This window comes from Pseudomonas abyssi (assembly GCF_003444685.1).
Taxonomy (GTDB): Bacteria; Pseudomonadota; Gammaproteobacteria; order Pseudomonadales; family Pseudomonadaceae; genus Halopseudomonas; species Halopseudomonas abyssi.
In genome coordinates, this window is the sequence record NZ_LMAZ01000004.1 from 368,454 (window position 1) to 426,124 (window position 57,671).

Below are 57,671 nucleotides of genomic sequence, written 5' to 3' on the forward strand. Positions count from 1 at the left end.
CTCCGGCTCCGGCTCCGGCTCCGGCTCCGGCTCCGGCTCCGGCTCCGGCTCCGGCTCCGGCTCCGGCTCCCGAGCCCGCAGTGGAGAAGGTTGAGGCCGAGCGACGCGAGGTCGCTCAACCGGCTGCGCCAGCGGCAGCGCCGCGGCAGGCTTCGGGGTATCACGATGCCAGCTGGTATCGGCAACGCCCGGGCTCGGAGTACGTTGTACAGCTGCTCGGTTCGCGCTCGGAGGCTGCTGCCAGAGCCTTCATCGCACGCCATGCCGACGTCTCTGATCTGGGCTACTTTGAGACAACGCATCAAGGTGAACCTTGGTTTGTTGTAACCCAGGGGGCCTATGCTTCACGTCAGGCGGCGCAGGCTGGCGTTGCCAAGCTGCCGGCAGCGCTGCGCGACAGCAAGCCCTGGCCGCGTGGCATGGCGGATATCCAGAGCGCTCTGCGCTGAGTTGCCGGGCCCGCCGGGAGGCGGGCTTGCTGACCCAAAAAGGCGTGGCCGATGCCTGTCGGTGGCGCTATAGTCGGACTGTAAAGTTTCCGATTTACGACATTTGAATACGCCCAAGCGGCATTGTTGCGCCAAAAAAAATTGTGAGCGTGCTTGGCGCTGTGTACAATTACTCCCCTTTTGCCCGGCGCAGAGCCAGATTTATCCGTGATCTGGTTTTTTAAGTGCTTGAATTTATTAGCTTTTTGAGAGAGTGCCTATGAAAGCAGGTCTATACCAGCCTGATCAGTTCAAGGATAACTGTGGCTTTGGTTTGATTGCCCACATGGAAGGCCAGCCCAGTCATCACCTGCTGCAGACGGCCATCGAAGCCCTCACCTGCATGACGCACCGTGGTGGTATTAATGCCGACGGCAAGACTGGCGACGGTTGCGGCCTGCTCATTCAAAAGCCGGATCGCTTCCTGCGCGACGTCGCTCGCGAAACGCTGTCTGTCGAGCTGCCAGAGCAGTACGCCGTCGGTATGGTATTCATGGGCACCGATGAGCCGGCTGCCGCTGCGGCCAAGCAGGCCTTTGCCGATGCGCTGGCTGATCAGGGGCTGACCGGCCTTGGCTGGCGTCCGGTGCCGGTGGATCCGAGCAAACTCGGCCCGCTGGCCCGCAGCAGCCTGCCGCGTATCGAGCAGGTGTTTGTCTCTGGCGAAGGTCTGGACGAGCAGCAGTTTGGCGTGAAGCTCTTTTATGTGCGCCGCAAGGCTGAAATCGCCATGCAGGCAGACAGCAGCTTTTATGTCTGCAGCCTGTCGCACAAGGTCATCTCCTACAAAGGCCTGATGATGCCGGCCGATCTGGACAAGTTCTATCCGGATCTGGGGGACGAGCGCATGGAAACCGCGATCAGCGTGTTCCACCAGCGTTTCTCCACCAATACCCTGCCCAAGTGGCCGCTCGCCCAGCCGTTCCGCCTAGTTGCCCACAATGGCGAGATCAACACCATTACCGCCAACCGCAACTGGGCCCACGCGCGTCGCAACAAGTTCACCAACGACCTGATGCCCGATCTGGACAGCCTGGCACCGCTGGTCAACACCACCGGCTCCGACTCCTCCAGCATGGACAACATGCTGGAACTGCTGCTGTGTGGTGGCATGGACCTGTTCCGTGCGATCCGCATGGTTGTGCCGCCGGCCTGGCAGAATGTTGAGACCATGGACGCGGACCTGCGCGCCTTCTATGAATACAACTCCATGCACATGGAGGCCTGGGACGGCCCGGCCGGTATCGTACTGACCGAAGGTCGCTACGCGGTCTGTCTGCTCGACCGTAACGGCCTGCGTCCGGCGCGTTACGTCATCACCAAGAACGGCTATATCACCCTGGCCTCCGAGATCGGCGTCTGGGATTACCAGCCCGAGGACGTCGTCAGCAAGGGCCGTGTTGGTCCGGGTCAGATCCTGGCGGTCGACACCCAGACCGGCGAAGTGCTGCACACCGATGATGTGGCCAACCGTCTGAAGTCCCGTCACCCTTACCGCAAGTGGCTGAAAGAGAACGCCCTGCGCATTCAGGCGACCCTGGACGATCGCGATCACGGCTCTGACTTCCTGTCGGCCGAGGCGCTCAAGCAGTACATGAAGATGTTCCAGGTCACCTTCGAAGAGCGTGATCAGGTGCTGCGTCCGCTGGCCGAGAACGGTCAGGAGGCCGTTGGTTCGATGGGCGATGACACGCCCATGGCAGTGCTCTCCGGTCGTGTCCGTTCGGTGTATGACTACTTCCGTCAGCAGTTCGCTCAGGTGACCAACCCGGCCATCGACCCGCTGCGTGAAGCCATTGTCATGTCGCTGGAAACCTGCCTGGGTGCCGAACGTAACGTCTTCGAAGAGACGGCGGACCACGCCAATCGCGCGATCCTCAGCTCGCCAGTCATTTCGCCGGCCAAGTGGCGCACCATCATGAATCTGGACGAGCGTCCCGGTTTTGCGCGCCACCTGATTGACCTGAACGTCGCTGAAGGCACCCTGCTGCGCGATGCCGTGAAGGACATCACAGCGCAGGCTGAAGCGGCTGTGCGCGAAGGCAAGACCATCATCGTGCTCAGCGACCGTGCCATCGAGCAGGGCAAACTGCCGGTCCACGCTGCGCTTGCCGTGGGCGCAGTGCACCACCACCTGACCGCTGTCGGTCTGCGTTCGGAGTGCAACATCCTGGTTGAAACCGCCACCACCCGTGACCCGCACCACTATGCGGTGCTGATCGGTTTCGGCGCGACCGCGGTTTACCCCTACCTTGCTTACGAAGTACTGGGTGATCTGATCCGTACGGGTGAAGTGATTGGTGACCTGTTCGAGACCTTCAAGTACTACCGCAAGGGTATCTCCAAGGGCCTGTTGAAGATCCTGTCGAAGATGGGTATCTCCACCATTGCGTCCTATCGTGGTGCGCAGCTGTTTGAGGCGGTCGGTCTGGCAGATGAAGTGGTCGATCTCTGCTTTACCGGCGTGGTCAGCCGTATCCAGGGTGCTCGCTTTGAGGACCTGCAGGCCGAACAGGCGCTGCTGGCCAAGGAAGCCTGGAACCCGCGCAAGTCGATCCAGCAAGGCGGCCTGCTCAAGTTCGTGTTTGGCGGCGAGTATCACGCCTACAACCCGGATGTGGTTCGCGCGCTGCAGGACGCCGTGCAGGGTGACAGCTACGACAAGTATCAGGAATACGCCGCGCTGGTGAACAGCCGCCCGGTTGCCGCGCTGCGCGACCTGCTGAAGGTGCGCGACGACCAGCAGGCCATCTCGCTGGATGACGTTGAGCCGCTGGAGTCGATCTTCAAGCGCTTCGACTCGGCGGGTATCTCGCTCGGTGCGTTGTCACCCGAGGCGCATGAGGCCATTGCCGAGGCGATGAACCGCCTGGGCGCGCGCTCCAACTCCGGTGAGGGCGGAGAAGATCCGGCCCGCTACGGCACCGTGCGTACCTCCAAGATCAAGCAGATCGCCTCCGGTCGCTTTGGCGTTACCCCAGAGTATCTGGTTAACGCCGACGTGTTGCAGATCAAGGTTGCCCAGGGTGCCAAGCCCGGCGAAGGTGGCCAGCTGCCTGGCGGCAAGGTCAACGAACTGATTGCCCGTCTGCGCTACGCGGTCCCGGGGGTCACCCTGATTTCACCGCCGCCGCACCACGACATCTACTCGATTGAGGATCTGTCGCAGCTGATCTTCGACCTCAAGCAGGTCAACCCGCAGGCGCTGGTCTCGGTCAAGCTGGTGTCCGAGCCGGGCGTTGGCACTATCGCTGCCGGCGTGGCCAAGGCTTACGCTGACCTGATCACCATTTCCGGTTACGACGGTGGTACCGGCGCATCGCCGCTGACGTCTATCCGTTACGCTGGTTCTCCGTGGGAGCTGGGTCTGTCCGAAGCGCACCAGACCTTGCGCGGCAATGATCTGCGGGGCAAGGTCCGGGTACAGACTGACGGTGGTCTGAAGACCGGTCTGGACGTGATCAAGGCGGCCATCCTTGGTGCCGAGAGCTTTGGCTTTGGTACCGCGCCGATGATCGCCCTGGGTTGCAAATACCTGCGTATCTGCCACCTGAACAACTGTGCGACCGGCGTGGCAACGCAGAACGAGCATCTGCGTGACAACCACTACATCGGCACTGTGCAGATGGTGATGAACTTCTTCACCTACGTCGCCATGGAAACCCGTGAGTGGCTGGCCAAGCTGGGCGTACGTACCCTGCAGGACCTGATTGGCCGTACCGACCTGCTGGATATCCTGCCGGGTGCAACCGGCAAGCAGCAGAACCTGGATCTGCGCCCGCTGCTGGGCAGTGATCTGGTGCCGGCTGACAAGCCGCAGTTCTGCGAGTCGCCACGTAACGAGCCGTTCGACAAGGGCCTGACCGCCGAGAAGATGGTCGAGATGGCGCGCGCTGCCATCGACGGCCGCACCGGCGGCGAGTACCAGCTGTCGCTGACCAACTGTGACCGCTCCATCGGCGCCCGCGTGTCGGGCGAGATCGCCAAGGTGCATGGCAACCAGGGCATGGTCAGTGCGCCGATCACCTTCCGTATGACCGGCACTGCCGGCCAAAGCTTCGGCGTGTGGAACGCCGGTGGCCTGCATATGTATCTGGAAGGCGACGCCAACGACTACGTCGGCAAGGGGATGACCGGTGGCAAGCTGACCATCGTGCCGCCCAAGGGCAGCCCGTTCCGTTCCGAGCAGACCTCGATCATCGGCAACACCTGCCTGTACGGTGCCACTGGCGGCAAGCTGTTCGCCGCGGGTATCGCCGGTGAGCGTTTCGCGGTCCGCAACTCGGGTGCCCATGCCATCATCGAAGGCGCGGGTGATCACTGCTGTGAGTACATGACCGGCGGTATGGTCTGCGTACTGGGCAGCACCGGCCACAACTTCGGTGCGGGTATGACCGGTGGTTTTGCCTATGTGCTGGACATGGACAACACTTTCTTCGACAAGCTCAATCACGAGCTGGTCGAGCTGCATCGCATCAGCAACGAGTCGATGGAGATGTACCGCAGCCACCTGACTCAGGTGCTGACCGAGTACGTGACCGAGACCGGTAGTGCCTGGGGTGCAGAGGTGCTGGACAACCTGGACGACTACATCCGCCGCTTCTGGTTGGTCAAGCCTAAGGCCGCGAGCCTGCGCGCGCTGCTGACCAGTACCCGAGCGAACCCACAATAAGCCGCCCGAGGCGGGCCGCCACGGCGGCCTGCCGGCCCTGATGAGTCTGGCAGTGGCGTGACGTGATCGCCGCTGCAGTGTAGAGGTTTAGATATGGCAGACCGTTTGAATAACGACTTCCAGTTTATCGATGTAGGTCGTGAAGATCCGAAGAAGCGCCCGCTGCGCGCGCGCAAGACCCAGTTCGTTGAGATCAACGAGCAGTTCAAGCCGGACGCGGCCTCCGAGCAGGCGCATCGCTGCCTCGGTTGCGGCAACCCCTATTGCGAGTGGAAGTGCCCCGTGCACAACTTCATTCCCAACTGGCTGAAGCTGGTCTCCGAAGGCAACATCCTGGAGGCGGCCGAGTTGTCGCACCAGACCAACACCCTGCCGGAAGTCTGCGGCCGCGTTTGCCCGCAGGACCGTCTGTGTGAAGGGGCCTGTACCCTGAACGACGGCTTTGGCGCAGTGACCATCGGTTCGGTCGAGAAGTACATCACCGATACCGCCTTCGCCATGGGCTGGCGTCCGGATATGTCCGGCGTAGTGCCGACCGGCAAGCGTGTGGCCATTATCGGCGCCGGTCCGGCCGGCCTGGGCTGCGCCGATGTACTGGCGCGAGCCGGTGTTTCGCCTGTGGTGTTTGATCGCAACCCGGAAATTGGTGGCCTGCTGACCTTCGGTATTCCCGAGTTCAAACTGGAAAAGACAGTAATGTCCCGTCGCCGAGAGGTGTTTGAAGGCATGGGCATCGAGTTCCGCCTGAACACCGAGATCGGCAAGGACGTGATGATCGACGATCTGCTGTCCGAGTACGACGCGGTCTTCATGGGCATGGGTACCTACACCTACATGAAGGGCGGCTTCCCCGGTGAGGATCTGCCGGGCGTCTACGATGCGCTGGACTTCCTGATTGCCAACGTCAATCGCAACCTGGGCTTCGAGAAGTCGGCCGACGACTTCATCGACATGAAGGGCAAGACCGTTGTGGTGCTGGGCGGCGGTGATACCGCGATGGACTGTAACCGTACCTCCATCCGTCAGGGCGCCAATGCCGTGACCTGCGCCTACCGCCGCGACGAGGCGAACATGCCGGGCTCGCGCAAGGAAGTGAAGAACGCCAAGGACGAGGGTGTGAAGTTCCTGTTCAACCGCCAGCCGATCGCCATTGTCGGTGAAGACAAGGTTGAGGGCGTCAAGGTCGTTGAAACCCGTCTGGGCGAACCCGACGCACGCGGGCGTCGTAGCCCCGAGCCGATCCCCGGTTCCGAGCAGGTATTGGCCGCCGATGCGGTGATCATCGCCTTCGGTTTCCGTCCCAGCCCGGCAGACTGGTTTGCCGACAAGCAGATCGACACCGACAGCCAGGGTCGCGTGGTGGCGCCGGAGCAGGCCCAGTACAAGTTCCAGACCAGCAACCCCAAGGTGTTTGCCGGTGGCGACATGGTGCGTGGCTCGGACCTGGTGGTCACCGCCATCTGGGAAGGTCGCCAGGCGGCCGAAGGTATCCTCGATTACCTCGAGGTGTGACAACGGGTCACGGCCTGTCTGTTAACAACAAGGGCGCCTGCGGGCGCCCTTGTTGCGTTGTGGCCTGATGTTTGTGTGCAATTGCCGCTACAATGGCCGCTGACCTTTTTTGACTGGATGGCCCCATGACTGAACTCAAGAACGACCGTTTCCTGCGCGCACTGGCACGTCAGCCGGTGGATGTCACCCCGGTGTGGATGATGCGTCAGGCCGGCCGCTACCTGCCTGAATATCGGGCATCGCGGGCCCGCGCTGGCGATTTCATGGGCCTGTGCATGAATCCGGAGATGGCCTGTGAAGTCACCCTGCAGCCGCTGGATCGCTACCCGCTGGATGCCGCCATTCTGTTCTCCGACATTCTGACCATTCCCGATGCCATGGGCCAAGGTCTGTATTTTGAAACCGGTGAAGGCCCCCGTTTTCGCAAGGTGATCGACAGCCTGGCGGACATCGAGGCGCTGCCGGTGCCCGATCCCGACCAGGATCTGGGCTACGTGATGGACGCGGTGCGTACCATTCGCCGCGAGCTGAACGGCCGGGTGCCGCTGATCGGCTTCTCCGGCAGTCCCTGGACGCTGGCGACCTATATGGTCGAAGGCGGCTCTTCCAAGGATTTCCGCAAGACCAAGGCGATGCTCTATGACCAGCCCGAAGCCATGCACCTGCTGCTCGACAAGCTGGCGCAGTCGGTCACCAGCTATCTGAACGGTCAGATCAAGGCCGGTGCCCAGGCCGTGCAGATTTTTGATACCTGGGGCGGTAACCTGTCTGCCGATGCCTACCAAAAGTTCTCGCTGGCCTACATGCGCAAGATCGTCTCCGGTCTGATCCGTGAGCACGATGGCCGCAAAGTGCCGGTTATCCTGTTCACCAAGAACGGTGGCCTGTGGCTGGAAAGTATTGCCGATGCCGGTGCTGATGCGCTCGGGCTGGACTGGACCATGGATATCGGCGTTGCCCGTTCACGGGTTGGTGCAAAGGTTGCATTGCAAGGCAACATGGACCCGACGGTTCTGTACGCAAAACCGGAAGCCATTCGTGCCGAGGTAGCGCGTATTCTGGCGAGCTACGGCAAGGGCAGCGGCCACGTATTCAACTTGGGCCACGGCATCACGCCCGAGGTAGACCCGGCCCACGCCGGAGCCTTTATCGAGGCGGTGCATGAGCTGTCAGCGGTTTATCACGATCCGAATGCTATCGTGGTCTGATGCCGTCTGCGCTGGCAAAGGGCAGGGCTGTTGATTTCTGAACAAGGAGAGGGCGTATGCGTAGGGTAGTGTTCAACCAGAAGGGCGGTGTCGGCAAGTCGAGCATCGCCTGCAATCTGGCTGCGGTCAGTGCGGCAGCGGGCTATAAAACGCTGGTGATTGATCTGGACCCGCAGGCGAACTCCAGCCATTACCTGCTCGGTGAGCGGATGAAGGATGTGGATACTACTATCGCTGATTTCTTCTCGCAGACCCTGTCCAGCGGATTGTTCAGCAAAAAGGCCGAGAACTTCGTTACCGAAACGCCGTTCGAGAACCTCTGGCTGATGCCGGCCAGCCCCGAGCTGGCCGAGCTGCAGCACAAGCTGGAGTCGCGCTACAAAATCCAGAAGCTGCGCAAGCTGCTCAAGGACTTGAAGGATAACTACGAGCGGATCTATATCGACACCGCGCCCGCCTTCAACTTCTACACCATGTCGGCGCTGATTGCCGCCGACCGTGTGCTGATTCCCTTCGACTGCGACAGCTTCTCGCGGCAGGCGCTGTACGGTTTGCTGACCGAGCTGGAAGATGTGCGTGAAGAGCACAACGAGGATCTCATGGTCGAGGGCATCGTGGTCAACCAGTTCCAGCCGCGCGCAGCCTTGCCGCAGAAGATGCTGGACGAGCTGGTTGCCGAGGGACTGCCGGTATTGCCGGTACATCTTAACAGCTCGGTGCGCATGCGTGAGTCGCATGAAGCGGCTACACCGCTGATCTTCCTTGATGGTCGGCACAAGCTGACCCAGCAGTTCATGGCCCTGCACGACCATATCGAGAGTCAATAGGTCGCGCCTGGTTAGATTGACCGACCGGGTTTCCTTCTGCATGCTCGGCGCTGGACATCAACAACAAGGACAGCGCCATGAAGCTTGAAACGCTTGCCATCCATGCCGGCTACACCCCCGACCCCAACACGCACGCCGTTGCCGTGCCGATCTACCAGACCACCTCCTACGCCTTTGATGACACCCAGCACGGTGCCGATCTGTTTGATCTGAAGGTGCCGGGCAACATCTACACGCGCATCATGAACCCCACCAACGACGTGCTGGAGCAACGGGTTGCCGCGCTCGAGGGCGGCGTCGGTGCGCTGGCGGTGGCCTCGGGCATGGCGGCTATCACCTACGCGATTCAGACCCTGGCCGAAGCGGGCGATAACATCGTTTCCGTGGCCAAGCTCTATGGCGGTACCTACAACCTGCTGGCCCACACCTTGCCGCGTCAGGGTATCGAAACCCGCTTTGCCGCCCATGACGACATTGCCGCGCTGGAAAACCTGATCGATGCGCGCACCAAGGCGGTGTTCTGTGAGTCCATCGGCAACCCGGCCGGTAACGTGATCGACATTCAGGCGCTGGCCGATGCTGCGCATCGTCATGGCGTGCCGTTGATTGTCGATAACACCGTCGCCACTCCGGCGCTGTGCCGACCCTTTGAGCATGGTGCCGATATTGTGGTGCACTCGCTGACCAAGTACATGGGTGGCCACGGCACCACTCTGGGCGGCATCGTGGTGGATGGCGGCTGCTTCCCCTGGGCGGAGAACGCCGAGCGCTTCCCGCTGCTCAATACCGCAGACCCGTCCTACCACGGTGTGGTTTATACCGAGGCCTTTGGCCCGGCGGCTTTTATTGGTCGTTGCCGCGTCGTACCGCTGCGTAACATGGGCGCGGCGCTGTCGCCGTTCAACGCCTTCATGATTCTGCAGGGGTTGGAGACGCTGGCGCTGCGCATGGAGCGGCACTGTGACAACGCCATGGCGGTTGCAGCGTTCCTGAAGAGTCACTCGCAGGTCGCCTGGGTGCAGTACGCCGGACTGGAAGATCACCCCGAGCACGCCCTCGCCAAGCGCTATATGGGCGGCAAGCCGGCATCGGTACTGTCGTTCGGGATCAAGGGCGGACAGGAAGCCGGCGCGCGCTTTATCGACGCGCTCAACCTGGTGGTGCGACTGGTCAACATCGGCGACGCCAAGTCACTCGCCTGTCACCCGGCCTCGACCACTCACCGTCAGCTGAACGACGAGGAACTGGCCAAGGCCGGCGTGCCGCGTGACATGGTGCGCCTGTCGATCGGTATCGAGCACATCGACGACATCCTCGCCGACCTGTCGCAGGCGCTCGACGCTTCGCTTTAGTCAGCTCCCGCTTTGCGGGAGCTGAGCCGCAAGCGGCAAGCCATAAGCTGCAAGCAAAACCCGCGCGGTGTCGAATCGCGCGGGTTTTCTTTTGGACAGCTTATGGCAGGCGCGCTTGGCGGTCTTGTCGTCGAACTCATCCTGACTACGCTTCCAGCTTCCAGCTTCCAGCTCGCGCGCGCCAGCGCGCGTTTCAGGGAAACAGCGGCCAGATCAATGGAATGATCAGTGACCCGGCTGCCCACATGATCAGGTTCAGCGGCACGCCGATGCGCATGAAATCCGAAAAGCGGTAGCCGCCGGCGCTGTAGACGAAGGTGTTGGTCTGGTAGCCGATCGGGGTGGCGAAGCTGGCACTGGCGGCGAACATCACCGCGACCACGAACGGGCGCGGGTCGGCGCCAAGTTGCTGGGCTACGCCGATGGCGATGGGTGTGACCAGCACCGCGACCGCGTTGTTGCTGACCACCTCGGTGAGGACGGAGGTCAGCAGGTAGATGAACGACAGCATGAACAGCGGGCCCAGCAGCGGCGACAGCGTCATCACGTGGCTGACCACGGTATCCACCAGGCCGACCTTGTTCATCGCGATACTGATCGCCAGCATGCCGAAGATCAGCGTCAGGATGCGCCAGTCGATGGCCTTGTAGGCGTCTTCGGTATCCAGGCAGCCGGTGGCGACGACCAGCGCTGCGGCGATCATCGCCAGCCCCTCGATCGGCATGACCTTGAACGCCGCCAGCACCATGACCGCCAGCACGGCGGCGATGGCAATCGGCGCCTTGTCGCGGCGGTAGGCGCGCTCCTGTACCGAGTTGAGGCTGATCAGCTCGCCGTTGTCGGCGAACTTCTTGATCTGCGAGGCTGTGCCCTCGACCAGCATCACATCGCCGAACTGCAGTTCAAAGTCATCCAGGTTGTCCTGGATGTTCTCGTTGTGGCGATGGATTGCCAGTACGTGAATGCCGTAGCGCGCGGTCAGGTTGAGGTCGCGCATGGGCCGGTGACTGTAGCGCGAATTGCGCCCGACGATGGCTTCGGCCAGCATCACGTCGCGGGTCGAGATGGTTTCGAAACTGTCGGCGCGGTTGATGGCCAGCAGGCCGTTGTGCCGCAACTCGACAAAGTCGCGCATGCTGGTGTGCAGTACCAGCCGATCCCCGGCCAGCAGCCGGGTGTCGTTCAGCGGCGTTGACAGCTCGTCGTCGCCGCGGAAGATTTTCAGTACGCGAATGCCGCTATTGCCGTTCAGGTTGGCCTGGCTGATGGTCTGGTTGATGACCGGCGAATCGTGCGGCACCAGCAGTTCGGTCATGAAGGTACGCGCCTGATCCGGGCGCAGCTGGCGCGACAGGCTTTCGCGCTCCGGCAGCAGGCGGTGACCGATCAGCAGCACAAAGGCCATGCCGATGCCGGCCAGCACCAGGCCGGGCAGGGTGATCTCGAACATGCCGAACGGCTCCATGCCCATCTGTCGGGCCACGCCATCGACCAGGATGTTGGTCGAGGTGCCGATCATCGTCATGGTGCCGCCAAAGATGGTGGCGTAGGACAGCGGGATCAGCATCTTCGAGGGCTTGCTGCCGATGCTGGTGGCTAGGGCGATGGCGACCGGCGTAAGAATGGCGACGACCGGGGTATTGTTGATAAAGGTCGACAGCAGCAAGGCGGTGATCATCAGGCTGAACAGGGTGCGCCATTGGCTGCCGCCGCCCATGCGTGCCAGCCAGTTGCCCAGGGTTTCGACGCAGCCGGTGCGCTCCAGCGCGGCTGAAAGGATGAACATGCAGGCAATGGTGATCGGCGCGCTGTTGGACAGCACGCCCAGTACGTCGGACGGTGTCAGCAACTGGCTGACCAGCAGCACGGCAACGGCGATGCCGACCACCACGTCGGGACTGAATTTTTCCCGCGCGAAGGCGTAGAACACCCAGCACAGCAGCAGTGCCACGCCAATCAGTGGCAGTGAATCCCAGCTCATCGGTTACCGAACTCTCTTGAGGTGTCGGGCCCGCAGTCGGACCCACGCTGGGCGTCACATTAAGAGTCGGCGCTATATTTGTCCAAGCACAAAAACTGATTTTTATATTCTTAAACGGAATAAAGCGTCTTTACGACGAGCAGCTTATTTCCAGGCGCCGGCCCCAGTCCGGCGGCGCAGCGGCGTAGGCCTCGGCGCCGGACTGCGGGCTGAATGGCTGGCGCAGGATCTGGTGCAGTCTGCGCACCTCGTTGAAGTCGCCTTGCTCGGCGGCGGCGATGGCGTTCTGCGCCAGATAGTTGCGCAATACGTACAGCGGGTTGACCGCCTGGCGGCTGGCAACGGAGGCATCACAGCGCTGCTGGTGCGTGCGCTGCCAGGCATCGAAGGCCTCACGGTCGATAAACTGGTCCCGCACCAGTGGATGGTCTTCGGCCAGTTGGCGCAGGGTCAGGTTGTAGTCGACACCACCGGCCTGCATCAACTGCAGCAGAGCGTCAATCTGCTCGGCGTCATCCTCTCGCTCGCAGCCCCAGCCCAGGCGCTGACGCATCAATGCCAGATAGTGCTGCTCGAACAGCGGCATGAAGTTGGCCAGTTCGGCTTTGAGCTCGTCCACGCCGACAAAGGGCGTCAGGGCCTGGGCCAGGCAGGCCAGGTTCCACTGCGCAATCACGGGCTGGCGGTGAAAGGCGTAGCGCCCCTCGTGGTCGGAATGGTTGCAGACGTGTCGAGCGTCAAAGGCATCAAGGAAGGCGTAGGGGCCAAAGTCGAAGGTGATGCCCAGTATCGACATGTTGTCGGTGTTCATGACTCCGTGGCAGAAGCCGTACGCCTGCCAGCGCGCGATCATCTCGGCGGTACGCTGCAACACCTGACTGAGCATGGCCAGCGCGGGATTTTCTGCGTTGTGGCAGTCGGGGTAGCAGGTGTCCAGGGTGAACTCCAGCAACTGGCGCAGCGCATCATGCTGGCGGGTGTAGTAGAAATACTCGAAGTGACCAAAGCGGATATGCGAGGGCGCCAGACGCATCAGCATGGCGGCACGTTCTTCGCGTTCGCGATACACCGGGTTGTCGCCGATGGTCACGCAGAGGGCGCGACTGCTGGGGATGCCCAGCGCGTGCAGCGCTTCGCTGGCAAGGAATTCGCGGATCGACGAGCGCAATACGGCGCGACCGTCGCCCATGCGCGAGTAAGGCGTACTGCCGGCGCCCTTGAGGTGCAGGTCCCAGTGCTCGCCAGCGCGATTGACCACCTCACCCAGCAGCAGGCCACGGCCGTCGCCCAGCTGCGGGTTGTAGGCGCCGAACTGGTGCCCGGAGTACACCATGGCGCGAGGCTCGGCGTCGCTCCACACCTTGTGACCGGCAAACAGGTCCACCAGCAGCGGGTCTGCGGCCTGGTCCCGGTCCAGATCGAGCAGGGCCAAAGCGTCCTCGCTGCACACCACCAGGCGCGGGTTACTCAGTGGCTCGGGCAGCACGCGGCTGGAGAAGGTGTCTCCCAGACGGGCAAAGCGATTGTCGAACTGCAGGTCGGCCAGGGTGGGCACAATTGGCTCCTTGTTTGGGTCTGACTCACCATGCTACAGCAGCGCCGCGCCGCTGGCAGCGCTGCGTTATAGCGCTGTATCAGGAGAGGTAATGCACGGTCCAATTTCTTGACCGCAGAGGCGTCGGTCCTTAGTGTTCAAACACCTGTATGAAATCATGCTGCCGGTGGTGACTGGCCGCCCTTTGGAGAGTCAACATGCCTGAATATAACGCCCCCTTGCGCGATATGCGCTTTGTCATGGACGAGCTGCTGGACATGACTGGCAGCTACGCTGCGTACGGTCTGGAAGACGCCACCCCGGATCTGGTCAGCGCGATCCTGGAAGAGGGTGCCAAGTTCACCAATCAGGTGCTGTCTCCGCTGAACCGCACCGGTGACGAAGAAGGCTGTCACATCGACAACGGCGTCGTCACCACACCCAAGGGCTTCAAGGAAGCCTACCAGGCCTACTGCGAGAACGGCTGGGGCTCCATGACTGCCTCGCCGGAGTATGGCGGACAGGGCCTGCCGTCATCCTTGGGCCTGATCATCGCCGAGATGGTTGCCTCCGCAAACTACTCCTTCAGCATGTACCCGGGTCTGTCCCACGGTTGTGCTGCGGCCATTGCTGCGCACGGTACCACCGAGCAGAAAGACCTGTACCTGAACAAGCTGACCCCCGGCACCTGGACCGGCACCATGTGCCTGACCGAGCCGCATTGTGGTACCGACCTGGGCCTGGTCAAGACCCGCGCCGTACCGCAGGCCGACGGCACCTACAAGGTGACCGGCACCAAGATCTTCATCTCGTGCGGTGAGCACGACATGTCTGAAAATATCGTTCACCTGGTGCTGGCCAAGCTGCCCGACGCGCCGGCTGGTACCAAGGGTATTTCCCTGTTCATCGTGCCGAAGTTCCTGCCGGATGCGAACGGTGAAGTGGGCGAGCGCAACAGCCTGGTCTGTGGCTCCATCGAGCACAAGATGGGGATCAAGGCCTCCGCCACCTGCGTGATGAACTTTGATGATGCCACCGGTTTCCTGATCGGCGAGGTCAACAAGGGCCTGAACTGCATGTTCACCATGATGAACCACGCGCGCCTGGGTACCGGCATGCAGGGCCTGTGTCACGGTGAAGCGTCCTACCAGAGTGCACTGGCCTACGCCAAGGACCGCCTGCAGATGCGTTCGCTGAAAGGTCCGGCGGAGCCCGAGAAGGCGGCTGACCCGATCATCGTTCATCCAGACGTGCGTCGTATGCTGCTGACCATGAAGGCCTTCAACGAGGGTAACCGTGCGCTGGCTTACTACACCGCCAGCCTGCTGGATCAGGCGCACTACGCGTCCGACGAAGAGGCTCGCGCTGACGCTGAAGCCCAGCTGGCCTTCCTGACGCCGATCTGTAAGGCCTTCATGACCGACACCGGTCTGGAAGCGACCCTGCTGGGGCAGCAGGTGTTTGGTGGTCACGGCTTTATCCGAGAGTGGGGTCAGGAGCAGCAGGTACGCGACTGTCGCATTGCGCCGATCTACGAAGGCACCAACGGCATTCAGGCGCTCGACCTGCTGGGTCGCAAGGTGCTGGGTAGCCAGGGCAAACTGCTGAAGGCCTTTACCAAGCAGGTTCACCTGCTGTGCAAGGAACTGGATGGCAACGCCAAGTTTGGCGACCACGCCAAGAAGCTGGCCCAGCTGAACGCCCAGTGGGGCGAGCTGACCACCTCTGTTGGCATGAAAGCCATGCAGAACCCGGAAGAAGTCGGCGCTGCCGCGGTTGATTACCTAGCCTTCTCCGGCTACGTCGTGCACGCCTACTTCTGGCTGAAGATGGCGCTGGTTGCGCAGACCAAGCTGGATGCCGGCAGTACTGAAGGTGACTTCTACAAAGGCAAGCTGGCGACTCAGGCGTTCTTCTATCAGCGTCTGCTGCCGCGCGCCCAGGCTCACGCCGAAGCGCTGACTGCCGGTGCTTCCAGCCTGATGGACATCGCTGTCGAGCAGTTCTGATCAGTCTGCTGATGTGAACGAAAACCCCGGCTCGCCGGGGTTTTTTATGCCTGCAGGGTGCCGCAAGGTGGCGCGCAAGGCGCTGACCGATCACAAACAATGTTGTTTATGGTGACCGATCAATAATAAAAAGTCATAAAGAGACGCTACAGGTTTTTTCGTTGTCGATATACAATCGTGCGCCTGTGCCGGCCTAGACCGGCCCACTGAACAACGAGGAGATCACCATGGCCGACTACAACGCCCCCCTTCGCGATATGCGCTTTGTGCTCAATGAAGTCTTCGAGGTATCCAAGCTCTGGGCCCAGCTGCCCGGCCTGGCCGAGGTGGTTGATGAGGAGACCGCGGTCGCCATTCTGGAAGAAGCCGGCAAGGTGACCGGTGGTGTGGTCGCTCCGCTGAACCGCAGCGGTGACGAAGAGGGTTGCTCTTGGGATAACGGCGTGGTGAAAACGCCAGCCGGCTTCCCCGAGGCCTATCGCACCTACGCCGAAGGCGGCTGGGTGGGCGTGGGCGGTGATCCCGAGTTTGGTGGCATGGGCATGCCGAAAGTGATCGGTGCCCAGGTTGAAGAAATGGTCAACTCCGCCAGCCTGTCCTTCGGCCTGTATCCGATGCTGACCTCCGGCGCCTGCCTGTCGATTCTCAACCACGCCAGCGAAGAGCTGAAGGAAAAGTACCTGCCGAACATGTACGCCGGCACCTGGGCTGGCTCCATGTGTCTGACCGAGCCGCACGCCGGCACCGACCTGGGCATCATCCGCACCAAGGCCGAGCCGCAGGCTGACGGCAGCTACAAGATCACCGGCACCAAGATCTTCATCACCGGTGGTGAGCACGACCTGACCGAGAACATCATTCACCTGGTGCTGGCCAAGCTGCCTGACGCCCCGGCTGGCCCCAAGGGTATTTCCCTGTTCCTGGTGCCCAAGGTGATGGTCAACGCGGACGGTTCGCTGGGCGAGAAGAACTCCCTGTCCTGCGGCTCGATCGAGCACAAGATGGGCATCAAGGCCTCCGCCACCTGCGTCATGAACTTTGACGGTGCCACCGGCTGGATTGTCGACGAGCCGAACAAGGGCCTTAACGCCATGTTCACCATGATGAACTACGAGCGTCTGGGTGTCGGCATCCAGGGGCTGTCGCTGGGCGAGCGCTCCTACCAGAGCGCCATCGAATACGCCCGTGACCGTATCCAGAGCCGCGCACCGACCGGTCCGGTCAACAAGGACAAGGCGGCGGACCCCATCATCGTCCACCCGGACGTACGCCGCATGCTGCTGACCATGAAAGCGCTGAACGAGGGCGGTCGTGCCTTCTCCAGCTATGTCGCCATGCAGCTGGATACCGCCAAGTACAGCGAAGACAAGGAAACCCGCGCCCGTGCCCAGGACCTGGTCGCGCTGCTGACGCCGGTTGCCAAGGCCTTCCTGACCGACATGGGGCTGGAGACCACTGTGCACGGCCAGCAGATCTTCGGTGGCCATGGCTTTGTCCGTGAATGGGGCCAGGAGCAGTTGATCCGTGACTGCCGTATCACCCAGATCTATGAAGGGACCAACGGCATTCAGTCGCTGGATCTGATGGGCCGCAAGATCGTGGGCAGCGGTGGTGCGTTCTACAAGCACTTCAGCGACGAAGTCAAAGCCTTCATCGCCAGCGCCGATGCCTCGCTGGCCGAGTTCACCGGTCCGCTGGAAGCGGCCATCGGCAACCTCGACGAGCTGACCGCCTGGGTTATCGAGCAAGCCAAGAGCAATCCGAATGAAATTGGCGCAGCCTCGGTCGAGTACCTGCAGGTCTTTGGTTACACCGCCTATGCCTACGTCTGGGCGCTGATGGCGCGTGCCGCCCTGGCCAAGCAGGCGGAAGACGAGTTTTACGTCAGCAAGCTGGGCACTGCGCGTTTCTACTTTGCCCGCCTGTTGCCGCGTATCCACTCGCTGACGGCATCGGTCAAGGCCGGTAGCGAATCGCTCTACCTGCTCGACGAAGCGCAGTTCTGAGTCTGAAACGGCCGTAAAAAGCCCCGCTTCGGCGGGGCTTTTTCGTTGTCAGGTCGCATTGTTGGCATTGCCGGGACTATTCGGGAGGCGAAGCGCAGCCGGAGCGGGTAAACTGTGCGCGATTTTACTTTTCCCTCCGGAGCTTGCTCATGTCCCGTGTATCTCTCAGCCGTTACCTGATCGAACAGACGCGCAGCCACAACACCCCTGCCGATTTGCGCTTTCTTATCGAGGTGGTGGCGCGCGCCTGTAAGGAAATCAACCATGCCGTCTCCAAGGGCGCGCTTGGTGGCGTCCTTGGCAGCATGGGCACCGAGAACGTGCAGGGTGAAGTGCAGAAAAAGCTGGATGTGATTTCCAACGAGATCCTGCTGGAAGCCAACGAGTGGGGCGGCCACCTGGCCGGCATGGCCTCCGAAGAGATGGATCATGCCTACCAGATTCCTGGCCAGTACCCCAAGGGTGCCTATCTGCTGGTATTCGATCCGCTGGATGGCTCCAGCAACATCGATGTCAACGTCTCCGTCGGCACCATCTTCTCGGTGCTGCGTTGTCCCGACAAGTATGTAGAGCAGTCCGGCAGCCTGGACGAGCATGCCTTCCTGCAGCCGGGTACCGAGCAGGTGGCCGCCGGTTACGCCATTTACGGTCCGCAAACCATGCTGATTCTGACCCTGGGTGACGGCGTCATGGGCTTTACCCTGGACCGTGAAATGGGCAGCTTTGTGCTGACCCACGAGAACATGAAAGTGCCGACCAGCACCGCCGAGTTCGCCATCAATATGTCCAACCAGCGCCACTGGGAAGAGCCGGTCAAGCGCTACGTGTCTGAGCTGCTGGCTGGTGAAGAAGGGCCACTGGAGAAGAACTACAACATGCGCTGGATCGCCTCCATGGTGGCCGATGTGCATCGCATCCTGACCCGTGGCGGGCTGTTCATGTATCCGCGTGACGCTCGTGAACCCGAAAAGCCGGGCAAGCTGCGTCTGATGTACGAGGCCAATCCGATGTCGATGCTGATCGAGCAGGCTGGCGGCGCCGCCACCAACGGCAGTCAGCGCATTCTCGATATCCAGCCCGAATCGCTGCACCAGCGTGTTGCCGTGTTCCTGGGCTCGAAGGAAGAGGTCGAGCGCGTCACCGGTTATCACCAGGGCTGAGTGGGGCAAAAGCCGCACTCCTGTCCGTGGTCTTTTGACCTGGTGTAAGCATTTGCTTACGTGTTGTGCTGGCGTTGGCCTATGGGCAGACCCTGCGATGCTGCGTAGTATCAAACGCGCTAGGAGCATCGCAGGAAGCGACCATAACAACAGGGAACAGGGACAGTGCCTTGGAGGCACCACGCATTAGGGATGATCAGGACCATTCTGCAAAACCTCGCCCCGGCGAGGTTTTTTCTTGCCTGCGATTTATGCGGGGAGACGGCGTTGCGTCTCCCCGGGGCATGCGCAATGAATCAGTGCTTGCCCACTGCTCAGCCGCTGAAGCGACAGCTCAGGCTGCCCAGCGCGCCCATCTCCACCTCAGCCAGATCGCCAGCGGCAACCGGCTGCATGCCTGCCAGCGCGCCGGTCATGATCACGTCCCCGCTGCGCAGTTGCTGTCCGGCAGTGACCATTTGATTGATCAGCCAGAGCGCCGCATCCAGCGGGTTACCCATGCTGCTGCCGGTGTTTCCGCTGGCTACCTGTTCGCCGTTGAGCTTCAGTGCTACCGGCAGGTCATCCAGCTGCACGCTGTCGGCCGCAACGCACTGGCCCACTACGTGGGCGCCAAAGGACAGGTTGTCAGCGACCGCATCCGCCAGCGACTTCGGCCAGCCCTCATAGGCTGAGTCGCAAACCTCCAGCGCGGGCATCACGCCTTCGAGCGCCGCGATCAGATCGGCGCGATCGGCCAGCGGGTCTTCGATATCGCGCGACAGGCGCATCGCAACCTCGATCTCCAGTCGCGGCGCGATAAAGTCTGCGTGCTGCAGTGTTGTTCCGGTCTGATATTCGTTGGCTGTCAGCAGTACGCCGCGCAGCGGCTCTGCTACGCCGAGGGCCTGACGGGCGCGGGCATCGGTCAGCCCAAGCTTGTAACCGCCGGGGCGCTCGCCCTGAAGCTGCCGGGTAATCAGCGCGTGTTGTACCGCGTAGGCGGACGCCAGGTCGGTCAGCGCGTACTCGCTAGCGACCGGGCCGCGTGGCGTGTGGCTGGCGCGTGCGTCCAGCAGCGCCTGTGCGGCCTGTTCGATGTTGCTCATACAGTGTCTCCTCGACTCGGCTGTTCGCCGACAACAGTGGTACGGAACATCTCGCGGCGCTTGCCAAAATAATCGGAGATCGGTTGATGCCAGACGCAGCGGTTGTCCCAGATCGCCAGTGTACCTGGCGTCCAGCGCATGCGGCAGGTAAAGGCCGGGGCGGCCGCCACGCTGAACAGGTAGTCCAGCAGCGGACGTGACTCCTCCGGCTTCATGCCGGCGATGCCGAGGGTGTAGGCCGGGTTGGCGAACAGCACCTCGCGGCCGGTTTCCGGATGGCGAGTGATCATCGGATGGGTGCGCACATCGTCGTCGACGTTGTCGCCAAAGCGGATCTGCATGTTCTCGATGCCCGCGTTGTGGGCGGCTTTGGGGCCATAGCCAAACTCCGGAGTGTGAATGCCGTCGAGCTGACGCAGCAGGTCGCGCAGGGTGGGAGACAGCCACTCGCAGGCCAGGTACATATTGTTGAACAGGGTGTCGCCGCCGCTTTCAGGTACGTCATGACCGTACAGCAGGGTGAAGGCTGGCGGGCGCTCCTGAAATGACCAGTCGCTGTGCCAGGCACCGCCAAACACGAAAGGGCTGCCTTCGCCGGCTTCCTTGAGCACATGCACCACATGCGGATGATCGGCCATCGGCTGTACATAAGGTTCCTTGCCGAATGCGCCGAAGCGTTGGGTGACGGCTTCGAGCTGTTCGACGCTCAGGTTCTGGTCTCGAATAAAGAGCACGCCATGGTCCATCAGCGCCCGGCGCAGATCGGCCTGGCCTGCGTCGCTTAAGGTGTTGAGGTCGATGTCGTGGATATCGGCTCCCAGAGAGCCGGCCACCGGTACGCTGCGGAAGTACTCGCTGGGGCGGGCCTGGTTGTTTTTGGCGGTGGTAAAGAAGAACTCGGGCATGGCGTTTACCTGCAATCGTCTGTCTTGTTGTTGTTCGTGTTCTGCCAGGCAAGATTGCCTCTGTGTGCGGCAGCTATCCATGATAGTTTCTGCCATGACATGACAATAACTGCCACGAGGTCTGCATGAATTGGCGTGAGGTACGCGATGCCACCAACGTGCGCTACCTGCTGAGCACCGCGCGTACGCTGGGTTGCTCGGTGCAGGCCTGCCTGCAGGGCAGCGGGCTGGACGAGGCGATGCTGGGTGCCGGCGGCAGGGTCAGAGTCCAGCGCTGGCAAGAGCTTGCGGTCATCCGCAATCTGGTGGCGCAGCACCCGGAGCCGGGGCTGGGCATTCGGGTCGGCGGCTGCTATCAGCTGACCAGCCTGGGAATATTGGGCTACACCATGCTGGCCTGCCGCAATCTGCACGAAGCCTTGCTGGTCAGCACGCAGTTTCGGGAACTGACACTGTCGATTTGCCCGGTGCAGGTGCTGCCGTTCGACGGCGGCGTGCGCATGAGCCTGGACCACAGTGTGCTGCCGCCGGATGCACAGGACATGGTTGCCGAGCGCGGTCTGGCAGTCTGGAAGCGTATCTTCGGCGAGCTGCTGCAGCGTCCGTTTGTCCCGCTGCGCGTCGAGTTGGTGTTATCGCGGCCGGCCGCCATCGAGCTGTATGAAGATTACTTCGAGTGCCCCGTCGTCAGCGGCGCTGCCAGCAACGCGGTGTTGATTGGCGACGCGGATCTGGTCAGTGAGCTGCCGCTCGCCAATGCGCTCACCCGCAACGCCTGCGCGGCTCTGTGCCGTCAGTTGTGCGAGGGGTTGGAAGATGTGGTGTCGCCGCTGGCGCGTCAGGTGTTGCAGGTGCTGATCAGTCACTCGGGCGAGCCACCGACGGCGGTAGCGGTGGCGGCGACCTTGGGCATATCGGAGCGCTCCTTGCACCGGCGGCTGGCGGCCGAAGGGCAGCCCTTTCGTCAACTGGATGAGCGCGTCCGCGGGCGTCTGGCCGAGCGCCTGCTTGGCGACAGTGATCTGGGGCTGGATGCGATTGCCGCGCAGCTGGGCTACAGCGAGGCCGCCAGTTTCTCGCGTGCGTTCAAGCGCTGGACTGGCCTTGCCCCCTCACGCTGGCGCACCGCGCAACGTGAGGGGGCGTCGAGCTTCGGTGCGCCTGCGATCATAAATACGTTGTCTCCTGGCGACTGATTGGCTCGATGCTGAGACAGTCACATATCCACGTCTATACTGGTCTGGTCGCCTGCATGGGCGCAGGCGCCTCAGGTAGTCCACCGACGTTGGATAAGGAGTGTTTCTATGGCTGGTTGGTATGAACTGAGCAAGAGTACGGACGGGCAGTTTCGCTTTGTCCTCAAGGCCGGCAACGCCGAAACGATTTTGACCAGTGAGCTCTACACGGTGCGCGCCAGCGCCGAGAACGGCATCGCCTCGGTGCAGAAGAATTGCGCAGACGACACGCGATATGAGCGCAAGGAAGCGCGTGACGGCCGGCACTACTTCAACCTCAAGGCCGCCAACCATCAGGTGATCGGCAGCAGTCAGATGTATGCCTCGGCGGCCAGTTGCGAGAAGGGTATCGAATCGGTGAAGCACAATGGCAGCAGCACCAAGGTAAAGGACAAGACCGACTCCTGAGCCGGCTGCCGCTCCCGTCAGCGCATCATCGCTGACGGGAGCCGTGCGCCCTAGAACGAGGTGCTCAGGCTGGTGTAGAAGGCCCGGCCCGGCTCGTTGTAGGTGTAGGCGCCGGCGACGTTGCTGTTGCCCTCGCGATACAGGCGCTTGTCGAGCAGGTTGCTGATGCCGGCGCTCACGCTCAGGCTGTCGCTGAAGGCGTAGCGGCCACTGACGCCGACCAGCGCATAGGGCGAGATCTCGCGGCGCGCGTCGCCGGTCAGCACATTACCCTGATAGTCGAGCTTGCCCGGGCTCTGCTTGCCGTACCAGGTGACGGTGGCCTGGGTCGATAGCGGCTGGCTGACCTGCCAGTCCAGCGTTGAGTTGATGGTGTACTCGGGGATGATCGACAGCGGCTCGCCGGTTTCGCGGTTCTCGGAGCGCAGCATCCAGGTGAAGTTGGTATTCCAGCTGAGCTGCTGACTGACCGGTACGTTCAGGGTGCCTTCCAGCCCCTCGACCAGGGCCTCAGGCACGTTGCTCCACTGGAATACGTCGGCATCGGCGTAGGCCGGATTGCTGCCGCCGGTGGCGGTGGTTACCGCGCTACGGCCGGATTCGATCTTGTCCTTGTAGTCGTTGCGGAACCAGGTAACGCCGGCGAGCCATTCGCCCCGGCGGAACTCGATGCCGATCTCCTTGTTGATGCTGGTTTCCGCATCCAGATCCTCGTTGCCCATCAGATAGCATGCCCCGCCACCACCCCAGCAGCCATTGCCGCGGCTGTAGAGCAGGTAGTTGGGGTTGCTCTGATACAGGTTGGGCGCCTTGTAGGCGCGGGCGATGCCGGCCTTCAGGGTGAACTCGTCGTTGAGGGCCTGGGACAGGTTCAGCGAGGGGCTCCAGTTGCTGCCGGTCAGACTGTGATGGTCGAAACGCAGGCCGGGCGTCAGGGTAGTACCGGGGCGCAGCTCGACGTTGCTCTCGACGAAGAGCGAGGCAATCTGCGCGTCGGTCTTGGTGTCGCGATCAGTACCGGAGAGGCCGGGCACCTCACCCGCTTCGGTGGTGGTCTGGGTGTTGGAGAAGGGGTCGTCCATGCGCTGGTCAACCCATTCGGCACCCAGTGTCAGCATCTGGTCGAGCCAGCCGTTGAGCGGCAGGTTGATCTCGCTGTGGGCGGTCAGGGTATCCAGCTCGATGGTGCCGAAATCGGTACTGGTGATGCTGCCTTCCGGTCCGCCGGCCAGGCCCTCCTGCAGGCGGCGGTTGCGGGTGTTTTCGTACTGCAGATAGTTCAGCGTGCTGCCGATGTCCCAGTCGCCGTGGTGGGTGACGGCGTAGGTCTGGCGATAGATGATGTTGGTTTCGCGGCCAAGCCAGGGCGAGCGTCGAGCTTCCAATGCGGCTGAGTCGACGTTGTTCATGCTGTCGCCAGCATAAATGTTGCCCTGGCGGCTGTAGCCGGCTTCCAGGTCCAGCGTCTGGCGATCGGTCAGCGCCCAGCTGAGCAGGCCGTTGATGTCCTTGTTGCGCACGCCTTCACGGCCTGCGGTGGCCTGGTTGGGGACGGTGTGGCCGTCGTTGATGTCCGGGTCATCCATCTCCGACTTGGCGACGTTGCCGTACACACGGTATGAGAGGTTGTCGGTCAGCGGGCCGCTGAGGCCAAAGTTGGCGCGTTCGCTGCCGCCCTCTTCATCATGCTGGGCGATGCTCTTGTAGAGTGTCAGGTTGCCGTGATGTTCGGCCTGCGGGCCCTTGGTGATGATGTTGACCACGCCACCAGCGGCACCGTTGCCATAGCGCGCCGCTGCCGGGCCGCGCAGTACTTCAATGCGTTCAATCTGTTCGGCGGGTACCCAGTTGCTGTCTCCACGGGTATCGCGGTCACCGCGCCAGCCGTAGCGTACCGAGTTGCGCGAGGTAACCGGTTTGCCGTCGACCAGAATCAGGGTGTTCTCCGGGCCCATGCCGCGGATGTCGATCTGCCGGTTGTTGCCACGTGCGCCGGAGCCGCTGTTGCCCGTCAGGTTGACACCAGGCTGTTTGCGCAGCAGCTCGGCGATGTCGTTGGCCGGCGGCTGGCGGGCGATGTCCTCGGCGTTGATGATGGAGACGCCGGGCGCCTGCTTCAGTTCTTCCTGGGCGGTGGCAATCACGTCCAGGGTGTCCAGTTCCAGGGCTTCGCCGGTCTGTGCTTGCGCTGCGGGCAGGCCCAGGGCCAGAACCACCGCAGCGGTGAGTTGGCTGTAACGGAAGCAGGAAAGGTGGCGTGCCTGAATCATCGGCAGATTCCTCTTTGGGTGCGCGGAGAAGGTTGGGGGCGGACGGCTGGATGCAACGTCTGACCGGCTGACGACCATTAATGCGAACTATTTGCGTTTGCTGTATGCGGCGGGTAGTCTGCCACAGCGCGATGCTGGTGCGCTTTGCGCTGGCGTCAGCTTTCTTTGTCCGGCAGTCATCTTTGCGCGATGCCAGGGGGTAGCAGGTGGGTCAACGTCAGGACACGGTCGGCGCCAGCGAACTGGTGCAGCGTATTGGAGCACAGGTGCAGGTGTCGGCGCAGCAGGCAGGCAAGCCGCTGTTTCGGGGGCGCCTGAGCTGGCAGCGGCTGCGCTCCGGGCTGGCGCTGCACTGCTCGGATTGCGTCGAGCTGGAAGACTTTTCGACCAGCGTCGAGGTGGATCCCAAGCTTATTCTGGTGCTGTTTCTGCAGGGTCGTAGCGATGTCAGCTATGACGACCGCGCGCCGTGCTTTGATCACGACGCTCGCCGCCCCGAGGGCATGGCGGTCACCCTGACCGAGCGGGCCACCTTCAGTCGCCGCGCGCGTCGCGGCCAGCATATCCGCAAGTTGTCGATCAGCATGACGCCCGACTGGTTCGAAGGTGGCGGATTTGATGCCCAGCGCAGCCTGCAAGGGCTGCTGGGTGGGGCCAACAGTCATCTGCGTGTTCAGCGCTGGTTGCCTTCGCCGCGGGCGCTGGCGCTGGCTGAAGCCTGTATGCATCAGCAGACCGACAATCCGTTGCTGGCGCACTTGCAGCAGGAGAGCCGCGCGCTGGAGTTGGCTCATGAAGTGATCGCCGGGTTGACCGGCGAGGGCGTTGCCGTGCCGGGCAGCCTGCGTCCGCACGAGCAGCGGCTGATTGCCCGGGTTCAGGACCTGCTGATCAACGACACAGCCGATGGCTGGTCGCTGGAGCAGATCGCCCAAGAGGTCGGTACCAGCGCCAGTACCCTGCAGCGGCAGTTCAAGGCGGCGCAGGGCATGTCGCTGTTTGCCTGGCAGCGCCAGCGCAAGTTGCAGCAGGCGTTCGATGCGCTGGCCACCGGCAGGCTGTCCATCGAGGAGGCCGCCGCGCTGGCCGGCTATACCAGCGCGGCCAACTTTGCGACCGCCTTCCGCCGCGCCTTTGGTACTACGCCACAACAGGTCCGGCGTTTTCTCTAATCGGTGCACGATATTGGTGCAAAAAGATCACCTTGTGTGTGTTTGTGGTGCGTGGCGCGTCTGCGTGCTGGGTGGCGGTGCGTCTGCAGGCCCCTGAAAATCGTCAACGGGGAACCTGGTGTGAACTTTGCTAATTTGTTCATACTTGCGCTCGGCTTGCTCCTATCGGGGCGGTCGAGTGGTGCAGTGGTCGACCCTCGCATAAGGATGCCTGATGATGTTCCCCCGTCTTACGCCGCTAGCGGCTGCCCTGTTGTTGCCGCTGCCCGCGTTGGCCTCTATTGAACCCGTGTCGCTGGCCAGTATCACCGTCAAGGGCCAGGCCATGGCCGATACCACCGATCAAGCCTATTCCGTCACCCGTCTGTACGCTGACGATATTCGTGAAGCGCATGTTGATCAGGTGCAAAACCTGCTGCGCAAGGTGCCGGGTATGAATGTCAGCACGCTGGGGCTGCCGGGCGTGGCGGACAATATCTCGCTGCGCGGCTTTGGGGCCGGCGGGCACGGCGGAGACATCGGCTTTGTCGTCGATGGCATTCCGCTCAACGAGGCCATGTCCCACGCCGATGGTTACGGCGATTTGAACGTCGTCATTCCGTTGGAACTGGAGCGCATCGATGTGCTGCGTGGCCCGGTATCGGCGCTGTATGGCAACTACAACCGGGCCGGCACGGTCACGCTGCAGAGCCGCCGGGGCGGTAACTACCGCGATCTGGACGTCAGTGCGGCGGAGTTCGGCAAGCTGGACCTGCAGGCCGCCGCTGGCGTTGAGGCCGAGCGTCAGCGTTTTAACCTGGCTGTGCAGGCGGTCCATGATGATGGTTTTCGCGATCAGTCGCAGGCCGAGCGTCAGACCCTGGCCGGGCGCTGGGCGCTGGATCTGAGCCCTGATCTGGAAGTGGCCCTGTCGACCCGCCTGCATCAGGCCGAGGCAGACAACCCCTCTTATTTGCCTTACGCCGATTACCGGCATGATCCCTATGGCGTCTACCGCGACGTGCAGAACGACGGCAGCGAGAAAGAGTTCAGAACCCTGCGGCTAGATACCAACTACCAGCTGGCTGACGATGTGCGCCTGCTGAGTTTTGTCTACCACACCAACCAAGACTTCAGCCGCTGGTTTACCCGCCCGGTCAGCGGTGTTTGGACCCAGCGTGAAGAATCCTACGACCGCGATGTGCTGGGCGGCGGCTTCAACCTCAACGGGGACAGCCAGCTGGCGGGCAGGGCGCTGACCTGGGTAAGCGGCATCGAGACCTATCGTGAACGCACCGACTACCTGAAGTACGAAGACACCCAATACCGCCAGCGGGTCGGGCTGCCGGAGCTGGATCGTCGCTTCAGCCTGAACAACCTGGCGGCTTTTGGCGAGATGCAGTGGCAATTGCACCCACTGTTCATGCCCAGCCTGGGCCTGCGCTGGGATCGGTTTACCGGCGACTGCGATCTGCAAGGCGCGCAAACCTCGACGGCGGCGTGTGAGCGCATGTCGTCGGTCAGCCACACCAGCCCCAAACTGGGCATTCGCTCGCAGCCGCTGGATTGGCTGGAGCTGCGTGGCAGCTGGGCCGAAGGCTTTGCCATTGCGCCGGATACCGCCAAGTACGAGCTGGGCGCGGGCAGTGTGTCGCCCAACGTGTTCCGGCAGATTGAACTGGGTGTCACGCTGACATGGCGCGATCTGGGCTTGGATCTGGCGACCTACCGCATCGACTCCAGTGATGAGATCGGCCGCAACCCGGCTGGCGATTATGAGAACTTTGGCGAGACTCGCCGCCAGGGCGTGGAGGTGGCCGGCTACTGGTATCTGACAGACAGCCTGGATGTGTCGCTGGCCTGGGCGACGGCGCAGTCGGAGATTCGCAAGCACCGTGATGCTTCCCTGGAAGGCAACCGGGTGACCGGTGTGCCCAGCCACACCACCACCGCGCAGGTAAACTGGCGCCCGCTGCCGGATTGGGAAGGCTCGCTGGTACTGCGCGATATCGGTGATTATGCAGTCAACGCCAGCAATCAACTGGTCGATGGCGGCTACCGGGTGACCGACTTCACGCTGTCCTATTTGGTTCCGGGTACCCCGGGCTACCGCGCCTATCTGGCGGTGGAGAACCTGACGGACAAGGTCTATGCCTCCACCGTCTCCACCATCGGGTATGCTACCGGCGCGCCCCGCCGCGTCAGCCTGGGCATCCAGGCGAGTTTCTGACCCTAGCGCACAAGGAGTTTTACCATGTCTTATCCCCTACGCAGCCTGCTTGCGGCAACCGCTCTGACGTTGCTCAGCCCGTTGGTGAGTGCGCATACCGTGTGGCTTGAGTCGACCGACAGTGCGAACGGCTATGCTGTCCGCTTTGGCGGGCATGCCGGCGTGCTGGAAGACTTTCCGCCGGCCAAGCTGGAACAGGTCAGCGCCATCGATGCTGCCGGTGAGCCGGTCGCTGTCGCCCGCGAGGACCTGGCAGCCGGTGTGCGGTTGCAAACCGCCGAGCCGGCGTCGGTGCTGACGCTGTATTTCAACAACGGCATCTGGAGCCGACTGCCGGATGGCCGCAGCGAGAACTTGCCGATGGACCAGGTCGAGGGTGCCGAGTCGGCGGTCAACGCGGTCAAGTATCACAAATACATTGCGCGCTGGGACGCGCAGGCAACCCAGCCACAGGGTCAGGCCTTCGAGCTGCTGCCGCTGGATGCCGAGGCTCCGGCCGCCGGTCAGCCGGTGCGGCTCAAAGTGCTGATCGACGGCCAGCCGGCGCAGGGCATTGCCCTGGCGTTTGGTGAGGAAGGTGGCGATGCCGTCAGTGACGCCAAGGGTGTCGCGGTGCTGATCGCCCGCAGTGGCGTCAATCGCATCTGGTCCGGTCAACGGCTGGCGGTGGCCGACAATCCGGCGTACACCCAGCTCAGCACGGAATACAGCCTGGTGTTCCATGCCCAGGACTGAGCTCACGCGTGCCGCGCTGCTGTTGCTGCTCTGGCTGGCGTCCGCAGCAGTGCAGGCGCATGGTCTGGATGTGATCGCCCAGCACAGTGAGGGGCAGGTGTCCGGTCTGGCGCTGTACTCCGACGGCACGCCGGCCGCTGCGATCTACGTGGCCCTGGTGGCGTCGGAAGACGCCAGCAGGGTGCTGGCGCAAAGCAAGACCGGCGAGGACGGCCGTTTCACCTTCGCCGCCCGCGAGGACGGTGGCATGCGGGTTATTGCCGAGGGCGAGGAGGGGCACCGCGCCCAGGCGCTGGTCAGTGAGGTGCCGAGCAGCAGCGGCAGTAATCAAAGCCTGTTGCTGCTGCGTGAGGATATCGCTCGCCTGGAGCAGCATCTGTGGTGGCGAGACGTGTTGGGCGGCATCGGCTATCTGGTCGGCGTGCTCGGCCTCTGGGCGCTGTGGCGCAGCCGTCAATCCGGTCGAGGACTCTGATGCATATCGCCGAAGGGGTGCTCAGTCTGCCGGTGCTGGCCAGCTGCGCGGCGTTGTCGGCGGGCGGTATCGCACTGGGTGTGCGCCGTCTGGATGAGGCGCGCATGCCGTTGGCGGCACTGCTGGGGGCGGCCTTTATGGTCGCCAGTACGCTGCACATGCCGGTGGGTGTGGGCAGTGTGCATCTGATTCTCAATGGTCTGGCCGGTTTGCTGCTGGGTTGGGCGGTTTTTCCGTTGTTCTTCGTTGCGCTGCTGCTGCAGGCCGCGCTGTTTTCCTTTGGTGGCTTTACCGTGCTGGGCGCCAACCTGCTGATCATGGCCGCGCCGGCGCTGCTGTGTCATGTGCTGCTGGCGCCCCTGCTACGCGGTGAGCCGAGCCGTCGCCGGTTGCTTTTGGTTGGTGCCGGCTGCGGGCTGATCGGCGTCGGTGGTGCTGCCGTGGTGGCCGCGCTGGTGCTGAATCTGAGTGGTGGCCGGCTGTTTGACCATCTGATCGGCATGCTGGTGCTGACTCATGCGCCGGTGTTTGTGGTCGATGCGTTGATCAGCGCGCTGGCCCTCAATCTGTTGTGGCGCATGTTGCCCGACATGACCCGCGAGCTGTGCCCATGACCGCGCCGCAACGGTTGTTGCTGGCGCTGGCCGGGGCACTGGGGGCCGCCCTGTTGCAGCAGACCTGGCAATTGCTGGCGCTGCTGCTGGTGGCCGGGGTTGCCGTGCTGGTGGCGGCGGTGCTGCGGCTGGCTTCAGTCCGCTGGCTGCTGCGTCGGGTGGCGCTGCTGAACCTCTTCGTGCTGCTGGTCTGGCTGACGTTGCCCTGGCATTGGACGGGTGGCGGCCTGGCGTGGAATCCGGCAGGTGTCGAGGCGGCTGTGCATATCAGCTTGCGCAGCAACATTGCCGGTCTGCTGTGCATTGCCCTGCTGGCGGGGATGAACGCCTTTGATGTGGCGGCAGCGGCAGCGCGCCTGGGCATGCCCGCACGGCTGGCGCAGTTGCTGCTGCTGACGGTGCGCTACCTCGGTGTCATGCAGCAGACGCGCCAGCAGGTGCAGCGGGCAATGCAGGCGCGGGGGTTCCGCCCCCGCTGCAACTGGCGCACGCTGGAAGTGCTGGCTCTGCAGGTCGCGCTGATTCTGGTGCATGCGTTACTGCGTGCCGAGCGGGTGGCGCAGGCGATGCAGGCCCGCGGCCTCGCGCAACGCGTGCGCGCGCCAGCCCGCAAGGCAGACCTGGTGGGTGTGGCTACAGGGCAGGAGTCGCTATGAGCGTGCTGATTCAGGCCAGCGGCCTGCGTCTGGCGCGCGGACCGCAGCGCCAGCTCGGGTTGCCCGATTTTGCCTTGCATGAAGGTGAGCGGCTGTGTCTGCTTGGGCCCAGCGGGCGCGGCAAGACCAGTCTGCTGCACGCGTTGCTGGGGTTTGTTCCGCTGCAGGCCGGCCGCCTGCAGGTATTTGGCTGCGAGCGCTCTGTCGAAGCCGACTTTGTCCCGCTGCGTGGTCCCTTGGGGTTGCTGTTTCAGGATCCGGTTGATCAGCTGTTTGGCCCGACGGTGGTTGATGACGTGGCCTTTGGGCCGCGCAATCAGGGACTGGATCGCCAGCGGGCCGGCCAGCTGGCGCTGCGTACCCTGGCTTCGCTGCAGCTGGAGCATCTGGCGGAGCGGCCGGTGCAGCAGCTCTCTGGCGGTGAACAGCGGCTGGTGGCGCTGGCCGGGGTGCTGGCGATGAACCCGCGCGTGCTGCTGCTGGATGAACCGAGCAATGGTCTGGACCAGGCCGGTTGCGAGCGCTTGTTTGCCTGTCTGCTTGAGACCGACTTGCCGATGCTGATTGCCAGCCACGATCAGACACTGGTACAACGTCTGGGAACCCGGATTCTGACGTTGCCCGCATGAGGACCCCATGGAGCGCATCACCATTTCCCTGGAAAGCGAACTGGCCGAAGCTTTTGACGCGCTGATCGCCGAGCGCGGCTATCGCAGTCGCTCAGAAGCCATGCGTGACCTGTTGCGCGCCGAACTGGAAAGCGCCCGCCAGGCGCAGGAGCCGAGCGAATACTGCGTTGCCTCGCTCAGTTACGTCTACCATCACCATCAGCGCGAGCTGGCCGAACGCCTGGCCCGGCATCATCATGAGCACCATGACCTGAGCGTCTCCACGCTGCTCTCCTACATCGACCACGACCACTGCCTGGCCAGTTCGATCCTGCGCGGGCCAACCCGGCAGGTGCGCCAACTGGCCGAGCGCATCATGGCCGAGAGCGGCGTGCGGCACGGACAGTTAAATCAGGTGTCTCTGACAGAAGATGACCACGAGCATCAGCACGTCGGTCACGACCATAGCTCGCGACACAGGCACTTGCGCCCATTGAGCTAAGACGGGTTGCCGAGTGCCTTGTTGTCTGCCCTGAACACCCGAACAGAGGTTTTCCGTGAACCCAGCTTGCCCCGATGATTTTGTAAAGGTCGACTCTGCCGAGGCCGCTGTCGACCGCCTGGCTGCACTGCACCAGCAAGCCACCAGTGCGCTGCGCAGCGCGCTCAAGCAATACCTCAAGGATCGCACCAGCCCCGGAGCCGACCGCTGCGCCTTCCGCTATCCGGAGCTGCGCCTGACCTATCACTGTCAGGGTGAGGTGCCCAGCAGTGTGCGCGCCTATGCCAAGGTGCAGGTGCCCGGTACCTATGCGATCACCGTGACCCAGCCCGAGGCGTTTCGCAGCTATCTGCTGGATCAACTGACGCCGTTGATGTCCGACTTTACCGTCACCGTGGAAGTGGGGCCGAGCCAGGCCAACATTCCCTACCCCTACGTGGTGGAGCAGGGCGATGAGCTGGGCTCTTCTGGCGTGACGGCTGCCGAGCTGGCGCGGGTGTTCCCGAGCACCGACCTGTCCGCCGCCAACGACAGTACGGCCGACGGTCTCTACGACTGGGAAGGCCGAGACCCGCTGCCACTGTCGCTGTTTGATGCAGCGCGTACCGACTTCTCCCTGCGCCGACTGGTGCACTACACCGGCAGCGACTGGCGGCACGTGCAGCCCTGGATTCTGCTGACCAACTACCACCGCTACGTTGACCAGTTCATTCGTCACGGTCTGGACATGCTGCTGAGCGACTCGCGCTTCCAGCGCATGGTGCTGCCGGGCAATGTGGTGGTGGAGCGCGGCATGTCCGAGGGCGAGATGCATGCGATCATCGAGTCGGTGGTCTGGCACCGCTTTCAGATGCCGGCCTATCACCTGCAGGGTGCCACTCCAGGTGAAGGCATCACGCTGGTCAACATCGGTGTTGGCCCGTCCAACGCCAAGAACATCACCGACCACCTGGCGGTGCTGCGGCCGCATTGCTGGCTGATGATTGGCCACTGCGGTGGCCTGCGCCAGTCGCAGACCATTGGCGACTATGTGCTGGCGCACGCCTACATGCGCCGTGACGGCATCCTTGACCGGGTACTGCCGCCCAACATTCCGCTGCCGGCGCTGGCTGAAGTGCAGCAGGCGCTGCAACAGGCCGCGGCAGAGGTCACCGGCGAGCAGGGAGACGACCTCAAGCGCCGCCTGCGTACCGGTACCGTGCTGACCTACGATGACCGCAACTGGGAGCTGCGCTGGGCCCAGGAACGCCCGCTGATCAACCAGGCGCGCGCCATCGCGGTGGACATGGAAAGCGGCACCATCGCCGCCCAGGGCTATCGACTGCGCGTGCCCTATGGCACGCTGCTGTGCGTTTCGGACAAGCCGCTGCACAGTGAGATCAAGCTGCCGGGCGCGGCGGGTGTGTTCTACGAGCGCGCGGTGACCCAGCACTTGCATATCGGTATTCACGCGCTGGAGTTGATGCGCAGTCAGCTTGACTCGCTGCACTCGCGCAAGCTGCGCAGTTTCGACGAGCCGCCGTTCCGCTGATCCCCCCCCGGACGTTCACACGGCTGTCATGCGGGTGGCGCATCATGCCCGGTCTGAAGACCGGGAGTGGATATGCACACTAGATCTGAGCGCCTGGTAGCGTCCGCACCGCGCTGGCGCTTGCGCATGCGCGCACTGACGCTGCTGGCAGTATTACTGATGCTGGCGGTGTTTATGATTGGCTGGCTGCGGCCCGCTACGCCACTGCCGCCTTCGGCGCTGTCACTGCAGGACTTCCGTGTCACCCTGCCCGCCGTGGTGGTGGCCGGCATCGGTGATGATCTATCGGGGATTACCCACGACGGCGACCATGATCGTCTGCTGGCGATTACCAACTCCGGCCCTGAGCAGTTGCTGGTGCTCGACCGTCAGGGCAGTCTGCTGGCGCAACACGCGCTGATCGGCTTCAAGGACACCGAAGACCTGGCCTGGCTGGGCGATGGCCTGCTGGCGATTGTCGAGGAACGGGTTCATCGCATCAGCATTCTGCCGCTGCCGAGCGGTGATGCGCCCTTGCGCCGTGCCGATGCCCGGCAGCTGACGCTGGGTATCGGCGTGTCAGACGACAACAAGGGTTTCGAGGGCATCGCCTACGACCGTAGCCGCGATCTGCTGTATCTGGTCAAGGAGCGCGACCCGCAGCGGCTGTATCGGGTTGCCGGGCTGCGCAGCACACTACAGGGCGACTTGCAGCTGGATGTGCAGGACCTGACCGCCTGGATTGATGACGCCGGGGTGTCCAGCGACCTGTCGGCCATCACGGTTGAGCCGCGCAGCGGTCATCTGGTGCTGCTCAGTGATGAGTCGCGCCTGCTGTTCGAACTCGGCCCGCAGGGCCAACTGCTGAGTCAGCGCTCGCTCGGGCGGGGCGTGGGCCTGCAAGAGCCCATGCCCCAGCCCGAGGGCGTGATCCTGGATGATCGCGGCGAGCTGTTTGTGGTCAGCGAACCCAATCTGTTCTACCGCCTGGCGCGCTAGCGCGCGTTCAGGTATTTAGCCAAGGCGGCGTAGGCGGGCAGGGAGACAGGGTCGTTGGCGCCGTTGGCGGCGACCGGGTTGGAGGCAAAGCGGGCGATCACCATCTCGGCCCTGGGATCGACATAGATGGTTTGCCCGTGGATGCCGCGTGCGGCAAACATGCCTTGTTCGGCATCGGCCACCCACCACATGTTGCGGTAGCTCCAGCCGGGCAGCGTGGTGTAGCCGGCGCTGGCAAACTTGCCCGGATCGCCACCGCCGCGGATGTCGGCCACCACCGCCTCGGGCACGATCTGCTGGCCGTTGAAGCGCCCGTTGTTGCGCATCGCTTCGCCAAAGCGCGCCATGTCACGCAGGCTGGCATTCATGCCGCCGCCGGCAAACTGGGTGCCCAGCTGATCCACCACGATATAGGCATCCTGTTCCGCACCCAGCTTGCTCCAGATGCGCTGCGCCAGCAGCTCGGCAAAGGAGGTGCCGGTGGCCCGCTGTACCACCCAGGCCAGGACGTCCGAGTTGACCGTTCTGTAGGCGAAGGCGTCGCCGTGCTGCCCCTCGGGTTGGACCTTCTGCAGGAAGGCGTACAGCGAGGTTGCCCCCTTGTAGTCGGCCGGACGCGGGATCAGATTGCCGGCACGGGAGTACTCCCAGATCTCTGCACCGGGATCGGTGTAGGTTTCCGAGTAGCGAATGGCGGTGGTCATGTCCATTACCTGACGCACGCTGGCATCGCCAAAGCCGCTGTCTGCCAGCTCCGGTACATAGCTGGCGACGCTCGCCTGTTCATCCAGCACGCCTTCTTCGACCAGCATCGCGGCCAGGGTGCCGATGAACGATTTGGTGACTGAAAAGGCCATATGCGGGCGATCGGCCTGTAATGCACCCATGTAGCGTTCGTACACCACCTTGCCGCGATGCAGCACGATGATGCCGTCGGTGTAGTTGGCGTCCAGCGACTGGGCCCAGGTCATGGAGGTGCCGTCGGCCAGTTGGAATTCAAGTGCGTCGATATCCGTGCGTGGCGCCTGCGGCAGCGGGCTGGCGGCCGTGCCCGTGCGGCCCACCGTAGCGGTCGGCAGTAGTTCACGAATGTGCGAGAAGGCCCAGCGGGTGTGCGGGAAACGCAGATAGTTGTTGAAGGTCACCTGTTTGTCGGCGGCCGGCGGAAAGCCTTGCATCCAGCCCATGACCTGCGGGTCGCTGGCCTTGGCATCCAGCGGCGTTTGTGCGCTGGCGGGGCCGGTCATCAGGCTGCCGAGTAGCAGGGTAAGGCAGCCGAGCTGCCGGCGTGTCGCTGGTTTCATGCGATGGATTCCTTTGCTCTTGTTGTTCTTTCAGTATCGGTTGGTGCTATATGGATAGTCCAATGCATCTATAGTTGGTTATTAATGCGATGAGTTCATCAATAGACCTGCGGCGTCTCGGTCATCTGGTACTGCTCAGCGAGGAGTTGCACTTCTCGCGTGCCGCCAAGCGTGCGCACCTGTCCCAGACGGCGTTCAGCCGCAGCATCCAGTCGCTGGAGAGTGACCTGCAATTGCGTTTGTTTGATCGGGGCACGCGCAGCGTGCAGCTGACGGCGGCGGGCCGGCAGCTGCTGACTCAGGCCCGCGACCTGCTGCGACGTGCTGACAATCTCAACGCGTCTGCCCAGTACCTGGCTAATGCCGAAGGCGGCGAGCTCAACCTTGGCGTAGGGCTGATGGCTGCACACAGCTTCATGCAGACGGTGCTGCCGAGGCTGCGTCGGGAGTGCCCCGGCCTGCGCCTGAATGTGGAGGTCGACCATTGGCAAAACCTGCTGCGCCACCTGGAGCAGGAGCGTATCGAGTTTCTGGTGGGCGGGACTGGCGAACGGCACGAAGACCTGCGCTTGCAGGATCCGCGCCTGCAGGTCACGGCATTGCCCTCCAGACAGACGGCCATCTACTGTCGGCGCGGGCATCCGTTGCTGGTGGCAGACTCACCGGTTCAGCCTCAACGCCTGCTGGGGTATCCCTGGTCGGCGGCGTTGCTGGACGATACCTCGGTGCTGCAGTTGTTTGCCTTGCTGGGCTTGCCGGCCGAGACTCGCCCTCCGGCGCTGATGAGCTGCAACAATCTGCACCTGCTGCGTGAAACGGTCTTGCACAGCGATTGTCTGCTGTACACCTGGGAGGGCTGGCTGGGCGAAGAGGTGCAGTCCGGTCGCCTGCTGGATCTGACGGAGCGGCTTGCCCCGGAACTGCCCGCGCGGAGCTATCAACTGCGCAGCCACCTCATTCAACTGACCAACCGCACGCTCTCGCCGCCAGCGCAACGCGCACTGGCGATGATCCTGCAGGCCGGCGGTCAGTCGGACGGCGCTATTGCCTGATCGTGCAAGGCTGCCGTGGTATTGGGCTATCGGCTGGCGCGGCGCGCTGGTTATCCTTGTTCCCATCTGTCTGTAGATTGCGCAGTGGCGGGACGCGGCTTTAGCGTCGCTGAGTGTCTCATTTCCTGAGGCTGGCCTTTATCTGTGTCACACCTGCCACAGCTGCTAGATTGATTAGAAAAAACCAAGAAACCCGTAGCCTGACGAGGTTCCAATGATTCAGTTATCCGTGAACGGTGCCCAGCATCAGCTGGACGTGCCTGATGATATGCCGCTGCTCTGGGTGGTGCGTGACGTGCTGGGGTTGACCGGCACCAAGTTCGGTTGCGGCATCGCTCAGTGCGGTGCCTGTACCGTGCACCTGGACGGCGAGGCGGTACGTTCCTGCGTGCTGCCGGTCAGCGCGGCTGCTGGCCGGGCAGTTACCACCATCGAGGCTGTTGGTCAGTCTGCGCTCGGCGCCCAGGTGCAGCAGGCCTGGCTGGACCATGAGGTGGTGCAGTGCGGCTACTGCCAGTCGGGGCAGATCATGTCGGCTACCGCGCTGTTGCAGCGCCAGCCCGCGCCGAGCGACGCCGAAATTGACGCGGGCATGGCGGGCAACCTGTGCCGCTGCGCCACCTACACGCGCATCCGCGCGGCGATCAAGGACGTGGATGCCGGAGGTGCCGCATGAGCCCGTCAGACAATGGCGTATCACGCCGGCGGTTTCTGCAAGGCTCAGGTGCCGCATTGGGCGGGCTGGTGCTCAGCACCTGGCTGCCGGGCTTTACCCCGCACAGCGTAGCGGCCGAGGTGACCGCCGCCGGGCGCCTGGGGGATCAGGCGCCGCGGGGCTACGGCGCCTATGTACGGGTTGGGCATGACGGCCTGGTGACGGTTATTTCGCCCAAGATCGAAATGGGGCAGGGCGCGCATACTGGCATCGCGATGATGGTGGCCGAGGAGCTGGAGGTGCCGCTGTCGTCGGTCAGTGTCGAGGATGCGCCGCCGGACAGCGACCTGTATGCCGACTCGCTGATGCAGTTTCAGGCCACTGGTGGCTCCACCTCCACCCGGCATTCCTGGCAACCGCTGCGTGAGGCCGGGGCAACTGCGCGGCTACTGCTGATTCAGGCTGCGGCGGCGCGCTGGGGTGTGGATGCCGCGCAGTGTGAGGCGCGTGAAGGCGTGGTGCACGGCCCTGCTGGCCAGCAATTGCCCTACGGCGAGCTGGTGGATGCCGCCAGTGCATTGCCGCTGCCGGAGTCGGTTGTGCTCAAGACGCCGGAACAGTTCCGTCTGCTGGGCACGCCGGCGCCCCGTTTGGATACCCCGAACAAGGTCAGCGGCAAGGCGCAGTTCACCATCGATCTGCAGGTGCCGGGCATGCTGGTGGCCTCCACGCTGACCTGCCCGGTGTACGGCGGCAAGCTCAAAGCGGTTGATGCCAGCGCAGCGCGGCAGGTGCCGGGCGTGCGTGACGTTGTCACCCTGGAAAACGCCGTGGCGGTCACCGCGACCAACTATTGGGCCTGCCAGCAAGGACTCAAGGCGCTGACCGTGGAGTGGGATCTGGGCGAGCACGCGGGCATCGACTCCGAGCAGCTGGATGCGGCGCTGCACAGCGCCAGCAGCAAGGATGGTGTGGTCGCGCACAGCAGTGGCGACATCGACGCGGCGCTGAGTGGCGCGGCCAGCACTTTCGAGGCGGTGTACGAGCAACCTTTCCTGTCGCACTCACCGTTGGAGCCCATGACCTGCGTGGCGCAGGTGCGCGCCGATGCCTGCGAGCTGTGGGTGGGCACCCAGGTGCCAGCGTTCGCCCAGCAGACCGCTGCAGCGGTGAGTGGTCTGCCGCTGGAACGTGTGCAGGTGCACAACCAGTTGATCGGCGGCGCGTTCGGCCGGCGGCTGGACTTTGACTTCATTACCCAGGCGGTAGCGATTGCCAAGCAGGTTGATTATCCGATCAAGCTGATCTGGAGCCGCGAAGAAGACATGACTCACGATATGTATCGCCCGCACTATGTCGATCGCCTGACCGCGGCAATCGATGCCGAGGGCAAACTGCAGGGCTGGCAGCATCGCATCGCCGGTGCCTCGGTGCTGGCGCGCTACATCGGCAGCCTGCCGGAGAGCGGCGTGGACAGCGATGCGGTGGAAGTGGCGATCGACCCGATTTATGCGCTGGACAGCCTGCAGGTCAACTACATCCGCGAGGAGCCCAAGGCGATCCCGGTGTCCTGGTGGCGGGGCGTTGGGCCGCTGCGCAGCACGCTGGCGCTGGAGTGCTTTATCGACGAGCTGGCGCACAAGACGGGCAAGGACCCGGTTGACTATCGACTGGCGCTGATGGGCCAGCATCCGCGTGCTCAGGCGGTGCTCAAACTGGCCGCCGAAAAAGCCGACTGGCAGACGCCGTTGCCTGCCGGGCAGGGCCGAGGCATCGCGGTGAGCGCGGTATTCGGCAGTTTCGTTGCGACCGTGGTCGAGCTGGAAGTGCAAGCGGACAAGGGCGTTCGCATCAAGCGCCTGGTCAGCGCCATCGACTGCGGCCTGGTGACCAACCCCACCTCGGTGCTGGCGCAGATTGAGGGCGGCACCCTGTTTGGCCTGTCAGCGTCGCTGTTCAACGAGATTACCCTTGAGCAGGGGCAGGTGCAGCAGAGCAACTTCCACAACTACCGGCAACTGCGCATCAATGAAGCGCCTGGCGTCGAGGTGCATATCGTGCCCAGCAGCGAGGACCCGGGCGGGGTCGGTGAGACCGGCACTGCGCTGATCGGCCCGGCATTGCTCAATGCACTGGCGGCTGCCAGTGGCGAGCGCCTGCGCCGTCTGCCGCTGAGCCGCGCTGGATACTTCCCGGTAAAAGGAGCCTGAGCCATGCATTCGAGCAAAACCCTGTTTGGCGGGCTGGCTCTGGCCGCCCTGAGTCTGCACGTACAGGCCGATGATCAGGCGCTGATCGAGCGCGGCAAGTATCTGGCGGCAGCCGCTGACTGTGTGGCCTGCCACACGGTACCCGGCGGCGAGCCCTTTGCCGGTGGTGTCGAGTTCAAGCTGCCGTTCGGCTCGCTGTATTCGCCCAACATTACGCCGGATCAGCAAACCGGAATCGGCGACTGGAGTGATGCCGAGTTCCTCAGTGCCCTGCACGAGGGTGTCGGCAAGGACGGCAAGCGCTACTACCCGGCGTTTCCCTATACCTCCTACACGCTGATGCCGGATGACGAGGTGCAGGCGATCAAGGCCTATCTGTTCAGCCTGGAGCCGGTCAGCAATACAGTGCCGGAGAACACCTTGAGTTTCCCCTACAACCAGCGCTGGGGCATGTTCTTCTGGAACCTGGTATTCCACGACAACGAGCGCTTTGAGCCTGATCCGTCTCAGTCCGAGGCGTGGAACCGCGGCGCCTACCTGGTAGAGGGCCCTGGCCATTGCGGTGAGTGCCATACGCCGCGCAATTTTGCCCAGGCGCTGAGCAGCAGCCAGCCGTTGGCCGGCAATCTGGTGCAGGGCTGGCAGGCCTACAACATCAGCAGCGACCCGGCTCATGGTATTGGTGCCTGGTCGCCCGCCGAGCTGGTCAGCTACCTTGGCAAGGGCTATGCCCCGGGCAAAGGTGTAGCGAGTGGGCCGATGGGTGATGTGGTCAGTCACAGCTTGCGTCACTTGAGTGACGACGATTTGTCGGCCATCGCGACCTACCTGCTCACCACCGAGCCGCAGAGCGAGGGCGTGAAGCGTCCTGACCCGGTGTCGGCCAGTGCTGAACCGGTGAGTGATGCCGGTTTGGGTGGCCAGTTGTTTGCCGGTGCCTGTGCGGGCTGTCACAGCTGGGACGGCAGCGGCACGCAGAGCCCGGTGGCGACCCTGTCCGGCCTGAAGACCGTGAACGACCCGGCCGGCACCAACCTGCTGAATATCCTGCTGCGCGGGCATACGGCGCCTGAGCTGCGGGTGGACCAGCAGATGCCCAACTTTGCCAAGGCCTATCAGGATGCCGAACTGGCTGCCGTCGGCAGTTTTGTGCTGCAGCATTTTGGCCAGACTGGCGCCAGCCTGAGTGCTGACGACGTCGCCGCGCGGCGCGGCAACACAGGCCATTGAGCCAGTTTGGAGAGCGGGTATGAGTGGGCTGGAGCAATTGCTGGAGGCGGTCGACTCGGCCCAGGCGCTGGGCGAGGAGGCCGTGCTGGCCACTGTGGTCAAGGTAGAGGGCTCCGCCTATCGCCGGCCTGGCGCGCGCATGCTGATCAACGCGCTTGGGCAGACCGCTGGCACGGTCAGTGGCGGCTGTCTGGAGAGCGAAGTGGCGCGCACCGCCTGGTGGCTGACCGAGCGTGGCCCGGCGCTGCGCAGCTACAGCACCGCCGAGGATGCCGAGGACGGCGACGCGGCAGTGCGCTTTGGTCTGGGCTGCAACGGTACCGTGCACCTGTTGTTCGAGCGCGTGCACTCGCCTGCATGTCAGTTGTTGCTGGAGGCCTGTCGCGACCTGTCCGTGCCCAAGCTGCTGGCCACCGTGGTCAACGGGGGGCAACCGGAGTGGCTTGGCCAGCGCCTGCTGCTGGAGCGCGACGGTGGCTTGCGCGGCAATCTGCCGGCGTCGGTGCGGGCGCTACTGCTGCCGGTGCTGGAGCAGGCGTGGCATGCCCGGCGGGCCAGTCTGCATGCCTTTGAACTGCCTGACGGCACGTCGCTGGACGTGCTGGTTGAGCCGCTGCGGCCCGCTCTGCGCCTGGTGATCTTTGGCGGCGGTCATGACGCGCAGCCGCTGGTGCGCATGGCGCGGCTGCAGGGCCTGCATGTAACCGTGGTCGATAGCCGTGCCCACTTTGCGCGAGCCTCTCGCTTTGCTGATGCCCATGTGGTCCTGCACCAGGACCTGGCGACGGCGGAGCACCTGATGCCACTGCTGGAAGACGCCGCCGTGGTCATCATGACCCATAGCCTGCAGCAGGATGCCTGCTGGCTGGCGCTCGCGCTACGTTCATCGGCCTGTTACATCGGTCAGCTGGGGCCGCGCGAGCGTACCGAGCGGCTGCTGGCCGGCGTCGAACGGCCGCTGCCAAGGCAGTTGCACTATCCGGTTGGGCTTGATCTGGGCGGCGATACCCCGGAGGCCGTTGCCCTGTCGGTGCTGGCCGAGATCACCGCGGTGCTGCACCAGCGCCAGGGCGGTAAGCTGCAAGCGCGGCGTTCGGCCATTCATGACCCGGTCACCGTTGAACGGCACGCCCGGGTTGCTTCCCTTTCCTTGAACGAGAATAGCTAGATGTCTGACACCATCACCATTGTTGCCGTACTGCGCGCTGCTGACGGCGCCGCAGAGAAGGTTGCGGGTATTCTGCACCGCGCCGTTGCCCCCTCCCGTGCCGAAGCCGGTTGCCGGGGCTATGTGCTGCACCATGACCGCAGCGATCATCAGCGCTTTGTGTTTGTTGAACAGTGGGCCGACATGGCGGCCATTGAGGCACACCGCCAGGCGCCGCACTATCTGGCGATGGGCAAGGCGCTGGACGGTCTGATCGCCGAGCGCGAAGTCATGCTGCTGGATGCAGTGCCCTGACTACCCGCGTGGCGGCACTGATGCTGGCTGCCGGTAGTAGCCAGCGTTTTGGTAGCGACAAGCGCCGGGCGCCGTTGGCCAGCGGCCAGAGCCTGCTGCAGACCGCCGTAGAGCGAGCACTGAGTGCATTCGGTCAGCTCACGCTGGTGCTACGCGAGGGCGATGACCCGCTTGCCCTGGGCGTGCCTGAAGGCGTCGATGTCCTGTTCAACCCCCACAGCGCGCAAGGCATGGCCAGCTCGCTGGTGCTGGGCGTGCAGCACTTGCAGCAAGGCGGCGCCGCGAGTGTGGCCGTGCTGTTGGCGGATATGCCCTGCCTGCAGGACAGCACGCTGCAGGCGCTGATCGCGGCGAGCGACTCGGGCCTGATTGTGCAGCCGCACTGGCAGGGGCAAGCGGGGCACCCGGTGCTCTTTGGGCGGCGTTTCTGGCCGCAGCTGCTGGCGCTGCAGGGCGACGTCGGCGCCCGCGCGGTTGTGCGGGCCCATGCCGATTGCGTTAAGGTGCTGGCGGTGGCTGATGCTGGCGTCTGTCTGGATGTCGACGAGCCCGCCGTGTTGGCCACCCTGACCCCTTCGATTTGATCTTGCAGGAGAAGCCTGTGCCTTCGGTGTACCTGGCCGGATTCGATGTATTTCACCCCGACGCGCTGGCGCGCGGCGCTTATCTTAAACAGCTGTGCGCCGAGCATGGCCTGCGCGGGCTTTATCCACTGGATGCGCAAGTGCCGGCCACGGAAACCCAGCCGGCGCAATGGATTTGCGATGCCAACCTGCAGGCGCTGCGCAGCGCCGATGCGGTCCTCGCCAATCTGGCCTGCTTCCGCGGCGCCGAGCCTGATTCGGGCACGGTGTTTGAGGTGGGTTTTGCCTGCGCGCTGGGTAAGCCGGTATGGGCCTATTTCCCCGAGCAGCAACCGCTGATCGAGCAGATCCCGCATGATAGCCAGGGGCGCTGCGCTGATGGCTTTCAGGTAGAGGACTTTGGCTTGCCGCGCAACCTGATGCTGGCGTGCAGTTGGGCCGGTGTCAGCAGGTCCGCGGAGCAGGCGGTGATTGGCTTGGCCCGCTGGCTGCGTGCTGCCTGAGGCGGCTGTGTTCAGTCTGTCGGGGCCGGAGCCTGGGCCGCAGACTGGTAACGGTCGACGATACGCTGCAGCTCGCCGTCGCTGCGCAGTTGCTCCAGCGCAGCGCTCCAGGCGTCGACCACCCGGTCTTCGCTGTCCAGGCTGAAGGCGATATAGAGCGGCGCGTGCAATAGCTGGATGGGGATGCGCCGCAGGGTGCCCGGCGCAATATCAAACTGTCTGCTGTAATGCGCGACGCCAATGTCCGTGTCGCCCACAATGATATCGGTGCGCCCGGCCAGCAGCATCTGATAGAGCTGTTGGGTGCCAACCGCGCTTTTGTCGAGGTTGCTAAAGCCCATGCCTTCGAGGCTGGTCGGCACCAGGCCGGCGTGCCGGGTGGTGATGCGCGGCGCCGCATACAGCTGCTCGAGGGAGTTGACGGGCTTTGCATCAGCCCTCTGGTAAGGATAGATGGCCTCGTCCAGCAGCGGCCCTACCCACTTGTACAGCGGCTCGCGCTCGGCGGTGCGAAACATCGAGAACATGATGGTATGAGGACGCTGCTGCAGCTCTCGGCTGGTACGCATGCTGGGCAGCATTACCAGCGGAAAGCGGTCGCCGGTCCGCGTCATGATGGCCCTGATAATGTCGGTGGCGATGCCGACGATCTCGCCGTTTCGCTGGAAGTTGTAGGGTGCCCACTCTTCGGTCACCACGCGGTATGGCTGGGCGAGGGCGGCTGGGGCAAGTGTCAGCGCTAACAGGGCTGCACACAGGCGCGCGTATTTCACAAGGCTCTCCTGCTGCGACGGCTGGCGTTGGGAGTTGCTCTGTATAGCATAGACGCTGGCTGAGGCGATGGGGCAGAACTGCCGAGGGAGGGAAGCATGGTGGGCCCACCAGGACTTGAACCTGGGACCAAGCGATTATGAGTCGCCTGCTCTAACCAACTGAGCTATAGGCCCTTGCTTTTATAACGCGGTGGATTATACGGGGTGCGAGCTCTGGTGACTAGGCACTGCCTTGAGGAAGGCGGCGGCGAATTGGGCGGGTGGCAGTGGCGAGCTGATGAGGTAGCCCTGCACGCTGTCGCAGCCTTGCTCCAGCAACAGCTGCCGCTGCTCGGGCGTTTCTACGCCTTCGGCGACGACGTTCATGCCCAGGTTGTGCGCCAGCACGATAATGGTCTGGCTAATGGCAGCGTCGTGGTGGCTGCCTGGCAGGCCGGAGACAAAGCTGCGGTCGATCTTCAGGGTGTCCAGCGGCAGTTCCTTGAGGTAGGCCAGCGAGGAGTAACCGGTGCCAAAGTCGTCGATGGCCAGCTGAATGTTCATATCGCGGAACAACTCAAGCAGATGAATGGCTTCGCGGTTCTGGTTCATCACAAAGTCTTCGGTAATCTCCAGCTCCAGCAGCTTGGCTGGAACCTGGTGTTCACTCAGGGCGCGCCGCAGGTCGGTGACCAGTTGGGTGCCGACCAGTTGTACCCCGGAGACGTTGATGGCGACGCGCGGCAGTGCCAGGCCCGCCTGGCGCCAGGCGGCGATCTGGGCGCAGGTGAGGTCGATGATGCGGCGGCCCAGGTCGACAATCAACCCGGTTTCCTCCGCCAGCGGAATGAATTGGTCAGGGTCAACCAGCCCGCGCTGCGGGTGCTGCCAGCGCACCAGTGCCTCGACACCGTTGAGGTGGCCGGAGGCCAGATCCTGCTTGGGCTGGTAGTACAGGATAAATTCGTTGCGCTCCAATCCGCGGCGCATGTCGTTTTCCATCTCCATGCGATGCTGGGCGCTGACGGTCAGGTCGCTGGTGTAAAAGGCATAGCGGTTGCGGCCCTGATTCTTGGCCCGGTACATGGCGGCGTCGGCGTGCTTGATCAGGCTGTCTACATCCTCAGCGTCACGCGGGAACAGGCTGATGCCGATGCTGGCGCTGACAAAGAATTCGTGGCCGGCGCAAATAAACGAGCGGCGGAACAAGGCCAGCAGCTTGTCGGCCACCGCAGCGGCGTCGCCGTCGCTGTGCAGGCCGGGTAACAGCACGATGAATTCGTCGCCGCCATGTCTGGCTACGGTGTCGACCTCACGCAGGACCGAACACAGCCGCTTGCTGACCGACTGCAGCAGGCTGTCGCCAACCGAGTGGCCAAGACTGTCGTTGATCTGCTTGAAGCGATCAAGGTCGATGAACAACAGCGCGCCGATCAGATCTGGCTGCGGGTTGAGCTGACTGGTGTGCAGCGCATCGCGCAACCGTGTTTCGAACAGGATACGGTTGGGCAGTCCGGTGAGCGGGTCGTGGTGGGCCTGGTGATCCAGTCTGGCCTGGGTCTGCTTGAGTGGCGTGATGTCGCTGAATACCGCGACCAGGTGGTTGAGGCTGCCGTCGACGTTGAGCACCTGGCTGATGTTGATCCAGGCGGCATACAGGTCGCCGTTGGCTCGGCGGTTCCATGTTTCGCCCTGCCATTGTCCGTGCTCGGCCACGGCGGCGGAGGCCTGTTCCAGGATGTGTCGGTCTTCCGTCTGGCTGCTCAGAAAGCCCAAGGGCTTGCCGATCAGCAGCCTCTCCGGGTAGCCGGTAATGCGGGTGAACGCCTGGTTGACAGCAACCACACGGCTGTTGGCATCGGTAATCAGCACACCTTCGTTGGTGTTCTCGAAGACGGTAGCGGCCTGCCGCAGTGAGCGCTCCATGGCGATGCGCTCGGTGACATCGCGGGCGATGCTCAGCATGCAGTCCTGATTATCAACGTTGATCGCTTCGGTGCTGATTTCGACCTGGCGCACCTCGCCGTTGGCATTGGTTACCTGAGACAGCATGTTGCGTACGCGACCTTCGCGCTGCAGTGTCTCGATCATGCGGTCACGGTCCTCGGCGATGCTCCACAGGTGCAGTGCCAGGGTAGTGTTGCCGACCGCCTGCTGCCGGCTGTAGCCGGTGATTTGCGTGAAACCGTCGTTGACGTCGAGCAGCATGCCGTCGCTGGCGCGGGTAATCAGCAAGCCGTCGGGAGAGGCGTGAAAGGCTCGGGAGAACTTCTGTTCCGACAGGCGTAGTTGTTCCTGGGTGACCTTGAGCGCGGAGATGTCGCGAATCACGACCATCAGGATGGCGCGTTCCTCCAGCGTCACCGCACGGGAGGACAGCAAACCAGTGAACTGGCTGTCGTCGGGGCGGCGGAACTGAACCTCCACGTTGCTTTCAGCCTGGGTATTCAGGCGCTTGAGCAGCGCGGGGCCGGAGCTGGGGTCGGCCCAGATGGTTAGCTCGGTAGCGGTTCGGCCGAGGGCGGCTGCGGCAGGAATGCCAAACTGATCCTCAAAGGTGTTATTGACCGACAGCAGCCGTCCGTCGTCAGCGCTCGCCAGCACAATGACGTCGGGGCAATTGTGAAACACCGAGGCAAACTTCTGCTGCGAAGTGCGTAGCGCCTGCTCAACCAGCTTTTGCTCCTGAATATCGATCAGCAGCCCCTGCAGGGCGACCGCCTCGTATTGCTCAGCGCTGACACTGTTGATCACGGCGCGTACCCAGGTGGCCTTGCCGCAGGGGTGCTGTAGCCGAAAGTCGAAACTGCGACCCTGGCCACCATCAGCCTGCTGCCTGAGCTGCTCCTGTACCCGCACGCTGTCGCGGGGGTGCAAGCGTGCAAGCAAAAAATCCGGTGCTAGCCAGTCACTGATGGGGAGGCCCAGCAGGTCGGCTGCATGGGGGGAAACGTAGGTGAAGCGCAGTGAGGGGTAGGTCATTTCCCAGCTCACGACATGCAGATTCTCGACCAGGCTGCGATAGCGGTTTTGCTGGTGGTCAAGCAGGGCCAGGGTGGCCTTGTGGCGTCGCTGGGCCCGGCGACGCAGCTGGTTCAGGCCGTGCGCGGCCAGCAGCAGTGCGCACGAGAGCAGCAGCATGCCGACCTGAGAGACAGGTACATCCTTGAGTGGCGCGGCGACAGCGGTTTGACACCCTGCGCCAATGATTGCCAGAGCAGCAATACTCCCTGTGGCGGCTTTCATCAAGACAACACCCTGCATCCATGGCGTGACGATAGTATTGTGCCAGTTTAGTCCGATGCAAGGGGCGATGCCCAGCAGCAATGCCGCAGGGCGCGCCGGATGCAGCGCATGGCACTGCATCCGGTCGCAGGGTGGGTTACTCGCTGATCTGGATGCTGCTCTCCAGATTGGCAGCGATATCCTCGGCGGTGTAGGGGAAGGCCAGCCACTGCTTGTCGGAATAGGCCTGGGTGTAGTCCGCGTAGTACGGACTGGTGGGATCGGTGGACTGGGAGTGGCTCAGCAGGGTGAAGGCCCTGACCGGCTCGCCGTCCGGAAACTCCACAATGTGCATGTAGGAGTTGCGCAGCACGGTGAAGTACCCCTCGTTGCCTTCGCCGCCATACTGCGGGATCTGCTCGCCGGGCTTGAGGTAGAACTGCACCTCGCGCAGCGGCGCGTTGAGCGCAATGTTGCGGTTCTCAAGATCGGCCAGGGTCTCGGTGAAGGCGACCTTGAGCTGATCATGCAGGCTGCTGTCGGCACTCAGGCCGTCCGGCGTGTTGACCGGATCGTCGGCGTCAAACGCAGTGGCGTACAGGTCGAGGTCTTCAATGCGATTCCACAGCGCAGTCCAGATGTGGGCGCCCACGGTGTCGAGGTTACCGGTATCGTTCCAGCTGCCGAGGATCTGGCAAGCCTGTTGTTCACGCTCTGGACCATTGGCATCACACACCACGCCAAGCACGCTGTCCTTCAGGCGTTCGGCGCTGTAGACCCGGCTGTTGAGCACGATCTCGCGCAGGTTGTCGCTGGAGGCCAGGAACCCGTTCAGGCCGTCGCTGGCGTTCAGGCGGTCACGCACCAGGGTGTGGCCCATGCGGGTACGCAGGCTCTGCTCGTAATCCTCGCGGCCGATGATGCCGGCGTAGCCGGTCAGCGGATTCTCCGGGTTGCTGAGCCAGTAGCTGTCGTTCATGTTGGCGACGTAGTCGCGGCTGAACAGGCTGGGCAGGTTACCGGGGCCGAAGGCGCCGGGCTGTGCCGCGTCTGCATCGGTTTGCCAGTCACATGCAGCGCGGCTGCCGTCCAGCAGGGGCAGTCCAGGTGCCACTGCCATGACCGCCTCACCCGCGCCGGGCACCAGGCAGGTAGCCAGCATGCTGTCCGGTACGTTGGGTACCACGGTGATATCCGAATACAGCGCCCGCGGGTCGCCGCGACCAATGGCCGTGGTATTGACCCAGGGAATGCCAACGTACTCGCGGGTAATGTTGTAGAAGTCGTCCAGCGACTTGGCCTGGTCCCAGGCGAAGAAGTTCTGGAAGGCGCGAGTGTTTTCCAGATTGGCGTCACGCAGGGTATAGGCGACCTGATTGCCCCAGGCGGGCAGACCCAGTCCGCTCAGGTTGATCATGGGGCCGTACTCGGAGCGGTACATGGTGCGTGTGACCGGTTGCAGGTTGCCGTCACCCTGTTGCACCTGCACGGTGATTTCGACCGGTGTCATGGCAACGTTTTGGCCGTCCTGCACGTAGCTGGTCGGGTCGCCGCTTACCAGCTGCAGCTGGTACAGCGTAAAGCGCCGAGCGGTCGATACGGTGTGTGCCCAGGCAACGTTGTCGTTGAAGCCCATCAGTACCATGGGCGCGCCCATGATGGCGGCGCCGGAAATGTCCATGACGCCGGGCACGGTCATGTGTACCTGATAGAAGCGGTCAACGCCCAGCAGATACCAGTGCGGGTTGGCAAACAGCAGGCCGCCGCCAGACTCGGTGGCGTCTGCGCCAAAGGCAAAGGTGTTGCTGCCGATACCGGCTTCGCGGCCAAGCAGGAAGCGGTCCGAATCGATTTCCGGCTCCTCGCTGGGCAGGCTGCGCAACATGCGAGCGTTGGCGGACGGCGGCTGGGCGGCGGCGATTTCTTCCACCCAGTTGGCGCTGCTGGCGGCCAGGTTGAGCGCTACCAGGCGGCGCAGTACGTCGGCTTCGGTGATGGTGGTCAGCCACTCGGCGTTGCGGCAATCCAGATGACGGTCGGGGTGTTGTCCGTCCTGAATCTCCTCGACGTAACGGCTGTAGCCGGCGGCAAAGCCTGCGCTCAGCTCGAGTAGATCGTCGGGTTGCGCGGTGGTGAAGTTGTCCAGCTGCTGCTCGTCGAGCAAGAAGCGGAAGAAAAAGTCGGCTTCCAGGTTGGTCGGTGTGCCGAAGGTGCCCATGATGGCAGCCTGTTCGTCTGGTCCGAAATAGCGCGAGCGCTCGCCATTGAAGGTCACATAGGCGTCGGCCAGTACGCAGAGGTTGTCTTCGGCAATCGCGTAGCCATGGCCGTAGCCGGCGCCGCCAATGGTGTCGGCGCTGATGTGTGGGATGCCATAGGTGGTGCGTTCGATGGTAGCGCTGTACGACGGGCTGGTGTCGTTGTCACTGCCTCCGCCACTCCCTCCAATCTTGCAGCCAGACACAAGCAGGGCGGCCGCCAATAGGCAGGCCGGTCGGGTGTACTGCATAGTCACGTCCTCTTGTTTTTATTGGTTCAGGCAGATGCCTGCGCACCAGACTAGGGCAGTTACTGGCGCGGGACTTGAACGCAGCGGCTATTTGCCGGGGCAAAGGATGGCAGAAGAGGGTAGTTGAGGCGCGCAGCCGTCACAGCATGTGCACCTGCACAGACTTGGCGACGTAGGAAGGCGTCAGGCCAAAGAACTGTTTGATGGTGCGGGTCAGGTGCGCGGAGTCGGCAAAGCCGACGTCGTAGGCCACGGCGGACAGGCTCTCGCCCTGGGCGATCAACTCGACTGCTCGGCGCATGCGCGCCCAGAGGATGTAGCTTTTGATCGACAGCCCCAGCTTTTCGGAGAACAGGTGAGAGAGGCGGTCGGCAGACAGGCCGACTTCGTCTGCCAGCTCGGCTACGGTGCTGGTCAGCGGCAATTCGCGCTTGATCTTCTGGGCAATATGCAGCGCACGGATGTCCATGTTCAGGTTGATGGGCTGGTAGCCGCTGATAGCCCTGGGCATGCGGGTGGTCAGACGGAACAGCAGGTCGCGGCTGCAGGTGCCTTGGCCGATTCGGCGCAACTCATCTTCTTGCAGGCTACCGGGCTGCAGGATCACCGGCTTGACCGGCTGCTTGCCAAGAAAGTGCGACAGGGCGTGAAATTCATAGCTTTGCGGGTCGTAGTTCAGCGACAGCAAGCCGGAGTCGGGGGTCTCCAGCGAGCGCGAGGTTTGCCGGGCGACCAGTGCGGCCTGATAGCGCTGACGTCGGCCGCTGGCGTCGCCGAGCGCAAAGCCGGCCGCGTCGAGGGCGATTAGCAGTGTCACGGTGTGACGCTGGGTCAGGTCTGACGCCATGCCCGCTGTGATGTAGAGAAAGCGGTCGTCCCAGACGTACAGATGGTTCTGATGCTGCATATCCTGATGCTCACAAGCCGGTTTTATCGTTATTGGCTGTGCGACTGTAGCAGAAAGCAGAAACAAAACGCCCGGCTCAAGGCCGGGCGTTGTAGCCGCATACTGCGTGCTTACTCGTCGAGGAAGCTGCGCAGGTGATCGCTGCGGGTCGGATGGCGCAGCTTGCGCAGCGCCTTGGCTTCGATCTGACGAATCCGCTCACGGGTAACATCGAACTGTTTACCAACCTCTTCCAGCGTGTGGTCGGTGTTCATGTCGATGCCGAAGCGCATACGCAGGACCTTGGCTTCACGGGCAGTGAGGCCGGACAGGACGTCGCGGGTCGCTTCCTTGAGGTTCTCCACGGTAGCCGAATCGATCGGTGACTCCATGGTGCCGTCTTCGATGAAGTCGCCCAGATGCGAGTCTTCATCATCACCGATGGGGGTTTCCATCGAGATCGGTTCCTTGGCGATCTTCAATACCTTGCGGATCTTGTCCTCAGGCATTTCCATGCGCTCGCCCAGCTCTTCCGGTGTCGGCTCGCGACCCATCTCCTGCAGCATCTGGCGGGAGATACGGTTGAGCTTGTTGATCGTCTCGATCATGTGCACCGGAATGCGGATGGTGCGCGCTTGGTCCGCGATGGAGCGGGTGATCGCCTGACGAATCCACCAGGTGGCATAGGTCGAGAACTTGTAGCCGCGACGGTATTCGAACTTGTCCACCGCCTTCATCAGACCGATGTTGCCTTCCTGGATCAGGTCAAGGAACTGCAGGCCACGGTTGGTGTACTTCTTGGCGATGGAGATCACCAGACGCAGGTTGGCCTCGACCATTTCCTTCTTGGCGCGGCGGGCACGGGCCTCGCCGATGGACATGCGACGGTTGATGTCCTTGATCTCGGAGATAGTCAGGCGCGAGGCTTCTTCCAGCTCGGCCAGCTTCTTCTGGGCGCGCAGGATGTCGCCCTTGAGCGCTTCGAGGCCTTCGCTGTAACGCGGCTTGTCGGCCAGCAGCTCGTCAACCCAGCCTTCATTGATCTCGTTGCCAGGGAAGCTGCGCAGGAAGTCGGCGCGCGGCATGCGAGCGTCACGCACGCACAGCTGCATGATGGCGCGTTCTTGCTGACGAATCTGGTCCTGGGCACCACGCACGCGGGTAACCAGCGCTTCGTACTGTTTGGGGATCAGCTTGATCGGCATGAACAGGGTGGCCAGAGCCTCCTGCTCGGCGACAACCTTCGGGTTGTTGCGCGGATGCTTCTTCAGTGCCTTTTGCAGCTTTTGCAGTTGTTCTGCAATGGCGCCAAAGCGCAGACGGGCTACTTCCGGATCCGGACCGCCGTCGCCCTCGTTGTCATCATCGCTGTCGTCATCGCTGTCATCTTCTTCCTCGTCGTCGTCCTCGGACTTTTTCTGGTCCTTGGCCTTGGCGGCGGGAATGTCAGCGTTGTCGGCGCCGGACATGCCGTCGTCATCAGGGTCGATGTAACCGCTGAAGATGTCGGACAGGCGGCCACCTTCTTCGACTACGCGAGCGTAGTCGGCGAGGATGCCGTCAACGGTGCCGGGGAACATCGAAATGGCCGCCATGACCTCGCGAATGCCTTCCTCGATACGCTTGGCGATTTCGATCTCGCCTTCGCGGGTCAGCAGTTCGACGGTACCCATTTCGCGCATGTACATGCGCACCGGGTCGGTGGTACGACCAATGTCGGTTTCAACGGCGGCGAGGGCAGCGGCAGCCTCTTCGGCAGCGGCTTCGTCGGCGTCGTTGTCAGCCAGCAACAGCGCGTCGGCGTCAGGTGCTGCTTCGAACACCGTGATGCCCATGTCGTTGATCATGCGGATAATGTCTTCCACCTGCTCCGGATCGGAGATATCCTCGGGCAGGTGATCGTTGACCTCCGCATAGGTCAGATAGCCCTGTTCGCGACCACGTGCGATGAGCTCTTTGAGACGGGATTGCTGTTGCGCTTTTCCGGACATAACAACCCTTGTGGATGCCTTGGTGTGCAAAAAAGTGAGCTGCGGATTATACCCTGATTTCAGCTGCCGACGCCACTTGAAGAGGCTGTCAGCTGTCGCCTTTCGCCATGTTGCGGCTATTCAGAAGGTCCCGTAGCTGTTGCTTCTCCTCGCTGGAGAGTGGTTCTTTGACCGATTTGTCGAGGAGCTGTTCGATGCGACGCTCGGATTGACGAGCGGATAACTTGTTTATGGTGTCGAAAAACTGTTGTTCAAGGTTGGCGCTGGGAATATTCAGCAGCCACTCCTGTTCAGCCAGGCGGTTGAGCTGCTCGCCGAGGGCGGTGCCATGCCAACGTGCCAGTAGCTCAATTGTAGTCAGCCCCGGCTGTTTCTGCGCCGCCTCGATCAGTGCGACCAATAGCCGCGCTTCATCTTCGTTCTCGTCTGCCAGCTGATTGGCCTGCTGCACATGCGCCGCCAGGTGCGGGTGGTGCAGCAGGGTGCGCACTGCCTGCAGTAGTGGACTGTCGACCGCGCGTCGTGGCCCCTTGTGGCCTGCCGGACGGGCGTCGCGCGGACGGTCTTTGCGCCATTTCTGTCGGCCTTCACCCCAGTCCTTGTTCTTGCCTTTGCCCTGCTGTGGTGGTGGCGGGCTGTCCATACCTTCGGGCAGGTAGTAATCCTGGTCCGGTGCCTCGCGTTCGCTCCAGTCATCCCAGGCGCCGGCGGGCAGGTCGTCGTAGCTGGGGCCGTGCTCTGGTGCGGCCGGTGTTTCATCCGGCAGGCTGGCGGGTACGACCTCATCCAGATCGACGCCGGTCTGCTGCTGCAGCGACTGGCGTAGCAGGCGGCGCAACAGGCTGCCTGGCACCTGCTCGATCAGTGGCAGCGCCAGAGCGGCCATATGTGCCTTGCCTTCCAGGCTGTCGGCCCCGGCTTCCTCGGCCAGGTGTCGAAACAGGTAGTCGGTCAGCGGTTGGGCGTCGCGACTGAGGCGGCGCCGGAAAGCGTCCGTGCCTTCCTCGCGAATCATGCTGTCCGGGTCCTGTCCGTCGGGCAGGAACAGAAAGCGCACGTGGCGGCCGTCTTCCAGTACTGGCAGTGCTGCGTTCAGTGCGCGCCAGGCTGCTTGGCGGCCGGCGCGGTCACCGTCGAAACAGAACACCACGCTGTGTACCAGGCGGAACAGTCGCTTCAGATGGTCTTCGCTGGTGGCGGTGCCCAGGGTGGCGACGGCATTGGTGACGCCGTGTTGTGCCAGGGCGATGACGTCCATGTAGCCTTCGACTACCAGGATTTCCTCAAGCTGGCGGTTCTGCTGCTTGGCCTCATACAGCCCGTACAGCTCCTGGCCCTTGTGAAAGACCGGGGTCTCGGGGGAGTTCAGGTACTTGGGTTTTTCGTCACCCAGTACCCGGCCACCAAAGCCGATGACGCGGCCGCGGCTGTCGCGGATCGGAAACATGATGCGATCGCGGAAGCGGTCGTAGCGCTTGCCGCTATCCGGATTCTCGACCACCAGGCCGGCTTCGATCAGCGCCTTTTGCTCGCTGGTGTCGCGGCTGAGGTGCGACATCAGGTTGTCCCAGCCCGGAGGTGCCAGGCCCAGGTCATACAGCTTGGCGATCTGACCGGACAGGCCTCGGCCCTTCAGGTAGCCCACAGCGCGCTGGCGTTGGGGGTGCTGGCGCAGTTGCTGTCGGTAATAGGCGGCGGCCTGTTCAAGCAGGGCGTAGAGCGGGTTGTCCTTGCGCGGCGCCCGTGGGCCCTGGCGCTTGTCGCTGCGCTCCTCGTACTGCACCTCTACGCCGGCCTGGCGTGCAAGCTCTTCCACCGCCTGGGGAAACTCCAGGCGATCAAAGTCCATCACGAAGCCGAGCGCGTTTCCGCCAGCGCCACAGCCAAAGCAGTAGTAAAACTGCTTGTCCGGGCTGACGCTGAACGAGGGCGATTTTTCGTTATGGAACGGGCATAGGGCGGAGTAGTTCTTGCCGGTCTTCTTCAGTTTCAGGCGCGAGCCGACCGTCTCGACAATGTCGGTACGGGCGAGCAGGTCGTCAATGAAGCTCTGAGGAATAAGTCCGGCCATCTACCTGTCTGTCCTGTGCGGCAGCGCGGCCTGGCAGGCGCACGACGCTCAAGTGGACCATAAACGCAAAAATCCAGCCAGTTCCTTGCGGAAGGCCGGACAGATGCGTGTTCCAGTCGAATATCAGTCTGCGCGATACGCCCTGTTGACTATCGGTGGGCCTGCGATCAGGCCCGGCAGAACTGAGGCGTGGAACTCAGTACAGACGCTCGCGGCGACGTTGCTCGCGCTGGATCTTCTTGGCGTGACGCTTAACAGCGGCAGCAGCCTTGCGCTTGCGCTCGGTAGTGGGTTTTTCATAAAACTCACGACGGCGTACTTCAGCCAAAACACCGGCTTTTTCGCAGGAGCGCTTGAAACGACGCAGGGCCACGTCGAAGGGTTCGTTCTCTTTAACTTTGACGGCAGGCATGTCGTACCTTTCTCAAACGTTGGTAATCTTGCCCCAGGCAGCTGGCCTGCGGCGATTGCATTTCAAGGGACGCGGATGTTACCGCCTTCATTGGATAAATGCAAAGGCTATGATGCCCATAAAGGCAAAAAACTGGCCTGTGGGCGCTGGGCTGATTATGATGCGCGGCTTATGACATCGATGTGAAACGAGGCACAGGTTAAGTCATGCGCGTCTTGGGTATTGAAACCTCCTGCGATGAAACCGGTATCGCACTGTATGACAGCGAGCGCGGCCTGCTGGCCGATGCGTTGTTCAGCCAGATCGATCTGCACCGTGTGTACGGCGGTGTGGTGCCCGAGCTGGCCTCGCGTGATCACGTCAAGCGCCTGGTGCCGCTGATGCGCGAGGTCTTTGCCAACGCCGGGCTGCAGCCGGGCGAGGTGGACGCTGTCGCCTACACGGCCGGCCCGGGGCTGGTCGGCGCGCTGCTGGTCGGCGGCGCCTGCGCCCGAGCCCTGGCCTTCGCCTGGGGTGTGCCGGCGCTGGGCGTGCACCACATGGAAGGGCATCTGCTGGCACCGATGCTGGAAGAAACGCCGCCGGCCTTCCCCTTTGTTGCGCTGCTGGTCTCCGGTGGTCATACGCAACTGGTGCGGGTGGATGGCATTGGCGAGTATGAGCTGCTGGGCGAGTCGCTGGACGACGCTGCTGGCGAGGCATTCGACAAAACCGCCAAGTTGATGGGGTTGCCGTACCCCGGCGGTCCGGAGATTGCCCGGCTGGCCGAGCAGGGCCGTCCCGGTGCCTTTGTTTTTCCGCGTCCGATGACCGACCGGCCAGGCTTGACCTTCAGTTTCAGTGGTTTGAAAACCGCTGTGCTGACAGCCTGGCAGGCGTGTTCCGAGCAAGGTGAACCGGATGCTCAGACCTTGGCTGACGTAGCCCTGGGCTTTGAGACGGCGGTGGTCGAGACGCTGACCATCAAGTGCCGTCGGGCACTCAAGCAGACGGGACTCAAGCGGTTGGTGATTGCGGGGGGCGTGAGTGCAAACCGTCGCCTGCGTCAGCAGCTCGAAAGCATGACCGCCGAGCTCAAGGGCAATGTGTACTACGCGCGGCCGGCCTACTGCACCGACAACGGCGCGATGATTGCCTATGCCGGTTGCCAGCGGCTACTGGCCGGTCAGCAGGACGACGGCGGGATCGAAACCCGCGCGCGCTGGCCGATGGAGCAGTTGCCGCCGATTGCCGTCAAGGCCTGAAGCGGTTTTCTACACCCGCCAGCAGGCGGCCGATATTGAGGCGATGGCGCAGCAGGATCAACAGTACCATCAAGGTCACCGGCAGTAGCAGGCTGGGTGCCAGCCATGCCAGTGACGGCGGCAAGGACAGCGCCGCCAGCAGGGACGCCAGCGAGGCGATGCGTTGCCAGTAGAAGGTCAGTAACCAGAGCGTGGCGGCGATCAGCGCGGCAGGCCAGCAGAGCATCAGTGTGACACCGGCGGCGGTGGCGACACCTTTGCCGCCTTGCAGGCGATGGAAGATGGGCAGAATGTGGCCGCATACGGCGGCGAGTCCGACCCAGCCCTGCTGCAGGCTGGACAGCTCGGCGTAGCGGGCCAGCGCGACTGCCAGCGCGCCTTTGCCCAGGTCGCCAGCCAGGGTGGCCAGCGCCAGGGAGCGGTTGCCCAAACGCAGCATGTTGCTGGCGCCGGGGTTGCCCGAGCCCAGCTTGCGCGGATCGGGCAGGTGGCGCACACGGCTGATCAGCACGGCGAAGGAGACCGAGCCGAGCAGGTAGGCGATGATCAGCCAGAATAGAAAGTGGGTATGCATGCAGCTGCCCCGGGCAAAATGACGTTTGATTGTAGTCGACACGGGAGCGTGCTGTGGATCAGGTTTTTATCAGAGGGCTGGCGGTGGACACGGTGATCGGTGTCTACGACTGGGAACGCACCATCACCCAGCAGTTGGTCTTTGATCTCGACATGGGCTGGAATATTCGCCCGGCGGCCGCCGAGGATGAGCTGGCGCATACGCTCAACTATGCTGCCATCAGCGAGCGGCTGCAGGCGTTTGTCGAGCAGAGCCGCTATCTGCTGGTAGAAACCTTGGCCGAAGAGCTGGCAGCAACGCTGATGCGCGAGTTCGGTATCCCCTGGTTGCGCTTGCAGGTAACCAAGCCGGGCGCCGTGCCGGCAGCTGCCGGCGGGGTCGGCGTAATCATCGAACGGGGAGTCAAAACCGCGTGACCAGGGTTTATCTGGGCATCGGCAGCAATACCGGCCGTGAATATCACCTGCTGCGCGGGCTGGATGCACTGAGCGAGCTGTGCGGTGAGCTGCAGTTGTCGCCGCTGTTCGAGAGTGATGCGGTTGGTGTGCTGGGCAAGCGTTTTTACAACATGGTGGTGGGGGTAGAAACGCACCTGAACCTGGCTGACCTGAACGCGGCGCTCAAGGCGATTGAAGCCGCGTGTGGTCGCCGTGAGTCACCGTTGCCGGGCCGCATCACCCTGGATATCGACGTGCTGTGCTATGGCGATCTGAGCGGCGTGCATGACGGCATCGTGCTGCCACGCCCTGAGGTCACCCGCAATGCCTTTGTGCTCTGGCCGCTGGCCCTGCTGGCGCCCCAGCAGCGGTTGCCGGGCGCTGGGCAGACGTTTGAACAGCTGTGGGCTAACTGGCAGGGCAGCCAGTCACTGT

General features: G+C 63.1%; 46 protein-coding genes and 1 tRNA gene (1 of these 47 only partly in view). 32 read left to right on the forward strand and 15 right to left on the reverse strand.

Annotation, left to right across the window (positions count from 1 at the left end; genetic code table 11):
• Nucleotides 1-80 precede the first annotated feature (80 nt).
• The 6 genes from ASB58_RS14585 (at nt 81) to ASB58_RS14610 (ending at nt 10,059) form a co-directional block, all read left to right on the forward strand.
• Nucleotides 81-449, forward strand: a complete 369-nt coding sequence (locus ASB58_RS14585; RefSeq protein ID WP_118131371.1) for an SPOR domain-containing protein — start codon at nt 81-83, stop codon at nt 447-449.
• Between the two features lie 259 nt (nt 450-708).
• On the forward strand, nt 709-5,160 hold the full coding sequence (gene gltB / locus ASB58_RS14590; RefSeq protein ID WP_118131372.1) for a glutamate synthase large subunit: 4,452 nt from the start codon (nt 709-711) through the stop codon (nt 5,158-5,160).
• 93 nt (nt 5,161-5,253) lie between these two features.
• Entirely contained in the window at nt 5,254-6,672 is a 1,419-nt protein-coding gene (locus tag ASB58_RS14595) for a glutamate synthase small subunit GltD family protein (RefSeq protein ID WP_118131373.1), read from the forward strand.
• 125 nt (nt 6,673-6,797) lie between these two features.
• Nucleotides 6,798-7,880, forward strand: a complete 1,083-nt coding sequence (hemE, locus tag ASB58_RS14600; protein WP_096004411.1) for a uroporphyrinogen decarboxylase — start codon at nt 6,798-6,800, stop codon at nt 7,878-7,880.
• Between the two features lie 56 nt (nt 7,881-7,936).
• Complete coding sequence (locus ASB58_RS14605; protein ID WP_096004410.1) at nt 7,937-8,707, forward strand: ParA family protein; 771 nt, start codon at nt 7,937-7,939, stop codon at nt 8,705-8,707.
• A gap of 77 nt (nt 8,708-8,784) precedes the next feature.
• Nucleotides 8,785-10,059: a bifunctional O-acetylhomoserine aminocarboxypropyltransferase/cysteine synthase gene (locus ASB58_RS14610; RefSeq protein ID WP_118131374.1), complete on the forward strand. Its 1,275-nt coding sequence runs from the start codon at nt 8,785-8,787 to the stop codon at nt 10,057-10,059.
• Between the two features lie 193 nt (nt 10,060-10,252).
• Here ASB58_RS14610 and ASB58_RS14615 read toward each other — a convergent pair whose 3' ends face one another.
• On the reverse strand, nt 10,253-12,040 hold the full coding sequence (locus ASB58_RS14615; protein ID WP_096004408.1) for an SLC13 family permease: 1,788 nt from the start codon (nt 12,038-12,040) through the stop codon (nt 10,253-10,255).
• 130 nt (nt 12,041-12,170) lie between these two features.
• Entirely contained in the window at nt 12,171-13,595 is a 1,425-nt protein-coding gene (selO, locus tag ASB58_RS14620; protein WP_118131375.1) for a protein adenylyltransferase SelO, read from the reverse strand.
• Nucleotides 13,596-13,792: 197 nt separating this feature from the next.
• On the opposite strand from selO, the gene ASB58_RS14625 reads away from it, so the two are divergent.
• The 3 genes from ASB58_RS14625 to ASB58_RS14635 all read left to right on the forward strand — a co-directional run bounded on the left by ASB58_RS14625 (nt 13,793) and on the right by ASB58_RS14635 (nt 18,749).
• Entirely contained in the window at nt 13,793-15,583 is a 1,791-nt protein-coding gene (locus ASB58_RS14625) for an acyl-CoA dehydrogenase C-terminal domain-containing protein (protein WP_118131376.1), read from the forward strand.
• 227 nt (nt 15,584-15,810) lie between these two features.
• The gene (locus ASB58_RS14630; protein WP_118131377.1) at nt 15,811-17,589 is read left to right on the forward strand and encodes an acyl-CoA dehydrogenase C-terminal domain-containing protein; all 1,779 of its coding nucleotides are present in this window, start codon (nt 15,811-15,813) and stop codon (nt 17,587-17,589) included.
• Between the two features lie 149 nt (nt 17,590-17,738).
• The gene (locus tag ASB58_RS14635; RefSeq protein ID WP_118131378.1) at nt 17,739-18,749 is read left to right on the forward strand and encodes a class 1 fructose-bisphosphatase; all 1,011 of its coding nucleotides are present in this window, start codon (nt 17,739-17,741) and stop codon (nt 18,747-18,749) included.
• Between the two features lie 314 nt (nt 18,750-19,063).
• On the opposite strand, the gene ASB58_RS14640 is transcribed toward ASB58_RS14635, so the two are convergent.
• Nucleotides 19,064-19,837 carry a 2-keto-4-pentenoate hydratase gene (locus ASB58_RS14640; RefSeq protein WP_118131379.1) on the reverse strand — a complete coding sequence of 258 codons (774 nt, stop codon included), beginning with the start codon at nt 19,835-19,837 and terminating at the stop codon, nt 19,064-19,066.
• Complete coding sequence (locus tag ASB58_RS14645) at nt 19,834-20,742, reverse strand: TauD/TfdA dioxygenase family protein (protein WP_118131380.1); 909 nt, start codon at nt 20,740-20,742, stop codon at nt 19,834-19,836. Before ASB58_RS14645 ends, ASB58_RS14640 begins: the two co-directional genes overlap by 4 nt.
• Nucleotides 20,743-20,867: 125 nt before the next feature.
• Between ASB58_RS14645 and ASB58_RS14650 the strand changes: the two genes are divergently transcribed.
• Both ASB58_RS14650 and ASB58_RS14655 read left to right on the forward strand, forming a co-directional pair.
• The gene (locus ASB58_RS14650; protein WP_118131381.1) at nt 20,868-21,938 is read left to right on the forward strand and encodes an AraC family transcriptional regulator; all 1,071 of its coding nucleotides are present in this window, start codon (nt 20,868-20,870) and stop codon (nt 21,936-21,938) included.
• Nucleotides 21,939-22,046: 108 nt separating this feature from the next.
• A complete protein-coding gene (locus ASB58_RS14655; protein ID WP_118131382.1) occupies nt 22,047-22,385 on the forward strand; it encodes a YegP family protein in 339 nt (112 codons plus the stop codon).
• A gap of 50 nt (nt 22,386-22,435) precedes the next feature.
• Here ASB58_RS14655 and ASB58_RS14660 read toward each other — a convergent pair whose 3' ends face one another.
• A complete protein-coding gene (locus ASB58_RS14660) occupies nt 22,436-24,655 on the reverse strand; it encodes a TonB-dependent siderophore receptor (protein WP_118131383.1) in 2,220 nt (739 codons plus the stop codon).
• A 206-nt stretch (nt 24,656-24,861) separates the two neighbouring features.
• On the opposite strand from ASB58_RS14660, the gene ASB58_RS14665 reads away from it, so the two are divergent.
• From ASB58_RS14665 to ASB58_RS14710, 10 genes are all read left to right on the forward strand, one after another.
• On the forward strand, nt 24,862-25,827 hold the full coding sequence (locus ASB58_RS14665) for a helix-turn-helix transcriptional regulator (RefSeq protein WP_118131384.1): 966 nt from the start codon (nt 24,862-24,864) through the stop codon (nt 25,825-25,827).
• 214 nt (nt 25,828-26,041) lie between these two features.
• The gene (locus ASB58_RS14670; RefSeq protein WP_118131385.1) at nt 26,042-28,036 is read left to right on the forward strand and encodes a TonB-dependent receptor; all 1,995 of its coding nucleotides are present in this window, start codon (nt 26,042-26,044) and stop codon (nt 28,034-28,036) included.
• A 24-nt stretch (nt 28,037-28,060) separates the two neighbouring features.
• Nucleotides 28,061-28,771 carry a DUF4198 domain-containing protein gene (locus tag ASB58_RS14675; protein ID WP_118131386.1) on the forward strand — a complete coding sequence of 237 codons (711 nt, stop codon included), beginning with the start codon at nt 28,061-28,063 and terminating at the stop codon, nt 28,769-28,771.
• The gene (locus ASB58_RS14680) at nt 28,758-29,246 is read left to right on the forward strand and encodes an HI_1622 family ECF transport-associated protein (RefSeq protein WP_118131387.1); all 489 of its coding nucleotides are present in this window, start codon (nt 28,758-28,760) and stop codon (nt 29,244-29,246) included. The genes ASB58_RS14675 and ASB58_RS14680 overlap by 14 nt, the downstream gene beginning before the upstream one ends.
• A complete protein-coding gene (gene cbiM, locus ASB58_RS14685) occupies nt 29,246-29,860 on the forward strand; it encodes a cobalt transporter CbiM (RefSeq protein WP_096004395.1) in 615 nt (204 codons plus the stop codon). The genes ASB58_RS14680 and cbiM overlap by 1 nt, the downstream gene beginning before the upstream one ends.
• Nucleotides 29,857-30,516 carry an energy-coupling factor transporter transmembrane component T family protein gene (locus ASB58_RS14690; RefSeq protein ID WP_118131388.1) on the forward strand — a complete coding sequence of 220 codons (660 nt, stop codon included), beginning with the start codon at nt 29,857-29,859 and terminating at the stop codon, nt 30,514-30,516. Before cbiM ends, ASB58_RS14690 begins: the two co-directional genes overlap by 4 nt.
• Entirely contained in the window at nt 30,513-31,145 is a 633-nt protein-coding gene (locus ASB58_RS14695) for an energy-coupling factor ABC transporter ATP-binding protein (protein WP_118131389.1), read from the forward strand. The genes ASB58_RS14690 and ASB58_RS14695 overlap by 4 nt, the downstream gene beginning before the upstream one ends.
• A gap of 7 nt (nt 31,146-31,152) precedes the next feature.
• Nucleotides 31,153-31,626 (forward strand): nickel-responsive transcriptional regulator NikR, encoded by a 474-nt coding sequence (gene nikR / locus ASB58_RS14700; protein WP_096004392.1) that lies wholly within the window; start codon nt 31,153-31,155, stop codon nt 31,624-31,626.
• A gap of 55 nt (nt 31,627-31,681) precedes the next feature.
• Complete coding sequence (gene amn, locus ASB58_RS14705; protein ID WP_118131390.1) at nt 31,682-33,157, forward strand: AMP nucleosidase; 1,476 nt, start codon at nt 31,682-31,684, stop codon at nt 33,155-33,157.
• Between the two features lie 72 nt (nt 33,158-33,229).
• Nucleotides 33,230-34,135: an SdiA-regulated domain-containing protein gene (locus tag ASB58_RS14710; protein ID WP_118131391.1), complete on the forward strand. Its 906-nt coding sequence runs from the start codon at nt 33,230-33,232 to the stop codon at nt 34,133-34,135.
• Here the strand turns inward: ASB58_RS14710 and ASB58_RS14715 are convergent.
• On the reverse strand, nt 34,132-35,439 hold the full coding sequence (locus ASB58_RS14715; RefSeq protein ID WP_118131392.1) for a serine hydrolase domain-containing protein: 1,308 nt from the start codon (nt 35,437-35,439) through the stop codon (nt 34,132-34,134). The genes ASB58_RS14710 and ASB58_RS14715 overlap by 4 nt on opposite strands.
• 89 nt (nt 35,440-35,528) lie before the next feature.
• Here ASB58_RS14715 and ASB58_RS14720 point away from each other — a divergent pair, with 89 nt between their 5' ends.
• The 8 genes from ASB58_RS14720 to ASB58_RS14755 all read left to right on the forward strand — a co-directional run bounded on the left by ASB58_RS14720 (nt 35,529) and on the right by ASB58_RS14755 (nt 43,135).
• Nucleotides 35,529-36,491: a LysR family transcriptional regulator gene (locus tag ASB58_RS14720; protein WP_096004388.1), complete on the forward strand. Its 963-nt coding sequence runs from the start codon at nt 35,529-35,531 to the stop codon at nt 36,489-36,491.
• A gap of 214 nt (nt 36,492-36,705) precedes the next feature.
• Nucleotides 36,706-37,167 carry a (2Fe-2S)-binding protein gene (locus ASB58_RS14725; protein WP_118131393.1) on the forward strand — a complete coding sequence of 154 codons (462 nt, stop codon included), beginning with the start codon at nt 36,706-36,708 and terminating at the stop codon, nt 37,165-37,167.
• A complete protein-coding gene (locus ASB58_RS14730; protein WP_118131394.1) occupies nt 37,164-39,356 on the forward strand; it encodes a xanthine dehydrogenase family protein molybdopterin-binding subunit in 2,193 nt (730 codons plus the stop codon). The genes ASB58_RS14725 and ASB58_RS14730 overlap by 4 nt, the downstream gene beginning before the upstream one ends.
• Before the next feature lie 3 nt (nt 39,357-39,359).
• Complete coding sequence (locus ASB58_RS14735) at nt 39,360-40,586, forward strand: cytochrome c (protein ID WP_118131395.1); 1,227 nt, start codon at nt 39,360-39,362, stop codon at nt 40,584-40,586.
• A 19-nt stretch (nt 40,587-40,605) separates the two neighbouring features.
• Entirely contained in the window at nt 40,606-41,754 is a 1,149-nt protein-coding gene (locus ASB58_RS14740; protein WP_118131396.1) for an XdhC family protein, read from the forward strand.
• Complete coding sequence (locus tag ASB58_RS14745; RefSeq protein WP_096004383.1) at nt 41,755-42,048, forward strand: putative quinol monooxygenase; 294 nt, start codon at nt 41,755-41,757, stop codon at nt 42,046-42,048. It begins immediately after the preceding gene.
• An 8-nt stretch (nt 42,049-42,056) separates the two neighbouring features.
• A complete protein-coding gene (locus tag ASB58_RS14750) occupies nt 42,057-42,632 on the forward strand; it encodes a nucleotidyltransferase family protein (RefSeq protein ID WP_235827307.1) in 576 nt (191 codons plus the stop codon).
• A gap of 17 nt (nt 42,633-42,649) precedes the next feature.
• Nucleotides 42,650-43,135, forward strand: a complete 486-nt coding sequence (locus tag ASB58_RS14755; RefSeq protein WP_118131398.1) for a nucleoside 2-deoxyribosyltransferase — start codon at nt 42,650-42,652, stop codon at nt 43,133-43,135.
• 11 nt (nt 43,136-43,146) lie between these two features.
• Here the strand turns inward: ASB58_RS14755 and ASB58_RS14760 are convergent, their stop codons facing one another.
• The 8 genes from ASB58_RS14760 to rpsU all read right to left on the reverse strand — a co-directional run bounded on the left by ASB58_RS14760 (nt 43,147) and on the right by rpsU (nt 54,981).
• Complete coding sequence (locus tag ASB58_RS14760; protein ID WP_118131399.1) at nt 43,147-43,908, reverse strand: substrate-binding periplasmic protein; 762 nt, start codon at nt 43,906-43,908, stop codon at nt 43,147-43,149.
• 97 nt (nt 43,909-44,005) lie between these two features.
• Nucleotides 44,006-44,082 (reverse strand) — tRNA-Ile (locus tag ASB58_RS14765).
• A gap of 21 nt (nt 44,083-44,103) precedes the next feature.
• Nucleotides 44,104-47,133 carry a bifunctional diguanylate cyclase/phosphodiesterase gene (locus ASB58_RS14770; protein ID WP_181977946.1) on the reverse strand — a complete coding sequence of 1,010 codons (3,030 nt, stop codon included), beginning with the start codon at nt 47,131-47,133 and terminating at the stop codon, nt 44,104-44,106.
• A 136-nt stretch (nt 47,134-47,269) separates the two neighbouring features.
• A complete protein-coding gene (locus ASB58_RS14775; protein ID WP_118131401.1) occupies nt 47,270-49,621 on the reverse strand; it encodes a penicillin acylase family protein in 2,352 nt (783 codons plus the stop codon).
• Between the two features lie 139 nt (nt 49,622-49,760).
• Nucleotides 49,761-50,528, reverse strand: coding sequence for a helix-turn-helix transcriptional regulator (locus ASB58_RS14780; RefSeq protein ID WP_118131402.1), 768 nt, complete (start codon nt 50,526-50,528; stop codon nt 49,761-49,763).
• Nucleotides 50,529-50,638: 110 nt separating this feature from the next.
• A complete protein-coding gene (rpoD, locus tag ASB58_RS14785; RefSeq protein WP_118131403.1) occupies nt 50,639-52,498 on the reverse strand; it encodes an RNA polymerase sigma factor RpoD in 1,860 nt (619 codons plus the stop codon).
• A gap of 88 nt (nt 52,499-52,586) precedes the next feature.
• Nucleotides 52,587-54,569 (reverse strand): DNA primase, encoded by a 1,983-nt coding sequence (dnaG, locus tag ASB58_RS14790; RefSeq protein WP_118131404.1) that lies wholly within the window; start codon nt 54,567-54,569, stop codon nt 52,587-52,589.
• 196 nt (nt 54,570-54,765) lie between these two features.
• Nucleotides 54,766-54,981, reverse strand: a complete 216-nt coding sequence (rpsU, locus tag ASB58_RS14795) for a 30S ribosomal protein S21 (RefSeq protein ID WP_083725792.1) — start codon at nt 54,979-54,981, stop codon at nt 54,766-54,768.
• A gap of 206 nt (nt 54,982-55,187) precedes the next feature.
• Between rpsU and tsaD the strand changes: the two genes are divergently transcribed.
• The gene (gene tsaD, locus ASB58_RS14800; protein ID WP_118131405.1) at nt 55,188-56,225 is read left to right on the forward strand and encodes a tRNA (adenosine(37)-N6)-threonylcarbamoyltransferase complex transferase subunit TsaD; all 1,038 of its coding nucleotides are present in this window, start codon (nt 55,188-55,190) and stop codon (nt 56,223-56,225) included.
• On the opposite strand, the gene plsY is transcribed toward tsaD, so the two are convergent.
• A complete protein-coding gene (plsY, locus tag ASB58_RS14805; RefSeq protein WP_096004373.1) occupies nt 56,215-56,799 on the reverse strand; it encodes a glycerol-3-phosphate 1-O-acyltransferase PlsY in 585 nt (194 codons plus the stop codon). The two genes, tsaD and plsY, sit on opposite strands and share 11 nt — an antisense overlap.
• Nucleotides 56,800-56,852: 53 nt before the next feature.
• On the opposite strand from plsY, the gene folB reads away from it, so the two are divergent.
• Entirely contained in the window at nt 56,853-57,215 is a 363-nt protein-coding gene (gene folB / locus ASB58_RS14810; RefSeq protein WP_118131406.1) for a dihydroneopterin aldolase, read from the forward strand.
• On the forward strand, nt 57,212-57,671 hold the 5' portion of the coding sequence (gene folK / locus ASB58_RS14815; RefSeq protein ID WP_118131407.1) for a 2-amino-4-hydroxy-6-hydroxymethyldihydropteridine diphosphokinase. 83 nt of this gene lie beyond the right edge of the window; only the first 460 of its 543 coding nucleotides appear in the window; it begins with the start codon at nt 57,212-57,214; the stop codon falls past the right edge of the window. Before folB ends, folK begins: the two co-directional genes overlap by 4 nt.

Excerpts from the sequence above, each read along its gene's own strand:
- gltB (WP_118131372.1), top strand. The coding sequence starts at position 709 with ATGAAAGCAGGTCTATACCAGCCTGATCAGTTCAAGGATAACTGTGGC.
- ASB58_RS14595 (WP_118131373.1), top strand. The coding sequence starts at position 5,254 with ATGGCAGACCGTTTGAATAACGACTTCCAGTTTATCGATGTAGGTCGT.
- hemE (WP_096004411.1), top strand. The coding sequence starts at position 6,798 with ATGACTGAACTCAAGAACGACCGTTTCCTGCGCGCACTGGCACGTCAG.
- ASB58_RS14605 (WP_096004410.1), top strand. The coding sequence starts at position 7,937 with ATGCGTAGGGTAGTGTTCAACCAGAAGGGCGGTGTCGGCAAGTCGAGC.
- ASB58_RS14610 (WP_118131374.1), top strand. The coding sequence starts at position 8,785 with ATGAAGCTTGAAACGCTTGCCATCCATGCCGGCTACACCCCCGACCCC.
- ASB58_RS14615 (WP_096004408.1), bottom strand. The coding sequence starts at position 12,040 with ATGAGCTGGGATTCACTGCCACTGATTGGCGTGGCACTGCTGCTGTGC.
- ASB58_RS14625 (WP_118131376.1), top strand. The coding sequence starts at position 13,793 with ATGCCTGAATATAACGCCCCCTTGCGCGATATGCGCTTTGTCATGGAC.
- ASB58_RS14630 (WP_118131377.1), top strand. The coding sequence starts at position 15,811 with ATGGCCGACTACAACGCCCCCCTTCGCGATATGCGCTTTGTGCTCAAT.
- ASB58_RS14635 (WP_118131378.1), top strand. The coding sequence starts at position 17,739 with ATGTCCCGTGTATCTCTCAGCCGTTACCTGATCGAACAGACGCGCAGC.
- ASB58_RS14640 (WP_118131379.1), bottom strand. The coding sequence starts at position 19,837 with ATGAGCAACATCGAACAGGCCGCACAGGCGCTGCTGGACGCACGCGCC.
- ASB58_RS14645 (WP_118131380.1), bottom strand. The coding sequence starts at position 20,742 with ATGCCCGAGTTCTTCTTTACCACCGCCAAAAACAACCAGGCCCGCCCC.
- ASB58_RS14650 (WP_118131381.1), top strand. The coding sequence starts at position 20,868 with ATGAATTGGCGTGAGGTACGCGATGCCACCAACGTGCGCTACCTGCTG.
- ASB58_RS14655 (WP_118131382.1), top strand. The coding sequence starts at position 22,047 with ATGGCTGGTTGGTATGAACTGAGCAAGAGTACGGACGGGCAGTTTCGC.
- ASB58_RS14660 (WP_118131383.1), bottom strand. The coding sequence starts at position 24,655 with ATGATTCAGGCACGCCACCTTTCCTGCTTCCGTTACAGCCAACTCACC.
- ASB58_RS14670 (WP_118131385.1), top strand. The coding sequence starts at position 26,042 with ATGATGTTCCCCCGTCTTACGCCGCTAGCGGCTGCCCTGTTGTTGCCG.
- ASB58_RS14675 (WP_118131386.1), top strand. The coding sequence starts at position 28,061 with ATGTCTTATCCCCTACGCAGCCTGCTTGCGGCAACCGCTCTGACGTTG.
- ASB58_RS14680 (WP_118131387.1), top strand. The coding sequence starts at position 28,758 with ATGCCCAGGACTGAGCTCACGCGTGCCGCGCTGCTGTTGCTGCTCTGG.
- cbiM (WP_096004395.1), top strand. The coding sequence starts at position 29,246 with ATGCATATCGCCGAAGGGGTGCTCAGTCTGCCGGTGCTGGCCAGCTGC.
- ASB58_RS14690 (WP_118131388.1), top strand. The coding sequence starts at position 29,857 with ATGACCGCGCCGCAACGGTTGTTGCTGGCGCTGGCCGGGGCACTGGGG.
- ASB58_RS14695 (WP_118131389.1), top strand. The coding sequence starts at position 30,513 with ATGAGCGTGCTGATTCAGGCCAGCGGCCTGCGTCTGGCGCGCGGACCG.
- nikR (WP_096004392.1), top strand. The coding sequence starts at position 31,153 with ATGGAGCGCATCACCATTTCCCTGGAAAGCGAACTGGCCGAAGCTTTT.
- ASB58_RS14710 (WP_118131391.1), top strand. The coding sequence starts at position 33,230 with ATGCACACTAGATCTGAGCGCCTGGTAGCGTCCGCACCGCGCTGGCGC.
- ASB58_RS14715 (WP_118131392.1), bottom strand. The coding sequence starts at position 35,439 with ATGAAACCAGCGACACGCCGGCAGCTCGGCTGCCTTACCCTGCTACTC.
- ASB58_RS14720 (WP_096004388.1), top strand. The coding sequence starts at position 35,529 with ATGAGTTCATCAATAGACCTGCGGCGTCTCGGTCATCTGGTACTGCTC.
- ASB58_RS14725 (WP_118131393.1), top strand. The coding sequence starts at position 36,706 with ATGATTCAGTTATCCGTGAACGGTGCCCAGCATCAGCTGGACGTGCCT.
- ASB58_RS14730 (WP_118131394.1), top strand. The coding sequence starts at position 37,164 with ATGAGCCCGTCAGACAATGGCGTATCACGCCGGCGGTTTCTGCAAGGC.
- ASB58_RS14735 (WP_118131395.1), top strand. The coding sequence starts at position 39,360 with ATGCATTCGAGCAAAACCCTGTTTGGCGGGCTGGCTCTGGCCGCCCTG.
- ASB58_RS14740 (WP_118131396.1), top strand. The coding sequence starts at position 40,606 with ATGAGTGGGCTGGAGCAATTGCTGGAGGCGGTCGACTCGGCCCAGGCG.
- ASB58_RS14745 (WP_096004383.1), top strand. The coding sequence starts at position 41,755 with ATGTCTGACACCATCACCATTGTTGCCGTACTGCGCGCTGCTGACGGC.
- ASB58_RS14770 (WP_181977946.1), bottom strand. The coding sequence starts at position 47,133 with ATGAAAGCCGCCACAGGGAGTATTGCTGCTCTGGCAATCATTGGCGCA.
- ASB58_RS14775 (WP_118131401.1), bottom strand. The coding sequence starts at position 49,621 with ATGCAGTACACCCGACCGGCCTGCCTATTGGCGGCCGCCCTGCTTGTG.
- ASB58_RS14780 (WP_118131402.1), bottom strand. The coding sequence starts at position 50,528 with ATGCAGCATCAGAACCATCTGTACGTCTGGGACGACCGCTTTCTCTAC.
- rpoD (WP_118131403.1), bottom strand. The coding sequence starts at position 52,498 with ATGTCCGGAAAAGCGCAACAGCAATCCCGTCTCAAAGAGCTCATCGCA.
- dnaG (WP_118131404.1), bottom strand. The coding sequence starts at position 54,569 with ATGGCCGGACTTATTCCTCAGAGCTTCATTGACGACCTGCTCGCCCGT.
- rpsU (WP_083725792.1), bottom strand. The coding sequence starts at position 54,981 with ATGCCTGCCGTCAAAGTTAAAGAGAACGAACCCTTCGACGTGGCCCTG.
- tsaD (WP_118131405.1), top strand. The coding sequence starts at position 55,188 with ATGCGCGTCTTGGGTATTGAAACCTCCTGCGATGAAACCGGTATCGCA.
- plsY (WP_096004373.1), bottom strand. The coding sequence starts at position 56,799 with ATGCATACCCACTTTCTATTCTGGCTGATCATCGCCTACCTGCTCGGC.